Annotated in this window: 45 protein-coding genes (1 of these 45 cut by a window edge); 28 read left to right on the plus strand and 17 right to left on the minus strand. The window is 62.9% G+C overall.

Translation table 11 applies throughout. The features are described 5' to 3' along the window. Positions 1-2,357, plus strand: partial view of an ATP-dependent Clp protease ATP-binding subunit ClpA gene (gene clpA / locus NKI10_RS10870; RefSeq protein WP_023684681.1) — the 3' portion only. 133 nt of this gene lie to the left of the window's left edge; the window shows 2,357 of its 2,490 coding nt (coding positions 134-2,490); its start codon lies beyond the left edge, outside the window; the stop codon is at positions 2,355-2,357. Between the two features lie 99 nt (positions 2,358-2,456). On the opposite strand, the gene NKI10_RS10875 is transcribed toward clpA, so the two are convergent. The 5 genes from NKI10_RS10875 to NKI10_RS10895 form a co-directional block, all read right to left on the minus strand. Further along, a complete protein-coding gene (locus NKI10_RS10875) occupies positions 2,457-3,599 on the minus strand; it encodes a phosphatase PAP2 family protein (RefSeq protein WP_245265788.1) in 1,143 nt (380 codons plus the stop codon). A gap of 73 nt (positions 3,600-3,672) precedes the next feature. Further along, on the minus strand, positions 3,673-4,101 hold the full coding sequence (locus tag NKI10_RS10880; RefSeq protein ID WP_023742447.1) for an HIT family protein: 429 nt from the start codon (positions 4,099-4,101) through the stop codon (positions 3,673-3,675). Between the two features lie 96 nt (positions 4,102-4,197). Then, positions 4,198-5,412, minus strand: coding sequence for a GNAT family N-acetyltransferase (locus tag NKI10_RS10885; protein WP_352859860.1), 1,215 nt, complete (start codon positions 5,410-5,412; stop codon positions 4,198-4,200). A gap of 55 nt (positions 5,413-5,467) precedes the next feature. Continuing rightward, complete coding sequence (locus NKI10_RS10890) at positions 5,468-6,196, minus strand: glycerophosphodiester phosphodiesterase (RefSeq protein WP_352859862.1); 729 nt, start codon at positions 6,194-6,196, stop codon at positions 5,468-5,470. A 14-nt stretch (positions 6,197-6,210) separates the two neighbouring features. Then, positions 6,211-6,675: a RidA family protein gene (locus NKI10_RS10895; RefSeq protein WP_023684686.1), complete on the minus strand. Its 465-nt coding sequence runs from the start codon at positions 6,673-6,675 to the stop codon at positions 6,211-6,213. Positions 6,676-6,813: 138 nt separating this feature from the next. Here NKI10_RS10895 and NKI10_RS10900 point away from each other — a divergent pair, with 138 nt between their 5' ends. The 5 genes from NKI10_RS10900 (at position 6,814) to tsf (ending at position 10,570) form a co-directional block, all read left to right on the plus strand. Continuing rightward, positions 6,814-7,644, plus strand: a complete 831-nt coding sequence (locus NKI10_RS10900) for a cell envelope integrity EipB family protein (protein WP_023688583.1) — start codon at positions 6,814-6,816, stop codon at positions 7,642-7,644. Positions 7,645-7,688: 44 nt separating this feature from the next. Then, positions 7,689-7,967, plus strand: a complete 279-nt coding sequence (locus tag NKI10_RS10905; RefSeq protein ID WP_023671020.1) for a DUF4031 domain-containing protein — start codon at positions 7,689-7,691, stop codon at positions 7,965-7,967. 5 nt (positions 7,968-7,972) lie between these two features. Then, positions 7,973-8,575 carry a LysE family translocator gene (locus tag NKI10_RS10910; RefSeq protein ID WP_352859897.1) on the plus strand — a complete coding sequence of 201 codons (603 nt, stop codon included), beginning with the start codon at positions 7,973-7,975 and terminating at the stop codon, positions 8,573-8,575. A 177-nt stretch (positions 8,576-8,752) separates the two neighbouring features. Further along, positions 8,753-9,541: a 30S ribosomal protein S2 gene (rpsB, locus tag NKI10_RS10915; protein ID WP_023671022.1), complete on the plus strand. Its 789-nt coding sequence runs from the start codon at positions 8,753-8,755 to the stop codon at positions 9,539-9,541. A gap of 108 nt (positions 9,542-9,649) precedes the next feature. After that, positions 9,650-10,570 (plus strand): translation elongation factor Ts, encoded by a 921-nt coding sequence (gene tsf, locus NKI10_RS10920; RefSeq protein WP_023684688.1) that lies wholly within the window; start codon positions 9,650-9,652, stop codon positions 10,568-10,570. 33 nt (positions 10,571-10,603) lie between these two features. Here the strand turns inward: tsf and NKI10_RS10925 are convergent, their stop codons facing one another. Next, positions 10,604-11,530 (minus strand): LysR family transcriptional regulator, encoded by a 927-nt coding sequence (locus NKI10_RS10925; RefSeq protein ID WP_352545951.1) that lies wholly within the window; start codon positions 11,528-11,530, stop codon positions 10,604-10,606. 99 nt (positions 11,531-11,629) lie between these two features. Here NKI10_RS10925 and NKI10_RS10930 point away from each other — a divergent pair, with 99 nt between their 5' ends. The 13 genes from NKI10_RS10930 to lpxB all read left to right on the plus strand — a co-directional run bounded on the left by NKI10_RS10930 (position 11,630) and on the right by lpxB (position 24,737). After that, positions 11,630-12,157, plus strand: a complete 528-nt coding sequence (locus NKI10_RS10930) for a nuclear transport factor 2 family protein (protein WP_352859865.1) — start codon at positions 11,630-11,632, stop codon at positions 12,155-12,157. 34 nt (positions 12,158-12,191) lie between these two features. Further along, complete coding sequence (locus NKI10_RS10935; RefSeq protein ID WP_352859867.1) at positions 12,192-13,301, plus strand: aldo/keto reductase; 1,110 nt, start codon at positions 12,192-12,194, stop codon at positions 13,299-13,301. 150 nt (positions 13,302-13,451) lie between these two features. Beyond that, on the plus strand, positions 13,452-14,174 hold the full coding sequence (gene pyrH / locus NKI10_RS10940; RefSeq protein ID WP_023671026.1) for a UMP kinase: 723 nt from the start codon (positions 13,452-13,454) through the stop codon (positions 14,172-14,174). 101 nt (positions 14,175-14,275) lie between these two features. Further along, complete coding sequence (gene frr / locus NKI10_RS10945) at positions 14,276-14,830, plus strand: ribosome recycling factor (protein WP_023671027.1); 555 nt, start codon at positions 14,276-14,278, stop codon at positions 14,828-14,830. Between the two features lie 31 nt (positions 14,831-14,861). After that, positions 14,862-15,584 carry an isoprenyl transferase gene (locus tag NKI10_RS10950; protein WP_023748403.1) on the plus strand — a complete coding sequence of 241 codons (723 nt, stop codon included), beginning with the start codon at positions 14,862-14,864 and terminating at the stop codon, positions 15,582-15,584. Positions 15,585-15,595: 11 nt separating this feature from the next. Beyond that, entirely contained in the window at positions 15,596-16,411 is an 816-nt protein-coding gene (locus NKI10_RS10955; protein ID WP_023671028.1) for a phosphatidate cytidylyltransferase, read from the plus strand. 103 nt (positions 16,412-16,514) lie between these two features. After that, positions 16,515-17,657: an RIP metalloprotease RseP gene (gene rseP / locus NKI10_RS10960; RefSeq protein WP_023693444.1), complete on the plus strand. Its 1,143-nt coding sequence runs from the start codon at positions 16,515-16,517 to the stop codon at positions 17,655-17,657. 217 nt (positions 17,658-17,874) lie between these two features. Beyond that, positions 17,875-20,241, plus strand: coding sequence for an outer membrane protein assembly factor BamA (gene bamA, locus NKI10_RS10965; protein WP_352859869.1), 2,367 nt, complete (start codon positions 17,875-17,877; stop codon positions 20,239-20,241). Positions 20,242-20,318: 77 nt separating this feature from the next. Continuing rightward, positions 20,319-21,377 (plus strand): UDP-3-O-(3-hydroxymyristoyl)glucosamine N-acyltransferase, encoded by a 1,059-nt coding sequence (gene lpxD / locus NKI10_RS10970; protein ID WP_352859871.1) that lies wholly within the window; start codon positions 20,319-20,321, stop codon positions 21,375-21,377. Position 21,378: 1 nt separating this feature from the next. Then, positions 21,379-21,831, plus strand: a complete 453-nt coding sequence (gene fabZ, locus NKI10_RS10975) for a 3-hydroxyacyl-ACP dehydratase FabZ (protein ID WP_023684696.1) — start codon at positions 21,379-21,381, stop codon at positions 21,829-21,831. Between the two features lie 15 nt (positions 21,832-21,846). Then, on the plus strand, positions 21,847-22,680 hold the full coding sequence (lpxA, locus tag NKI10_RS10980; RefSeq protein WP_352652944.1) for an acyl-ACP--UDP-N-acetylglucosamine O-acyltransferase: 834 nt from the start codon (positions 21,847-21,849) through the stop codon (positions 22,678-22,680). Beyond that, positions 22,667-23,569, plus strand: coding sequence for an LpxI family protein (locus NKI10_RS10985; RefSeq protein WP_023832084.1), 903 nt, complete (start codon positions 22,667-22,669; stop codon positions 23,567-23,569). Before lpxA ends, NKI10_RS10985 begins: the two co-directional genes overlap by 14 nt. Continuing rightward, positions 23,559-24,737, plus strand: coding sequence for a lipid-A-disaccharide synthase (lpxB, locus tag NKI10_RS10990; RefSeq protein ID WP_352859874.1), 1,179 nt, complete (start codon positions 23,559-23,561; stop codon positions 24,735-24,737). The genes NKI10_RS10985 and lpxB overlap by 11 nt, the downstream gene beginning before the upstream one ends. Before the next feature lie 164 nt (positions 24,738-24,901). Here the strand turns inward: lpxB and gltA are convergent, their stop codons facing one another. Both gltA and gltX read right to left on the minus strand, forming a co-directional pair. Continuing rightward, entirely contained in the window at positions 24,902-26,233 is a 1,332-nt protein-coding gene (gltA, locus tag NKI10_RS10995) for a citrate synthase (protein ID WP_352859876.1), read from the minus strand. 181 nt (positions 26,234-26,414) lie between these two features. Beyond that, complete coding sequence (gene gltX, locus NKI10_RS11000) at positions 26,415-27,839, minus strand: glutamate--tRNA ligase (protein WP_352859878.1); 1,425 nt, start codon at positions 27,837-27,839, stop codon at positions 26,415-26,417. 461 nt (positions 27,840-28,300) lie between these two features. On the opposite strand from gltX, the gene arr reads away from it, so the two are divergent. Next, positions 28,301-28,717 carry an NAD(+)--rifampin ADP-ribosyltransferase gene (arr, locus tag NKI10_RS11005; RefSeq protein WP_352859880.1) on the plus strand — a complete coding sequence of 139 codons (417 nt, stop codon included), beginning with the start codon at positions 28,301-28,303 and terminating at the stop codon, positions 28,715-28,717. Between the two features lie 112 nt (positions 28,718-28,829). After that, a complete protein-coding gene (locus tag NKI10_RS11010) occupies positions 28,830-31,286 on the plus strand; it encodes a ComEC/Rec2 family competence protein (protein WP_352859882.1) in 2,457 nt (818 codons plus the stop codon). Here NKI10_RS11010 and lexA read toward each other — a convergent pair. Together lexA and NKI10_RS11020 are read right to left on the minus strand one after the other, a co-directional pair. After that, positions 31,280-32,062 carry a transcriptional repressor LexA gene (lexA, locus tag NKI10_RS11015; protein WP_023693449.1) on the minus strand — a complete coding sequence of 261 codons (783 nt, stop codon included), beginning with the start codon at positions 32,060-32,062 and terminating at the stop codon, positions 31,280-31,282. The two genes, NKI10_RS11010 and lexA, sit on opposite strands and share 7 nt — an antisense overlap. A gap of 205 nt (positions 32,063-32,267) precedes the next feature. After that, a complete protein-coding gene (locus NKI10_RS11020) occupies positions 32,268-33,032 on the minus strand; it encodes a GntR family transcriptional regulator (RefSeq protein WP_023688568.1) in 765 nt (254 codons plus the stop codon). A gap of 167 nt (positions 33,033-33,199) precedes the next feature. Here NKI10_RS11020 and kynU point away from each other — a divergent pair, with 167 nt between their 5' ends. Continuing rightward, a complete protein-coding gene (gene kynU / locus NKI10_RS11025) occupies positions 33,200-34,447 on the plus strand; it encodes a kynureninase (protein WP_023696564.1) in 1,248 nt (415 codons plus the stop codon). 106 nt (positions 34,448-34,553) lie between these two features. Here kynU and kynA read toward each other — a convergent pair whose 3' ends face one another. Both kynA and NKI10_RS11035 read right to left on the minus strand, forming a co-directional pair. Beyond that, positions 34,554-35,390, minus strand: a complete 837-nt coding sequence (gene kynA / locus NKI10_RS11030; protein ID WP_023748414.1) for a tryptophan 2,3-dioxygenase — start codon at positions 35,388-35,390, stop codon at positions 34,554-34,556. Next, complete coding sequence (locus NKI10_RS11035; protein WP_023671045.1) at positions 35,387-37,012, minus strand: AMP-binding protein; 1,626 nt, start codon at positions 37,010-37,012, stop codon at positions 35,387-35,389. The genes kynA and NKI10_RS11035 overlap by 4 nt, the downstream gene beginning before the upstream one ends. A 166-nt stretch (positions 37,013-37,178) precedes the next feature. Between NKI10_RS11035 and NKI10_RS11040 the strand changes: the two genes are divergently transcribed. Continuing rightward, on the plus strand, positions 37,179-38,006 hold the full coding sequence (locus NKI10_RS11040; protein WP_352859885.1) for a hormone-sensitive lipase: 828 nt from the start codon (positions 37,179-37,181) through the stop codon (positions 38,004-38,006). A gap of 46 nt (positions 38,007-38,052) precedes the next feature. Here the strand turns inward: NKI10_RS11040 and NKI10_RS11045 are convergent, their stop codons facing one another. The 5 genes from NKI10_RS11045 to NKI10_RS11065 are packed head-to-tail and all read right to left on the minus strand — an operon-like array spanning position 38,053 to position 43,497. After that, positions 38,053-39,258, minus strand: a complete 1,206-nt coding sequence (locus NKI10_RS11045; protein ID WP_352859887.1) for a molybdopterin molybdotransferase MoeA — start codon at positions 39,256-39,258, stop codon at positions 38,053-38,055. Next, positions 39,259-39,741 (minus strand): cyclic pyranopterin monophosphate synthase MoaC, encoded by a 483-nt coding sequence (gene moaC, locus NKI10_RS11050; protein ID WP_023684710.1) that lies wholly within the window; start codon positions 39,739-39,741, stop codon positions 39,259-39,261. 2 nt (positions 39,742-39,743) lie between these two features. Continuing rightward, positions 39,744-40,556 carry an indole-3-glycerol phosphate synthase TrpC gene (trpC, locus tag NKI10_RS11055; RefSeq protein ID WP_352859889.1) on the minus strand — a complete coding sequence of 271 codons (813 nt, stop codon included), beginning with the start codon at positions 40,554-40,556 and terminating at the stop codon, positions 39,744-39,746. Positions 40,557-40,559: 3 nt separating this feature from the next. Next, entirely contained in the window at positions 40,560-41,570 is a 1,011-nt protein-coding gene (gene trpD, locus NKI10_RS11060) for an anthranilate phosphoribosyltransferase (protein ID WP_023712346.1), read from the minus strand. Between the two features lie 31 nt (positions 41,571-41,601). Then, complete coding sequence (locus NKI10_RS11065) at positions 41,602-43,497, minus strand: peptidylprolyl isomerase (RefSeq protein WP_023688560.1); 1,896 nt, start codon at positions 43,495-43,497, stop codon at positions 41,602-41,604. A 147-nt stretch (positions 43,498-43,644) separates the two neighbouring features. On the opposite strand from NKI10_RS11065, the gene tpiA reads away from it, so the two are divergent. The 5 genes from tpiA to NKI10_RS11090 all read left to right on the plus strand — a co-directional run bounded on the left by tpiA (position 43,645) and on the right by NKI10_RS11090 (position 48,764). Continuing rightward, complete coding sequence (gene tpiA / locus NKI10_RS11070) at positions 43,645-44,415, plus strand: triose-phosphate isomerase (RefSeq protein ID WP_023688559.1); 771 nt, start codon at positions 43,645-43,647, stop codon at positions 44,413-44,415. Positions 44,416-44,611: 196 nt separating this feature from the next. Then, complete coding sequence (gene secG, locus NKI10_RS11075; protein ID WP_023724397.1) at positions 44,612-45,100, plus strand: preprotein translocase subunit SecG; 489 nt, start codon at positions 44,612-44,614, stop codon at positions 45,098-45,100. Positions 45,101-45,301: 201 nt separating this feature from the next. After that, the gene (locus NKI10_RS11080) at positions 45,302-46,420 is read left to right on the plus strand and encodes a L,D-transpeptidase (protein WP_352859892.1); all 1,119 of its coding nucleotides are present in this window, start codon (positions 45,302-45,304) and stop codon (positions 46,418-46,420) included. A 154-nt stretch (positions 46,421-46,574) separates the two neighbouring features. Further along, positions 46,575-48,212 (plus strand): CTP synthase, encoded by a 1,638-nt coding sequence (pyrG, locus tag NKI10_RS11085; RefSeq protein ID WP_081725397.1) that lies wholly within the window; start codon positions 46,575-46,577, stop codon positions 48,210-48,212. A gap of 15 nt (positions 48,213-48,227) precedes the next feature. After that, positions 48,228-48,764, plus strand: a complete 537-nt coding sequence (locus NKI10_RS11090) for a DUF1697 domain-containing protein (RefSeq protein ID WP_023709418.1) — start codon at positions 48,228-48,230, stop codon at positions 48,762-48,764. The last annotated feature ends 158 nt before the right edge of the window (positions 48,765-48,922 follow it).

Consider the following 48,922-nt stretch of genomic DNA (forward strand, 5'->3'; position numbering starts at 1 on the left):
TTATGCGCGCCTGCAACGTCGATCTCGACGAGCTGAAGCACACCGTTCTGACCTATATCGACACCGAACTCGACAATCTGGTCACCGGTTACGATGAGGATTCCAAGCCGACCGCCGGCTTCCAGCGCGTCATCCAGCGCGCCGTGATCCATGTGCAGTCATCCGGCCGCGAGGAAGTGTCCGGCGCCAACGTGCTCGTCGCCATCTTTGCCGAGCGCGAGAGCCATGCCGCTTATTTCCTGCAGGAACAGCAGATGACCCGCTACGACGCGGTCAACTACATCTCGCACGGCATCGCCAAGCGCCCCGGCGCATCGGAGACGCGCTCGCCGCGCGGCGCCGATGACGAGCAGGGCGGCCAGAACGGCGCCGAGCCGCAGGAGGAAGGCGGCAAGAAGAAGCAGCAGCAGGATGCGCTGACTGCCTATTGCGTCAACCTCAACAACAAAGCCAAGGCCGGCAAGATCGATCCGCTGATCGGCCGCGAGAGCGAAATCAACCGCACCATCCAGGTGCTGTGCCGCCGCTCCAAGAACAACCCGCTCTATGTCGGCGATCCCGGCGTCGGCAAGACGGCGATTGCCGAAGGTCTGGCCAAGCGCATCGTCGAAGGCGATGTGCCCGAAGTGCTGCAGGACGCCACCATTTTCGCGCTCGACATGGGCACGCTTCTGGCCGGCACGCGCTACCGTGGCGATTTCGAAGAGCGGCTGAAGCAGGTCGTCAAGGAGCTCGAGGATTATCCGGGCGCCGTGCTGTTCATCGACGAGATCCACACCGTCATCGGCGCCGGTGCGACGTCCGGCGGCGCGATGGATGCGTCGAACCTGTTGAAGCCGGCGCTGTCTTCGGGTGCCATCCGCTGCATCGGCTCGACCACTTACAAGGAGTTCCGCCAGTTCTTCGAGAAGGACCGCGCTCTGGTGCGGCGCTTCCAGAAGATCGACGTCAACGAGCCGACCATCGAGGACGCCATCGAGATCATGAAGGGCCTCAAGCCCTATTATGAGGAATTCCACAAGGTGAAGTTCACCAACGAGGCGATCAAGGCTTCGGTGGAACTGTCGGCCCGCTACATCAACGACCGCAAGCTGCCGGACAAGGCGATCGACGTGATCGACGAGACCGGCGCCTCGCAGATGCTGGTGCCGGAAGCCAAGCGCAAGAAGACGATCGGCATCAAGGAGATCGAAGCCACGATCGCCACGATGGCCCGCATCCCGCCGAAGACGGTTTCGGCCGACGACGAGAAGGTGCTGCAAGGCCTCGACATCGAGCTGAAGCGCGTCGTCTATGGCCAGGACACCGCCATCACCGCGCTGACCTCGGCGATCAAGCTGGCGCGTGCCGGCCTGCGCGAACCGGAAAAGCCGATCGGCTCCTACCTGTTCTCAGGCCCGACCGGCGTCGGCAAGACCGAAGTCGCCAAGCAGCTGGCTGCCTCGCTCGGCGTCGAGCTGATCCGCTTCGACATGTCGGAATATATGGAACGCCACACCGTCTCGCGGTTGATCGGCGCGCCTCCCGGCTATGTCGGCTTCGACCAGGGCGGCTTGTTGACCGACGGGGTCGACCAGCATCCGCACTGCGTGCTCTTGCTGGATGAAGTCGAGAAGGCGCATCCGGACCTGTTCAACATCCTGTTGCAGGTCATGGACCACGGCAAGCTGACCGACCACAACGGCAAGCAGATCGACTTCCGCAATGTCATCCTTATCATGACCACCAATGCAGGCGCATCCGATGCGCAGCGCGCGGCGATCGGTTTCGGATCGACCAAGCGCGAAGGCGACGATGTCGAGGCCATCAACCGGTTGTTCACGCCGGAGTTCCGCAACCGTCTCGATGCGATCATCCCGTTCGGTTCGCTGCCGGTGCCGGTCATCCATCAGGTGGTGCAGAAGTTCGTCATGCAGCTCGAGGCCCAGCTCTCCGAGCGGGGCGTCACCTTCGACCTGTCGTCCGACGCGATCGCCTGGCTGGCCGACAAGGGCTATGATGAGCGCATGGGTGCGCGGCCGCTCGGCCGGGTCATCCAGGAGCACATCAAGAAGCCGTTGGCCGACGAGGTGCTGTTCGGCAAGCTCAAGAAGGGCGGCACGGTGCGCGTCACCGTCGAGAAGAAGGAAACCGGCGAAACCGGCCTGAAGCTCGAATCACTGGCCGACGAAGCCCCGGTGCAGCCGAAGCAGGAGCCGGAAGAGACGCCGAAAGCCCGCAAGGCGGTGGCCAAGAAGCCCGTCGCCAAGAAGGCGGTGGCGCAGAAGCCTCAGCCCAAGGGCAAGGACGAGCCTGAGCCCAAGGGCAAGGATGGCGGCAAGCGCAGCCTGGTGCCGCAACTGCCGCGCAAGAGCTGAAAGGTTCGCCTATGAAGGGCCCGGTGACGGGCCCTTTTTTCATTGGCTGGCCGGTTTGCCGACACAGCGCCCCTGCTTTTCAGGGCAGATGTTGTTAGGTCAGGCGGCGACGCCCTCGGGTGCAAACTTGCCCAGGAAGTACCCGCACGCCTTCCAGATGGCGATCGAAATCAGAACGCTCGCATAGCCATCCACGGCATAATGCCAGCCAAGGACGACCGAGCCGACCATGATGATTGCGGCGAATGCCCACATCAAAAGGCCGGCCAACCGTGAGCGGCGTGTTGCATAAAGCGCGAAAAGCACCGCCATCGCTACATGCATGGACGGGAAGGCGGATATGCCGAGACTGCCTGGCGTCGCCCCGATATAGCCGCTCCACACAATGTCCTGCGTGCTGAGCGCCCAGATCGGATAGATGCGATCGGCGGCGGCGAGTGCTTGCATCAGGGAATGATAGTCGCTGCCCAGCCCCAGTCGCTCGTAAAAGCACGGCCCTGCCGAAGACAGGCCCATCGCCAGGAAAAAACCCGCCAGTATCCACACGAGCATGAAGCTCATCAGGAACTGGTGACGCAGCTTCGTGTCCCTGCGCGTGATGCAAGCGATGAAGACCGAGGCGATAAGGACGACGAACCAGGAATTGTAAGCCAGGTTGAACGATCTTACGGCGAGCGGCGACTGGACGATAAACCACAGCCATTCATGGGGCGCTCGGCCGAAATGCAGCACCCGGTCGGCCTGAGCCAATGCGTGATCCCATGCGAATGGCGAAAGGATCGCGACCGCGCCTTTCAACACACCGAAAGCGGATATGAGCGCAATGCACGCGGCCAGACCATTCAGGCTGTTGGCGTTGCGCTCGGCGTCGCCGAAGACGCCGCCGATCGATCGCAGAAAAGTGCCGAGCGGCTCAGGATCCCGCTTGATGAGTGCAAGGTGAAAAAAGCTGCCGAGTGCGAAGGCGCAGCCACCGATCCAGAAAGCGAAAAGAAGGTATTGGGAATAGTCTTCCAGCACGCCGAAATCCGGCATGTTTCCGGTGCGCAGGCCGACCGCGGCTGCCAAAAGCAGGGCAGCGATGGCCATCGCGTGCAGCAGGCGGTGTCGCCGGTACGCGTCCGCCAAGGTGCGCAGAAAGGCCCGCCCGGCAGCTGCTTTTACCAACGGCTCTGATGTCGCAACCGAATGTTCCACGATTTTGAAAACCCAAACGCATCCCGGTACGGAGCACGTTATCACGGCGTGGTTTGATATTTTCCTAACCGACGTGGTGGATTGTGGCTGAGCGCATCGCCCTGAGGCGCGCGCCACCTCAACCGTTCAGCGCTGCTCGGATCTTCGCCGCGTTCTCCGTCAGCACTTCGGGCTTCTCCATCTGCCCCGTATGCGGCTTGAGCGCGATGCCTTCGAACCGCGGGATGACATGGACATGTAGGTGGTAGACGGTCTGGCCGGACGCCGGTTCGTTGAACTGCAGGATGGTGACCCCGTCAGCGCCGAAAGCCTTTTTGACCGCCAGCGCGACCGTTTGGACCCTGGTGAACAGCCGGCCGAGCGTCGCGGGATCGGCATCGAGCAGATTGCGCGACGGTGCTTTGGGCACCACCAGCGTGTGACCGGGGCCTTGCGGCATCACATCCATGAAGGCGACCACGGCATCATCCTCGTAGATGCGGTGCGAGGGGATTTCGCCGCGCAGGATCTTTGCGAAGATATTGCTGGGGTCGTAGGCCTCGGTCATGGCGGCGCTCCGGGAGTATGCTCCCGGTGTAGCGAAGCTGTCCCGGACCGGCAAGATGGTCAGGTAAGATGGTCAGGCGAGGGCAGGGGCGGATCGCTATTCCTCAAGATCCTTGCGGAACGGCGTATGCTCTTCCAGAATTTCGCCCATCCGCTCGACCTCGCGGCGTTCCCGCCGGAGATAGTCGGCCACAGCATTGCGCAGGCCGGGATGTGCGATGTAGTGCGCCGAATGCATGGTCACGGGACGGTAGCCGCGCGCCAGCTTGTGCTCGCCCTGCGCGCCAGCCTCGACCACCTTCAGCTTGCGCTCGATGGCGAAGTCGATGGCCTGATGGTAGCAGACTTCGAAATGCAGGAACGGGTGGTCCTCGATGCAGCCCCAATTGCGGCCGTAGAGCGCATCGGAGCCGATGAAGTTGATGGCGCCGGCGACATAGCGGCCATTGCGCTTGGCCATGATCAACAGGATGTCCTGGGACATGCGCTCGCCGATCAGCGAGAAGAACTTGCGGTTGAGGTAGGGCCGGCCCCATTTGCGGCTGCCGGTATCCATATAGAAGGCGAAGAAATCGTCCCACGCCTTTTCGGTCAGGTCCTTGCCGGTCAGCCGGTCGATCGAGATACCGTTGACGAGCGCCTCGCGGCGCTCCTTCTTCATCGCCTTGCGCTTGCGCGATGCCAGCGTGGCGAGGAAATCGTCATAGGTCGAAAAGCCTTCGTTGAAGAAGTGGAACTGCTGGTCGGTGCGGTGCAGGAAACCGGCTGCTTCCAGCGTTGCAATGTCGCTTTCCCTGGCGAAGGTGACATGCGCGGAGGACACGCCGAGCTTTTCCGTCACCGCCTTCAAGCCCGCTGCGAGACCGGCCTTCACAATGGCGCTGTCCTCGCCCTTGCTGACCAGCAGGCGCGGGCCGGTGACCGGAGAGAACGGCACGGCGCATTGCAGTTTCGGATAGTAGTTGCCGCCGGCGCGTTCGAACGCATCGGACCAGCCGTGGTCGAAGACATATTCGCCCTGGCTGTGCGATTTGAGATAGCAGGGCACGGCGCCAAGCAATCTGCCTTGGGCATTTTCCAGTCTGAGATGATGACCTTGCCAGCCGGTACGCCGCACGGCGCAGCCGGAATCTTCAAGCGCGCTCAGAAAAGCATATGAAACGAGAGGGTTATAGCCGTTTTCTGTGTCGCTGCGGGTTGTGCCGGTAAAGCCGTTCCACTCATCGCAGGTGAAAGCATTGATGCCGGCGGCGACGCGGATGGAAAACTCCGCATTCGCCGTTTGCCCGTCACCTTCATCACCCTGATCCATGGGACTTATTTAAGCTCTGTCGGGGCCGCTACAAGTCACGTTTGAGGCACTCCCATCAGGCGACTTTCACCAGATCGGGTTCGAACCCTTCGAACGTCATCTGGTCGGCGTATTTGAAGGTGAGATCCACCGCCGGCTGGTCATGCACCGTCCAGGTGATGACAGGCATTTTAAGCCTTTCGCGCACGAAGCTGACGAACGGGTTCGGCAGATCGCCCGCGGCATAGGAGGTGAAGGCGAGGTCATGTGCCAGCATGGCAAAATGCGCCTCGATCAACTGGTTGTCCCTGCCATAGGCGGTCAGCCCACCCGGAATGCCAGGCGCATCCCTGGGGAAATCGCGGACCAGCCAGTGGTCGAACGACATGATCGCCGCCTTGCCCTTGTAGCGCTCCAGCATCTTGCCGACGCTTGCCACCAAGCCCTCGTCGTAACCGGGCACACCCTTCAGTTCGACAACCATCGGCACACGGCCGTCGACCAGGTCGAGCGCTTCTTGCAGTGTCGGCACATGGTCCTTGGTGCCGCCGATCCTGAGCGCCGCCAGTTCCGCTGCCGTGCGCTGCCAGACGAAGCCGTCCTGGCCGGTCAACCGCCTGAGATCGCCGTCATGAATGATGACGGGGACGCGGTCGGACGACAAATGCACGTCGCATTCGATCGCATAGCCGCGCTCGGCGGCAGCCGCGAAGGCCGACAGCGTGTTTTCCCAGCGCGTCTTGTTCATGTCGTGAAAGCCGCGATGCGCCACCGGGCGGGCGGTCAGCCAGGAAAGGTCGGTCATTGTCTTGGTCCTGCTCATGCGACCTCGAAGACGGCTTCGATTTCCACTGCGGCATTAAGCGGCAGACAGGCGGTGCCGACGGCGGAGCGGGCATGCTTGCCGCGCTCGCCAAGGGCGGCGACCAGGAAATCGGAGGCGCCATTGGCGACCAGATGCTGCTCGACGAAATCCGGCACTGATGCAACAAAGACGGTGATCTTGACCAAACGCTGGATTTTTTCGAGATCGCCAAGTGCTGCTTTTGCCTGGGCCAAGACATTGATTGCGCAGTACTTTGCGCCTTCCTTGCCGGTTGCGGTATCGACGTCGCGGCCGAGCAGGCCGCTTGCCTGCAGCTTGCCGTCCTTGAGCGGCAACTGCCCGGCGGTGAACAAAAGATTGCCGGACCTGCAATAGGGCACATAGTTCGCGGCGGGCGCTGCGGCGGCAGGTATCGTCACGCCGAGATCGCTTAGCCGCTTTTCGATTGTTTCACTCATGGTATTTCCCTATTGCTTGGAGACGCCGCGCTGGCCGGGCCGAAATTGCTATTTTTGCCTCGCTTCCGCCACGACTTTTTTTAAGCTGGACCATCTTTACCTGCGGCCTGCCATCAGCTGCGACGATCGGAGCCCCTTATGCGCGCAACGCGCCTTGCCTTCCACGCCGTTCTCTTTCCGGTGCTGTTCTCGATGGCTCCAGCCTTTGCCGTGCCGGCGCTGCAGGCGCATCGCGCCGTCTACGATCTTACCCTCGACAAGGCGTCGGACCGCTCGGGCATCACCGGGATTTCCGGCCGCATGGTCTATGAGTTCAACGGCTCGCCCTGCGAGGGCTATACGGTAAAATTCCGTTTCGTCACCCAGATCGCCACCGGCGACAACACCAGGCTGACCGACCAGCAGACGACCACGTTCGAGGACGCCGAAGGCAAGACCTTCTCGTTCGTGACCAAATCCTTCGTCGACCAGAACCTAGACAAGGAGGTCAAAGGCACCGCCACAAAAGAGACCAAGGGTCTCAAGGTCGATATCGACAAGCCCGAGAAGAACAGCCTGGAACTCGCCGCCACCCAGTTCCCGACCCAGCATCTGGTCGAACTGATCGGCAAGGCCGAGAAGGGCGAGAATTTCTACGAAACCAGCCTGTTCGACGGTTCGGAGGATGCCAACAAGGTGATGACCACCACCGTCATCGTCGGCAAGAAGGCCGAGGGCGACAAGGCCGACCCCGAAGCGCCGGCGCTGGCCAAGCTTGCCGGCGACAAATACTGGCCGGTCGACATCGCCTATTTCGACGAGACCGACAAATCGGGCGAAGAGGTGCCGGAATACCGCATCAGCTTCAAGCTGCACGAGAACGGCATCACCCGCGACCTCACAATGGACTATGGCGAGTTCTCGATGACCGGAAAGCTGGTCAACCTGTCGCTGTTCGATCAGACCAAGCCTTGTCCGGTCTCGAAATAGCAACAATGCGGCGCTGGCCACGGCAGGCTTGATGGCAGTTCCCGATGGCGGTCTATGTCGATGCGGCGATCTGGAAATGGGCCGGCCATCGCTGGTGCCACCTGATGGCCGACGATACGGACGAACTGCATCGTTTCGCCGCCGAGCTTGGCGTCAAGCGTTCGTCCTACCAGGGGCCGCCCAGGACATCGGCGCCGCACTATGACATAACCGGCTTCGAGCGCGACCGGGCGGTGCGGCTCGGCGCCATCGAATGCAGCCGCGAGGAGATCGTTGCGATCTTCAGGCGCGTACGGGTACCCAACGGAAAGGGCCGATCGTGACGCTAATGGCATTCCTGGCTTATTGCCTTGCCATCACACTTGCCGCCGCCACGCCGGGACCGGCGATGTTCACGGTGATCACCAACGGCGTGGCACGCGGCTTCCTGCGTGCGTTCGTCGCCGGAATGGGCATTGCCGCCGGCGATGCCGTGCTGGTCACCCTGGCACTGCTCGGGCTGGTGGCGCTGGCCCAGACCTTCGAATGGGTGTTTCTCCTGTTGAAATACGCCGGTGCGGCCTACCTGATTTTCCTCGGCATCAAGATGTGGCGGGCCGCGGCCGCGCAATCGGCCGCGCAAGGAATCCCCCAAACCGGATTGTCGCGGTCGTTCCTGCTTGGCGCCTCCGTGGCGCTCGGCAACCCGAAGGCGATCCTGTTCCACGCCTCGATCATGCCGCTGATCCTCAACCTCGACACCATGACGTTTGCCGACGGCCTGCTGGTGGTGGCAGTCGTCGTCGGCGCCAATATTCTCACCATTGGCATCTACGCCGCGCTGGCGGGCAGGGCATCCGGCTGGTTCAGGACGCCCGGACGCATGCGGCTGATGAACCGGTTCGCCGGCAGCGCCATGATCGGCACCGGAGCGCTGATTGCCGCGCGCTGAGCGATGAAGCACCTCACCGCTTGCGTTTGCAGCGCTTCCCCTCTATATGCGCGCTCATTCCACACACGGACTTTGGTGTCTGCCCGGGAGAAATCCGGCTGAAACCTCCGGTGGCGTTCGAGGACAAAGTCCAAAAATGCCTGTGTCCGTGGAGGCTAACCGGAAAAGGAACTAAGAATGGCACTGCCTGATTTCAGCATGCGCCAGCTTTTGGAAGCTGGCATTCACTTCGGCCACCAGACCCACCGCTGGAACCCGAAGATGGCGCCTTACATCTACGGCGCCCGCAACAACATCCACATCATCGACCTGTCGCAGACGGTGCCTTTGCTGCACCAGGCTCTGAAGCAGGTTTCCGACACCGTTGCCAAGGGCGGTCGCGTGCTGTTCGTCGGTACCAAGCGCCAGGCTTCGGATATCGTCGCTGACGCGGCGCAGCGTTCGGCCCAGTATTATGTCAATTCGCGTTGGCTCGGCGGCATGCTGACCAACTGGAAGACGATCTCGAATTCGATCCAGCGCCTGCGCAAGCTCGACGAGATGCTGGCCGGTGAGGCCCAGGGCCTGACCAAGAAGGAACGCCTGAACCTCGACCGCGAGCGCGAGAAGCTCGACAAGGCGCTCGGCGGTATCAAGGACATGGGCTCGACCCCCGACCTGATGTTCGTCATCGACACCAACAAGGAAGCGATCGCCATTCTCGAGGCCAAGCGCCTCGGCATTCCGGTCGTTGCCATCATCGATTCGAACTGCGATCCGGACAAGATCGACTTCCCGATCCCCGGTAATGACGACGCGGCGCGCGCCATCCAGCTCTATTGCGACCTGATCGCCAAGGCTGCTATCGACGGCATCGCCCGCCAGCAGGGCGCGCTCGGCGTCGACATCGGCGCCTCGGTCGAAGCTCCGGTCGAACCGGCGCTTGATCCGGCTCCGGCCCCGGCTGCGGACGCTCCGGAAGCTTGACAGTCGAAGGCCGGTTGCGGCCTTCATCATTCTCATATTTGGCACGCTAGACGGACGCATCACCGAGTACCGGTGGTGCGTCGGTGCATTTAAAACAAAGAGGCGACAATGAGCATTTCGGCTGCACAGGTCAAAGAACTCCGCGACTTGACCGGCGCGGGCATGATGGACTGCAAGGCGGCGTTGACGGAGACCAACGGCAACATCGAAGAGGCCGTCGACTGGCTGCGCAAGAAGGGCATTTCCAAGGCCGACAAGAAGGCTGGCCGTACTGCCGCCGAAGGCCTGATCGGCGTCGACTCCGGCGTCCGCGAGGCCGCCATCGTCGAGGTTAACTCCGAGACCGATTTCGTGGCCCGCAACGAGCAGTTCCAGGAGATCGTTCGCAATGTCGCCAAGGTCGCGCTTGCTTATGGCACGACGGAGGCTGTCTCTGCCGCAAAGTATCCGGGTTCGGACAAGTCGGTCACTGACACCATCAAGGACGCCGTTGGCACCATTGGCGAGAACATGAGCTTCCGCCGTTCGGCCAAGCTCACCGTCCCGCACGGTGCTGTCGCAACCTACGTCCACAATGCGGTTGCCGATGGTCTTGGCAAGCTCGGCGTTCTGGTCGCGATCGAGACCACGGGCAATGAGCATGCCGCCAACGCCTTTGGCCGCCAGGTCGCCATGCATGTCGCCGCCACCAACCCGCTGGCGTTGACCGCCGAGCAGATCGATCCGGCAGCGGTCGAGCGCGAGAAGGCGATCTTCGCCGACCAGGCGCGCCAGTCCGGCAAGCCGGAAGCGATCATCGAAAAGATGGTCGAAGGCCGCCTGCGCAAGTTCTACGAGGAAGTCGTGCTCCTCAAGCAGGCCTTCGTGCTCAATCCCGACATCACTGTCGAGCAGGCGCTGAAGGATGCCGAGAAGGATATCGGCGCTCCGGCCAAGATCTCCGCCTATCTGCGCTTTGCGCTGGGCGAAGGCATCGAAAAGGAAGAGACCGATTTCGCGGCGGAAGTCGCGGCGGCGGTGAAGAAGTAGTTTTAAAATAGCCCCTGAAAAGGGCTTCTCAGCTCAGGCAACTCGGCCGGGTGTCCGCAAGGATGCTCGGCCGATTTCTTGTGCGGTGTCGATGAAGGCCCTGAGCTTTGGCGCCATCGACGCCCGGCGCGGGAAGTAGAGGAAGAGGCCGGGCTCCTCGATCGCCGTTTGCGGCAGGATCTGAACGAGGCGGCCGGCTGCCAATTCCGCGCGCACCAGCGGCTCGAACACATAGGTCAGCCCGACGCCGGCAAGCGCAAGGTCGATCGCGGCCAGCGAATCGGTGACGATGACCGTACCCTTCGTCTCGGCCACGACATCCTTGCCGTCCTCGGTCAGGTCCCAGCGATAGAGTGCGCCGGAGCGCACAAGCCGGTAGCCGATGCAATTGTGGTCCGAAAGATCCGCCACACCGCGCGGACGGCCATGCCGGCCGACATAGGCGGGGGAGGCGACGATCACGGCGTTGAATGGCGGCGTCAGCCGGACCGTGACCATGTCCTGTGCGATCATCTCGCCCAGCCGGATGCCGGCATCGAAACCCTCGCCGACAATGTCCACCAGCCCCTGATCGGTGAGCAATTCGATGGTCACATCAGGATAGCGTTCAGCCATCGCGGCGACCACGGGAGTGACGGCAAGTGGAACGGCAATGTTGGGAACGTTCAACCTGAGCAAGCCGGAGGGCCGGCCCTTGATGGCGCGGATACGGTCCATCCGGTCGGCGATATCCTGGAGAGCAGGGGCTGCCGTCTCCACCAGCGCCTTGCCGGCTTCCGTCAGCGAGACGCTGCGCGTGGTGCGCGCAAACAGCGGCTGGCCGATCCGCTCCTCCACGAGGCGCACCGCATGGCTGACGGCGGATGGCGACATGCCCAGTTCGGCCGCGGCAAGCGCAAAGCCGCCGCGTCGGGCAACGGCGACGATGACAGGCAAATGACTGAGCAGATCCCGGTCCATTCATGCATGATATCGCATAGTCCTTGCGAACACTTCAATCTTCTCGATGCCGACGGGCTGACCCATATTGCCATCACCGATGCACAAAGGAGAAGAGAGATGGATGCCTTGAAACACGCTACCTTCGCCGCAGGCCTTGCCCTAGCGCCGGTCGATGCCGGCGGCGCCGAGCCGTCCGGTTGGCGCGCGCTCGCCGACGAACGCGCCGTCATCCGCATCGCCGATGCCATCGACCGTGCCGTCGATGCGCAGGACTGGAAGCTTGCCCGCTCCTATTTCGCCGACCGTGTCACCGTCGACTTCAGCAGCCTGTCAGGACAGCCTGCCGCCACCATCCCCTCCGACAATCTGATCGGTACCTGGGCCGGCAACCTCAGGGGCAGCAAGACCAGCCTGCATCTGCGCACCAATCACCAGGTGATCTTTGAGGCAGACGCGGCGACCGTCTCTTCGAACGGCTATGCCTGGAACCGGATGGAAGGCAATGGCGACCCGCTGTGGGAAGTCTGGGGCACCTACGAGCACCATCTGGTTCGCTCCGGGACCGGCTGGAAAGTCGACGGCTTCGTTTACCGCGCCACGCATGAGCGCGGCAATCCCTGGGTCAAGATGACGCCTGGCCAGTGAGCCGGCGTCAAGAACTCAGGATAGGAAAAACACCATGACCATGAGCTATTACACACTGGGCAACAGCGGCCTGCGCGTCAGCCGGCTGGCACTGGGCACCATGACATTTGGCACCGAATGGGGCTGGGGCGCGGACAGGGAAACCGCGCGCGCCATGGCCGACGCCTATGTCGCGGCCGGCGGCAATTTCTTCGACACCGCCGACCTCTACACCGGCGGCACAGCCGAAACCTGGCTCGGCGAATTCATCGCCGAGCGAGGCTTGCGCGACAGAGCGGTGATCGCCACGAAATTCACCTTCAACGCGGAGCCCGGCAATCCGAACGCCGGCGGCAATGGCCGCAAGAACATCTTGCGCGCCGTGGACGCTTCCCTGAAGCGGTTGGGCACTGATTATATCGACCTCTACCTCCTGCATGTCTGGGACGGGCTGACGCCGGCCGAGGAGGTCATGCGCACGATGGATGATCTCGTGCGTGCGGGCAAAATTCGCCATGTCGGCCTGTCCGATGTGCCGGCCTGGTATGCTGCCCGCGCGCAGACGATCGCCGAGTGGCGCGGCTACGAGCCGGTGTCGGCCCTGCAGCTTGAATATTCGCTGGCGGAGCGTTCGATCGACAATGAGTTCGTGCCCTTCGGCACCCGCCATGGCGCAGGAATCATGGTGTGGAGCCCGCTGGCCAGCGGGCTGCTCAGCGGCAAGTACCGGCCGACGCAGGAAGGCCATGCCGGCCGGCTCGACCGCTTTCGCAACACCACTCATCCGGGGTTCCAGAAGTTCACCGAGCGCAACTGGGCGATCGTGGCGGAGCTCGAAAAAGTTGCCGCCGAACTCGGGCGCAGCATGGCGCAGGTCGCGCTCAACTGGGTGGCAACGCAACCGGGCATCGCCACCGTGATTCTTGGCGCCACCAAGCTGGCGCAGTTGCAGGACAATCTGGCGGCGTTGGATTTCACTTTACCCGCCGAGCTTCGCGCGCGGCTGGATACGGTCAGCAAGACACCGCCGCCATTCCCGTACGCCTATTTCGGGTCCGACATACAAGCCCGGGTTACCGGCGGCGCCGTGACCGGCGACAAGCCGTTGGGCTATGCGCCGCCGCTGCTGGTCGAGGGCGACGCCGTCAGCATCACCAGCAACTGAGGGGCCGCGACGGGAAGGCGGAATTGGGCGAGGGGCGCCGCGTGACATCGCGGCGCCCTTCGTGTATCGGAACTCGGCATCGCGCCAGCGGCGGCGTCCGCGCGAGGGCGGCCTGCCCAGGCTGCCACACGCAACAATGACGAGGTCCAGATGACGGCAAAGCCCCTCTATCGACGTGTCCTGCTGAAAGCGTCGGGCGAAGCGTTGATGGGCGAGCAGCATTTCGGCATCGATGTCTCGGTGGTCGACCGAATCGCCGCCGACATCGCCGAAGCCCGCGCACTTGGCATCGAGGTCGGCGTCGTCATTGGCGGCGGCAATATCTTTCGCGGCGTGGCGGTGGCATCCAAGGGCGGCGACCGCGTCACCGGCGACCACATGGGCATGCTGGCCACCGTCATCAACTCGCTGGCGCTGCGCACTTCGCTGAACAAGATCGGCGTCGACGCCGTCGTGCTGTCGGCCATCGCCATGCCCGAACTGTGCGAGAGTTTCTCCCAGCGCCAGGCCACCGCCTATATGAACCAGGGCAAGGTCGTCATTTTCGCCGGCGGCACCGGCAATCCGTTCTTCACCACCGATTCGGCCGCGGCCTTGCGCGCCGCCGAGATCGGCGCCGACGCGCTGTTCAAGGGCACCCAGGTCGACGGCGTCTATTCGGCCGATCCCAAGAAGGATCCGAATGCGACCCGCTTCGAGCGCATCAGCCATGCCGAAGTCATCAACAAGGGCTTATCGATCATGGATACCGCCGCAATTGCACTTGCGCGCGAAAACAACATCCCGATAATCGTCTATTCGATCCACGAAAAAGGTGGTTTCGGCGATATTCTGCGGGGCGGCGGCCGTTGCACGATCGTCGCCGACGAGTGACCCGGAGTATACTCTCCTAAAAAGGGGATCAGTTTTCGAAAGCGGGTCCGAATATAGGCCCTAAGCACTGAACCCGGATCAAACGGGTCGAGGAGACTAAGATGAGTGGTGAGTTCGACGACCTCAAGCGGCGCATGGATGGCGCGATCGCCGCCTTCAAGCACGATCTGGCTTCGCTGCGCACCGGCCGTGCCTCCAGCAATCTGCTCGATGCCATCCAGGTCCAGGCCTACGGCACCACCATGCCCATCAACCAGGTGGCCAACGTGTCGGTACCGGAGCCGCGCATGATTTCGGTTTCGGTATGGGACAAGTCGATGGTCGGCGCGGTCGACCGTGCGATCAGAGAATCCAATCTCGGCTTCAATCCGATCGTCGACGGCACCAATCTCAGGATTCCGCTGCCCGAGCTCAACGAGCAGCGCCGCAAGGAACTGGTCAAGATTTCGCATGGCTACGCCGAGAACGCCCGCGTCGCGGTGCGCCATGTCCGTCGCGACGGCATGGATTTCTTGAAGAAGGCGGAAAAGGACGGCGACATCAGCGAGGACGATCAGCGCAAGCGCTCCGATCAGGTTCAGAAGCTGACCGACGAGACGATCAGCACCATCGATCACCTGCTTTCCGATAAGGAAGCTGAAATCATGCAGGTTTAGGGTCGGCCCACACCGGCCCGAAAGCGAGACCATGGCAACGCCCGCGCACGTCGCGATCATCATGGATGGAAACGGACGCTGGGCCAAGGCGCGCGGCATGCCGCGGCTTGCCGGCCATCGCGCCGGCGTCGAGGCGTTGCGCAAGACGGTGCGCGCCGCGCCGGGTCTCGGCATTTCCTTCCTGACCGTCTATGCCTTCTCGTCGGAAAACTGGTCGCGGCCCAAGGCCGAAGTCAGCGATCTGATGGGGCTGTTGAAGCTGTTCATCCGCCGCGATCTGGCCGAACTGCACCAGAACGGCGTGCGCGTCAGGATCATCGGTGACAGGGCGGGGCTGCAGCCGGACATCAGGGGCCTGCTCGAAGAGGCCGAATCGCTGACTGCGCGCAATGAATCGCTGACCTTGGTCATCGCCTTCAACTATGGCGGGCGCGACGAGATCGTGCGCACGGCACGCAAGCTCGCAGCCGCAGTGGCGCGCGGCGAGATCGACGCAGAGGCGATCACGGCAGACACTTTTGCCGGCGCCCTCGACACCGCAGGCATTCCCGATCCGGAGCTGGTCATCCGCACCAGTGGCGAGCTTCGGCTGTCGAACTTCCTTCTGTGGCAGGCAGCCTACAGCGAATTGGTTTTTCTGCCTTGCTACTGGCCTGACTTCAGCCGCGAACACCTGGCCGACGCATTGCGCGATTTCGCTGGCCGCGAGCGCCGTTTTGGCGGGCTTGCCGCTCAAGATGTCGCTGCCTCGTGATCGGCGGCGGGATGAACAATCTTCAGCTTCGCATCGTCTCGGCGCTGGTGCTGGCCGCAATAGCGCTTGGCCTGACCTGGTTGGGAGGGCTGTGGTTCCGCCTGCTTTGCGCCGTGATATCGGCGGTCATCTTCTATGAATGGGCGCGCATGTCGCGCCCCTTGGCCGGTGCGACCCTCGGCTTCATTCCCGAAGCGCTGCTTCTGGTTTTCGTCGTCGCCCTGGTTGCAGGCGTGCCGGCATCGTGGCTTCTGTCTCTTGTCCTGGCCATGGTTGTGGTCGCTGCTGTCGGCGCCCGTATGCGTGGGGCGGCGCAATGGGATGCAGCCGGTCTTGCCTACGCGGCTTTGTCCGGCTTATCGCTGGCGCTGCTGCGCGGCGGCGACCATCCCGGCCTGATCGCAATCCTGTTTCTGTTCGCCGTGGTCTGGGCGACCGACATCTTCGCCTATTTCGTCGGCCGCTCCGTCGGTGGGCCCAAGCTCGCGCCATCTATATCCCCCGGCAAGACGCAGAGCGGCGCGCTTGGCGGCGCTGTCGGCGGCGTGGCCGCCGGCGTGCTTCTGGCTGCCGCCGCCGGGGCCGGCAATCTTGGCGTCCTCGCCTTGGTTGCGCTGGTGCTGTCGATTGTTGCCCAGGCTGGCGATCTCTTCGAATCCTGGGTCAAGCGCCGCCACGGCCGCAAGGATTCAAGCGCGTTGATACCCGGGCATGGCGGTGTCATGGACAGGGTGGACGGGCTTGTCGCGGCGGCTTTTGCCCTATACGTGATCGGCTGGATTTCGGCGGGCGCCGATCATCCGGCGCAGGGGCTGTTTCCGGCTTGAGTGATATTTCACGGCGAAGAAATGGCGCACGCCACGGATTCGCCTGGATTGATGTCACAGTCGCGGCGACACCTTTTGCCGCGGGTGAATTTGAGGGCATGACTTGAACGAAATTCTTCACGCGTTTTTCAGCACGGAAGGCTTTGTCCTCGGCACGCTGGTGCCGTTTCTGTTCGTGCTGACCGTGGTCGTCTTCATTCACGAAATGGGCCATTACCTGGTCGGCCGCTGGTGCGGCATTGGCGTGAAGGCCTTTTCGATCGGCTTCGGCCCCGAACTTCTCGGCTTCAACGACAGCCACGGCACGCGCTGGAAGCTCTGCGCCATACCGCTCGGCGGTTATGTCAAATTCGTCGGCGACATGAGCGCCACGTCGAGCCAGCCGAGTTCGGAAGATCTGGAAACGCTGACTGACGCTGAACGCAAGGTCGCCTTCCACACGCAACCCATCTGGAAACGCGCCGCCACGGTGGTGGCCGGACCGCTGTTCAACTTCCTTTTGACCATTGCCGTCTTTGCCGTGCTGTTTTCCCTCTATGGCCGCCCTGTGTTTGAGCCGATGGTGGCGGCGGTCACCGCCGGCAGTCCAGCCGCAAGGGCCGGCATTTTGCCAGGCGACCGATTCGTCGCCGTCGACGGCAGCAAGGTTGAGACCTTCGCCGACGTCCAGCGCCTAGTTTCGGGCCGCGGCGGCGACGCCATCACCTTCACCATGTTGCGCGACGGCAAGGAGGTCACGGTCGTCGCGACGCCGGAGCCGATGGAGCAGCTGGACGCACTGGGCAACAAGGTCAAGGTGGCCGTCATCGGCGTCGTCAACAACAAGGATGTCGGCCAGCCCAGGCTGATCACCTACAGCCCTGTCGGAGCAGTCGGCGCCGCGGTCGAGGAGACGGGGCACGTCATTCAGCGCACCGGCCAGTTCCTGCAGCGATTCGTTGTCGGCCGCGAAGACAAATGCCAGCTGGGCGGCCCGATCAAGATCGCCAAGATGTCGGGGCAGGCGGCAAAGCTGGGCTTCCTATGGCTGGTGCAACTCGTCGCCGGCCTGTCGGTCGGGATCGGAATTCTGAACCTTTTGCCGATTCCCCCCCTCGACGGCGGCCATCTCCTGTTCTACGCACTCGAAGCCGTTTTCCGGCGTCCGGTATCGGAGCGGATGATGGAAATGGGATACCGGGCCGGCCTCTTTCTGGTGCTGGGATTTATGGGCTTCGTCTTCTGGAACGATCTGTTTGGGTGCTGAAATCATGAAGAAATTTGGCTTCAGCACCGGCAATGTTGAGACGCCGTTTACCATGCACGGGGGTATGCGTGACGCGAAAGCCACGCATCAGGGTTAAGTAATTACAAATTAACCAGAAGCCTTGCGTGTAGGGAAAATCCGGTTAATACGGTAGGAGAAATTACCGCACGTCCGGTTTTCTCGCCGTGGGGACTTCGAGAAAAGGTACAAAAGCCCGATGAAGGCAGCATCCAAATTTTTGAGCGCCGCGTCCGCGGTGGCTATGTCCGCCGCTCTGGTTGTACCAGGTGCGCTCGCCGTGCAGTTCGTTGCCACATCTGCGGCGCAGGCAGCCGTTGTCTCGAGAGTCGAGGTCAGCGGCAACCAGCGTGTCGACGCCGACACCATCCGCAACTACATCACGATCAAGCCGGGCAAGGCGTTTTCCAGCGCCGATATCGACGATGCGGTCAAGGCGCTGTTCGGCACCGGGCTGTTCTCGGACGTGCAGATCAATCAGGTCGGTTCGACGCTGGTGGTCAAGGTTGCCGAATATCAGGTCGTGAACCAGGTTCTGTTCCAGGGCAACAAGAAGCTCAAGGACAATGCGCTGGCAATCGCCGTGCAGTTGAAGCCACGCGGAACGTTCTCGCAGGCAACGCTGGACTCCGATGTCGAGGCGGTGAAAGCTGCCTACAAGCGAATTGGCCGCGACGATGCCGCCGTGACGACGCAGATCATGGACCTCGGCGACAACCGCGTGAACGTGGTCTTCAACATCAACGAAGGCGGCCGCACCAAGATCGCCGCAGTCAATTTCGTCGGCAACAGCGCCTATTCGAGTCGCCGCCTGTCCGACGTCATCGCCACCAAGCGCTCAAGCTTCCTGTCCTTCGTGCTGCGTGACGACGTCTATGACGAGGACAAGCTTCGCGCCGACCAGGAATCGCTTCGCCGCTTCTATTACAATCACGGCTATGCTGACTTCCAGGTGGTCTCTGCTGTCGGCGAGCTCGACGACACGACCAACCAATACACCGTTACCATCACCGTCCAGGAAGGGGACCGCTATACGTTCGGCGACGTCAGCGTCGAGAGCACCATTCCCGAAGTCGACTCGAAGGCGCTGGAATCGGTGGTTCAGACCCACAAGGGCGACGTCTACAACGCCAAGGATGTCGAGGACACCATCATCGCGCTGACCGAGAAGGTGGCGGGTTCTGGTTATGCCTTCGCCCAGGTGACGCCGCGCGGCGACCGTAACTTCGAGAATCACACCATTTCGGTCGTCTACACGATCGACCAGGGCACCAAGGCCTATGTCGAGCGCATCGAAATCCGCGGCAACGACCGCACGCGCGACTATGTCATTCGGCGCGAATTCGATGTCAGCGAAGGCGACGCCTTCAACCAGGTTCTCATTCAGCGCGCGAAGAAGCGGCTGGAAGCGCTGGATTATTTTGAGAAAGTCGACATTTCGACTGTTCCGGGTTCCGAGCCTGACCAGGTCGTGCTTGTGGTCGACGTGGTCGAGAAGTCGACTGGTGAGTTCTCGATCGGCGCCGGTTATTCGACCGGTGGCGAGACTGCCGGTCCGTCCGTCGAGGGATCGGTTGCGGAGCGCAACTTCCTCGGTCGCGGCCAGTACATCAAGGTCTCGGCCGGCGGCGGCAAGAATTCGCGCGACTACAGCCTGTCCTTCACCGAGCCCTATTTCCTCGGGCGCCGTATCGCCGCCGGTTTCGATATCTTCCAGCAGACGCGAAATTATTCGGACTACGACAGCGAGACGCTGGGTGCGACGGTTCGCTTCGGCCTGCCGATCACCGATAATATCTCGACGCAGCTAGCGTACAATATCGCGCAGGAAAAGTATAAATATGATGATGACTGCTTGACCAGCGGCACCTATGATCCCTCGAAATGCGACGTTTCTGCCGCAATTCGAGAGGGTATTGATGAAAGCCCTTGGATCAAATCGTCCGTCAGTCTCGGCTTGGTCTACAACACCATAGACGACATGAAGAGCCCGCATGAAGGCATCTACGCCACCACGACTGTGGAAGTGGCCGGCCTTGGTGGCGATGCCAAATTCGTCAAGGTTACCGGTCGCGGCACCGTCTACCAGACTCTATCAGAACAGTTGGATCTGGTCGGCCTGATCTCCGGCGGTGCTGGCCATATCGCGGGCTATGGCGATAATGGACTGCGTATCTTCGATCAGTTCAAGAGCAGCGACCGCATGATCCGCGGCTTCGAGTATGGTGGCATTGGCCCTGTGGATATTGCAACAGGTGACCACCTCGGCGGCACCACCTATTTCAATGCTTCGGCGGAAGCTCAGTTCCCGATACCGGTCATTCCGGAAAGCTTTGGCGTGCGTGGCGCTGTGTTTGCTGATGCCGCCACACTGTACGGCAGCAAGATTGATACTCCTGGCGTCACTCAGGCCTCGGTTGATATGAAGTTGCGCGCGTCGGTTGGTGTCGGCTTGTTGTGGTCATCGCCCTTCGGCCCGATCCGCATCGACTACGCGATGCCCGTCAAGAAGGAAAAGACCGACGACGTGCAGGAATTCAACTTCGGCATGTCGAGCCGCTTCTGATCTTGCGGTAACGATGCTTCCGGGCCGTTGGGGTCCGGAAGAGAATTGATCCGACCTAGCTGGATATTGCTTCTGGAATGACCGATCCGGTGTTCTTCGCGCCATCACGCCGGTATACGGCCGGCGAAGTCGCGAATCTGACCGGCGCATCGCTTGTCGATTCCGATCTTGCCCACATATCGATCGATGCGTTGGCGCCAGCCAACGAAGGCGGCGAGGGTGCGCTCGTCTTCGTCGACGGCAAGCGCAATTTCGCGCTGATGCAGTCGCTGAAAGCGGCGGCCGTGTTTTGTCCCGCCGAGTTCGCCGGCAAGGCGCCGGCCGGCATTGCGGTTCTGGTGCATCCGCGCCCGCAGCAGGCCTTCGCCATGATCGGCCGGCTGCTGTTCCCGACAGCGGCTACGCCGGGTCCGATGACCAGCGAAACCGGGGTCTCGCCGCAAGCTCATGTCGATACCACGGCGCATATCGAGGCAGGCGCGATCATCGAGGCCGGAGCCGTCGTCGGCCCGCGTGCTTGCATCGGCAGCGGAACGGTCATTGCCCCCCACGCCGTTATCGGTCCGTCATGCCAGATCGGCCGCGACGGCTATATCGGACCAGGTGTCAGCGTCCAGTACGCGCTGATCGGCAACCGCGTCATCATTCATGGCGGCGCCAGGATCGGCCAGGACGGCTTCGGCTTTGTCGGCGGCGCCAAAGGCCCTGAGCGTGTGCCGCAGGTCGGCCGCGTCATCATTCAGGACGATGTCGAAATCGGCTCGAACACGACCGTCGATCGCGGCGCCATGTCGGATACGGTCATCGGTCAGGGGACCAAGATCGACAATCTGGTGCAGATCGCCCATAACGTTCGCATCGGCCGCAATTGCATTATTGCCGGGCTCTCTGGTATTTCCGGCTCCGTCACCGTCGGCGACGGTGTCACCATGGGCGGCGGCGTTGGCCTTGCCGATCATTTGACCATCGGATCAGGGGCCAAGCTTGCTGCAAGAAGCGGGTTCATGAGCAACGTGCCGGCGGGCGAGATCTGGGGAGGCTATCCGGCGCAGCCGATGGCGGAAGCCATGCGCGAGATCGCCATGCTGAGGAAGCTCGCCAGGACGCGCAAGCAGGGCGAAGGGGGAAGTAGCTGAGATGGTGCCGGCGACGCTCGAAGCGGTCGATATATTGGGGTTGATGAAGCTTTTGCCGCATCGCTATCCGTTCCTGATGATCGACCGCATCATCGAAATCGACGGCAATGATTCTGCCATCGGCATCAAGAACGTGACCATCAATGAGCCGCATTTCCAGGGCCATTTCCCGGACCAGCCGGTGATGCCGGGCGTGCTCATCGTCGAGGCCATGGCGCAGACCGCCGGCGCGATCTGCATCCGTAACCTCAACACGGAAAAGCCGTCGCTGGTCTATTTCCTGACCATCGACAACGCGAAATTCCGCAAACCGGTCGTCCCAGGCGACCAGTTGAAGATCCACGTCAAGAAAATCAAGATGCGCGGCAACCTGCTCAAATTCGCCTGCGAGGCCATGGTGGAGGGCACAAAGGCCGCCGAAGCCGAGATCTCGGCAATGATGGTTACCGGCTGACGGTTCGAAATGCTCATGAAAATACAGACTTCAATCCACCCCTCGGCCGTCATCGAGGCCGGCGCGCAGATCGGCGAAGGCGCCTTCATAGGACCTTTCTGCTATGTCGGCGCTGACGCCGTGATCGGTGACCGCGTCGAACTGGTCAGCCATGTCTCGGTGCTGGGCGCGACAACCATTGGCGCCGCGACCAAGGTCTATCCAATGGCGACACTGGGCGGACCGCCGCAGAACACCAAGCACAAGGGCGGCCGCACCACTTTGGTCATCGGCCAGAACTGCACGATCCGCGAAGGCGTGACCATGCATCTCGGCACCGATTCCAGCCGCGGCGAGACGACCGTCGGCGACAACGGCAATTTCCTTGCCTATGCCCACATCGCTCACGATTGCGTCGTGGGCAAAAACGCCACCTTCGCCAATGGCGCGACCCTGGGCGGCCATTGCGAGGTCGGTGACAGCGTTTATATCGGCGGCCTCAGCGCCGTTCATCAGTTCGTGCGTGTTGGTGACAACGCCTTTCTCGGCGGCTGCTCGGCTTTTGTCGGCGATGTCATTCCCTACGCCATTGCGGTGGGCAATCGCGCCAGCCTGCGTGGACTCAACATCATCGGCCTGAAGCGCGCCGGGTTGCCGCGCGCCGAAATCTACCTGCTGCGCAAGGCTTACAAGACCATCTTCGACCGCTCCCGCACTGTCGGCGAGAACATCGAATTCGCCAAGGCCGAGTTTGCGTCGTCGCCGACGGCCATGAAAATCATCGATTTCATCACCAGTCGCGGCAAGCGGCATTTTGCCGTCCCGTCGCTTAAGGGTGGCGACGGCGACGATGCCGATGACGAAGGCTGAGGCCACTTCAACGGGCCTCGATCTTGCGCCGGACGCCAGGGTCGGCATCATTGCCGGCGGCGGTAGCTTGCCGGTCGAAGTTGCCGCCGGCCTGGCGGAGGCCGGACATCCGCCCGTCATCATCCTGGTCGAAGGTCAGGCCGACCGTCAGTCCGACCTCACAATCTATGAGCATGAAAGCCTTGCGCTGGAAGACATCGGCTCGCTGGTTGCGTTGCTGAGGCGCCGGCGGATCACCCATCTTGTGCTTGCCGGCGAGATCAGGCGCAGGCCGCGGTTGGTCGACATGCGCCCGAGCCTTGGGCTATTGGCGCTTATACCCTCGCTCGCCATGGCGCTTGCCCGCGGCGATGACGGGCTGTTGAAGATATTGACCCGCGGCCTGGAGGCACGGGGCGTCAAGGTTGTCGGTGCGCATGAAGTCGTGCCCCGGCTCGTCGCGGCCGAAGGGCCGCTGACCAAAGCAGTGCCGCGAAAGTCCGACTGGCGCGATATCGAGGCGGCACACGCGGCGGCAAAGGCCATCGGCGCGCTCGACATTGGTCAGGCGGCAATTGCCATCGGTGGCCGCACTGTTGCCCTGGAAGGCGTCGAGGGCACCCACGGACTGCTCGAGCGGACGCAGCAGTTGCGCGGCCATGGCAGGCTGGCCGGCAAGACGCGCGGTGTCCTGGTCAAATGCGCCAAGCCTGGCCAGGAATTGCGTGCCGATCTGCCATCTATTGGCCCCCAGACCGTCGAGGCGGCGCATGCCGCGGGGCTCGCCGGCATTGCCGTCGAAGCCGGCCGTTCGCTCATCCTCGAAGGCCCCGCCGTTGTCGCGCGCGCCAATGCGCTCGGCCTGTTCGTGTTCGGCCTGCCGGCTGCGGAGTCTGTCCATGGCAGCTGAGAAGCCGCTGAAGATTGCCATCGTCGCCGGCGAAGAATCCGGCGACCTGCTGGGCGCCGACATCGTGCAGGCGCTGAAGCGCATGACCGGGCGCGAGGTGCAACTCGTCGGCACTGGCGGGCGGCATCTGCAGGTGCTCGGACTGGCGCCGCTGTTCGACGGCGCCGAGATCGCGCTGATGGGGCTCAGCGCCATCCTGCGTGACTTGCCGCGCCTGATGCGGCGGATCAGCCAGACGGCGAGCGTTGTCGCCGCCGAAAAACCCGACTGTCTGATCACCATCGACAGCCCCGATTTCTCGCTGCGCGTCGCCAAAAAGATCCGCGCCGCCGATCCGTCGATCCCGATCATCCATTATGTCTGCCCGAGCGTCTGGGCGTGGCGGCCGGGCAGGGCGGCCGCGATGAAGCCCTATGTCGACCACATACTGTGCATCCTGCCTTTCGAGGTAAAGGAGCTCAGCCGCCTCGGCGGCCCGCCCGGCACTTACGTCGGACATCGCCTCACGCATGATCCAGGCGTGCTGGGCGCGGCCAGGGCGCAAGCCCAGCCACGCGATCTCTCGGCCGATCACGTCAAGACGCTGCTCGTCCTGCCAGGGTCGCGGCGCGGCGAGGTGAGCCGGCTCATCGGTCCGTTCGGCGAGACGGCGTCGGCGCTTCGCGCGCGCGGCCACCGGCTGCGGCTGTTGCTGCCGACGGTGCCGCATGTCGCCGAACTGGTCAAAACATCGGTGGCGCGCTGGGATCAGGAGCCGGAAGTCATCCTCGATCCCGAGCGCAAGTGGCAGGCCTTCGGCAAGGCCGATGCGGCGCTGATTGCGTCTGGAACGGTGTCACTGGAACTGGCGTTGTCGGGTGTACCGATGATCTCTTGCTACAAGTTCGATCCGATCATGCTGATGGCGCAGAGCCTGATCACGGTGTGGAGCGCTGCTTTGCCCAACCTTATCGCCGACCGGCCGGTCGTGCCGGAAAGCTACAACCAGTATGTGCGGCCGCACTATCTGGCGCGGCAGCTCGAGGCACTGTTTTCAGACACCGCCTACCGCGCTTGGCAAAAGGACGGCTTTGGCGAGGTTGCCAGACGCATGGCCACCGACAGGCCCTCCGGCGACATCGCCGCCGATGTCGTTCTTCGCCACATCGGGAGAGCGAATAGGGCTTAGTAAGGAGTGAACGGTGAATAGTGAATAGTGAATAGTGAATAGTGAATAGTGAATAGTGAATAGTGAATAGGATTAACGCGCTCTCGCCTATAATCAAGCTGCTACTTACTACCTGCTACTTACTACCTGCTATTCGCTACTTACCATTCACCATTCACCCTCTTTCACCTTTTCGCAATCGGCACGTAGTCGCGTTCCGGCGCGCCGGTATAGAGCTGGCGCGGGCGGCCGATCTTCTGGTGCGGGTCCTCGATCATTTCCTTCCACTGCGCGATCCAGCCGACGGTGCGCGCGACCGCGAACAGCACGGTGAACATGGTGGTGGGGAAGCCCAGCGCCTTCAGCGTGATGCCGGAATAGAAATCGACGTTCGGATAGAGCTTCTTTTCGATGAAGTAGGAATCGGTCAGCGCGATCTTTTCCAGCTCCATGGCGATGTCGAGCAGCGGATCGTCCTTGATGCCGAGTTCGCCCAGCACTTCATGCGCCGTCTTCTGCATGATTTTCGCACGAGGATCGTAGTTCTTGTAGACGCGATGGCCGAAGCCCATCAGCCGGAACGGATCGTTCTTGTCCTTGGCGCGGGCGATGAATTCCGGGATGTGGTCGACATGGCCGATTTCTCCCAGCATGTTGAGCGCCGCCTCATTGGCGCCGCCATGCGCCGGGCCCCACAGGCAGGCGATGCCGGCGGCGATGCAGGCGAACGGATTGGCGCCCGACGAGCCTGCAAGCCGCACGGTCGAGGTCGAGGCGTTCTGTTCGTGGTCGGCATGCAGGATGAAGATGCGCTCCATGGCGCGCGCCAGCACCGGATTGATCTTGTATTCCTCGCACGGCACCGCAAAGCACATATGCAGGAAGTTGGCGGCGAAGTTCAGCTCGTTCTTCGGGTAAATGAAGGGCTGGCCGATATGGTATTTGTAGGCCATGGCCGCAATCGTCGGCATCTTGGCGATCAGCCGCATCGAGGCGACCATGCGCTGATACGGATCCGAAATATCGGTGGAGTCGTGATAGAAGGCCGACAGCGCGCCGACCACGCCGCACATCACAGCCATCGGATGCGCGTCGCGGCGAAAGCCGGTGAAGAAGCGCGACATCTGCTCATGCACCATGGTGTGGCGCGTTACCCGGTAGTCGAAATCGTCCTTCTGCGCCTTGGTCGGCAGTTCGCCGTAGAGCAGGAGGTAGCAGACTTCGAGGAAGTCGCCATGCTCGGCCAGCTGGTCGATGGGGTAGCCGCGGTGAAGCAGGATGCCGGCATCGCCGTCGATGAAGGTTATCGCCGACTCGCAGCTCGCCGTCGAGGTGAAGCCGGGATCGTAGGTGAAGGCGCCGGTGGTGTTGTAGAGCGCACCGATGTCGATGACGTCGGGCCCGACCGAGCCGCTTCGCACCTTGAATTCATGCGTCTTGCCGGCCAGTTCGAGCGTGGCAGTCGACGGGTGCGTCGTCTTGCTGCCGGGTTCCAGTCTTGTCGCAGCTTCGCTCATTCTCAAACTCCTTCATGTTCCTCATGCCGGCAAGGCAATTCCTGCAAACGACACGTCGAAATCACCGGAATGCGCGAACTCGCCACCGCATTTTAGGAGGTGCGTGCCAGATTGGGCCAAGGCCTAATGTTGCACTGCGAAACCCGCCTTTCAATGCCAATCTTTTTGGGCCAGCTCGCTCCTAATCGATTTGATCCGCAATCCGCGCCAGGCTTTCCTCGCGGCCAAGCACGGCAAGCACGTCGAACACGCCGGGCGAGGTGCTACGGCCGGTAAGGGCCGCCCGGAGCGGCTGGGCCACGGCGCCGAGCTTGTGGCCGCCGGCCGCTGCGAACTCGCGCACCGCGGCTTCAGCCGCGGCAGCCGACCAATCGCCCGAAACAGTCTGCAAAGCGGCATGTGCGCCGCGCAGGATAGCGCGCGCGTCGGCACTGAGCAGTGCTGCCGCCTTCTCGTCGATCGGCAGCGGCCGCTCGACGAACAGGAAGGCCGCGCCATCGGCCAGTTCCACCAGCGTCTTGGCGCGCTCTTTCAGGCCCGGCAAGGCGGCCAGCAGCTGCGCCTTCCTGGCGTCGTCGAGACGGGCGGCGATAGCAGATCCGCCTTCGAGGTATTGCAGAGTGGCGACGAAAATGTCGAACAGCTCGGTATCGGCCATCTTGCGCATATGCGCGCCGTTGATCGACTCGAGCTTGGCGAAGTCGAAGCGCGCCGCACTCTTGTTGACATCGCCGATGTCGAACCACGAGATCATGTCCTTGATCGACATGATCTCGTCGTCGCCATGGCTCCAGCCGAGCCTTGCCAGATAGTTGAGCAGTGCCTCGGGCAGATAGCCCATGGCGCGATAAGCCTCGACACCGAGTGCGCCGTGCCGCTTCGACAGCTTGGCGCCGTCGGCGCCGTGGATCAGCGGGATATGCGACATCGACGGGACGTCCCAGCCCATCGCGTTGTAGATCACCGTCTGGCGCGCGGCGTTGGTCAGATGGTCGTCGCCACGGATGATGTGGGTGACGCCCATGTCATGGTCGTCGACGACGACGGCATGCATGTAGGTCGGATTGCCGTCCGAGCGCAGGATGATGAAATCGTCGAGGTCCTTGTTGGGGAAGCGCACCTCGCCCTGCACACGGTCGTGCACCACGGTTTCGCCCTCGGTCGGCGCCTTGATGCGGATGGCGCCCTTGACGCCGGGAGGCGCCTCCGAGGGGGCACGATCGCGCCACTGGCCGTTGTAGCGCGGCGGCAAGCCCTTGGCGCGTGCGGCCTCGCGCATCGCCTCGAGCTCGGCAGGCGTCTCGTAGCTGTAATAGGCCTTGCCCAGGCGCACCAGCTCCTCGGCCACCTCACGGTGGCGCGGCGCGCGCTCGAACTGCGATATGGCCTCACCGTCCCAGGAAAGGCCGAGCCAGGTCAGCCCATCCAGAATGGCCTGTGTCGCCGCCTCGTTGAAGCGTTCGCGGTCGGTGTCCTCGATGCGCAGCACCATCGTGCCGCCGGTGTGCTTGGCGTACAGCCAGTTGAACAGTGCGGTGCGCGCGCCGCCTATATGCAGATAGCCGGTGGGCGAGGGGGCAAAACGGGTGACGACCGTGTCGGACATGGAACTCTCGGGAACCTTGGAAAGCGGGGCGTGATCGCGCAGACTTTCGCGCTTTGCGCGTTCATGTAGCATAGGAGGTCTGGGGCGCAAGGGGCAGACCCGATGGCTGGACGAGGCCGGGGCACGTCGGCAATTATCGGTTGCGTCAACGGGCGCCGGAGCCTTGTAGCACAAAATCTGTTCGCACCTCCGCGCAACCTCATTTGGCAGCAGCGTCAATGTCTGGGTTCCATTCGGCTGCAGCGTCCGTCACAGTGCCTGGAACATCGCTGCGACGGTGGTAGCCCCCTCTGACGAGCGGACATTTCTTCACGGAGGCGGACTGCCCGACTACAACGCCGCCGTGACAGCGTTGGCTTGGTCACGCATATTGACCTTTCTGCAATCATTATCGTGAACACCGCAACTGTGTGCAGTCCGGTCTCGCCACTAAGGAGGCAAGATTGAAAGAAGGACTACCGATGACCAGAAACGCCGACCCTACGGAGGGTGATCCGTTCTACCATGGTACCCGGGCGGATTTGAAACCGGGGGATCTGCTGAGCGTCGGCCACCCTTCCAATTTCAGAGGTAAACCACTGTCATGGGTCTATTTCACCCAGACACTTGAAGCCGCCATCTGGGGAGCAGAGCTTGCAACGGGTGACGGTCGTCAAAGGATTTACATCGTAAAGCCGACGGGGTTTTTCATGGATGACCCTAACCTGACCGATAAAAAATTTCCCGGTAATCCGACGAAATCCTACCGCTCCCGTGAGCCGTTGCTCATCCTGGGGGAGCTCGCTGAATGGCAGGGTCATACACCCGAACAATTGAAGGCAATGCGCGATGGGCTTGCTCGCCTGAGGGCGGAGGGCCGGGATATGATTGAGGATTGAGCGTCCTTGGCGAGTGATGGTCAATTCCGGCGCGGTGGACGCGACCGCACGGACTTTCGCGCTTTGCGCGTTCATGTAGCATAGGAGGTCTGGGGCGCAAGGGGCAGACCCGATGGCTGGACGTGGCCGGGGCACGAAGGAAGGCGAAGGCGCCGAGGCAAGCGTCAGCGAACGCTCGCTGTTTGCCGATAGTCCCTATGCCGAGCCGCTGCCCCTCGCGCTGCCTGAGCCGCATCCCGGCGTCGCGCCTGCGCTGCCCGGTCACGCCTTGCCGGCGCAAGTCACAGCGCCCGGATCTATCGCCCGTCTGCGCAGACGGCTTCGCCGTCCGTCATGGCCCGCGCTCCGCCGCAGCCTTGCCGTGGCCGCCAACACGGAGCTCGACCGGGGCGTCGCCTTCCTGCTGGTGCCGGTTTTCCTGGCGGCCGGCGTCATCATTTATTTCTCGCTGGCCGGCGAGCCCGGCTTTGCGCAGCCAATCGCCATTGTGGTGCTGGCGACATGTTGCGCTGTCGCCACGCGACCTCGGCCGAGGACGCATCTGTTCTGCATGGCCGCGATGCTGTGCGCGCTCGGCGTCGTCGCCGCCAAAGTCGAGACCTGGCGCGCCGGAACGCAGATGCTCGGCTCCGAGATCCAGACACGGCTGACCGGCCGCGTCGTCAGTCTCGAACAGATGGAGAGCGGGCGCATCAGGCTGACGCTTGACGTGGTTTCGACCGCTTACCCCAAGCTGCGCTACGCCCCGGAGCGGGTCAGGCTCTCGGCGCGGACCGTTCCCGCCGATATGACCGCCGGCTCCCTGATCACCGGCTATGCCAGGCTGTTGCCGCCGACCGGTCCGGTGCGGCCGGAGAGCTACGATTTCTCCTTCGACAGCTATTTCACCGGTATCGGCGGCAGCGGCTTCTTTCTCGGCAATCCGAAAACCATTGCTACGCAGGGACCGCCGCCGCTGGCCGCGCGGCTCTCCTCGGCAATCGAGAACGCGCGCGAAAACATTGCCGACCATATCAGGGGCAAGATCGGCGGCGCCGAAGGCGAGATTGCCGCGGCGTTGATTGTCGGGGTGCGCGCCGGCATCCCGGACGAGGTCAACGAAGCGATGCGGCGCACCGGCATCTACCACATCATCTCCATCTCCGGCCTGCACATGGCGCTGGTTGCCGGCACCATCATGGCGTTGCTGCGTGGCGCCTTTGCGCTGTTTCCCGATTTCTCTTCGCGCCGCCCAGTCAAGAAATATGCAGCAGTGGCAGCACTCGTCTCCATCGCCGCCTATCTCGTCATTTCAGGCGTCGTGGTTGCCGCCGAGCGCAGCTTCATCATGCTGGCGGTCATGCTTGTCGCCGTGCTGTTTGATCGCGCCGCACTCACCATGCGCAATCTGGCGATCTCCGCCATTGCCGTCATCCTGGTGTCGCCGCACGAGGTGGTCGGTCCCAGCTTCCAGATGTCGTTTGCCGCCACCGCCGCCCTTGTCGGCGCCTATGCCGGCTGGGCCGATTACCGCGCCGACAAGGTGAGAACGCCGCCGGCAAAGCGCTCCTTCGTCGGCTTCCTGTCGCGAAAATTCGCGCTGGCCATGGGCGGCCTCGCCATGACCTCGATCATCGCCGGCAGTGCAACCTTGCTGTTCGCCATCTGGCATTTTCAGCGTGTGTCGCCGCTCAGCCTGATCGCCAATCTGGCCGTGATGCCGATTGTTTCGTTGATCGTCATGCCCTTTGCCGTGCTCAGCGCACTGGCGATGCCGTTCGGCGCCGACGGGCCGTTCCTCTATGTGATGGGCAAGGGTCTGATGGCGATGATCGCTATATCGGCCTGGATTTCCGAGCGCTCGCCGGTCGACGCCGTCGGGCTGATCTCCATTCGCTCGGTGCTGTTGGTGGCGGTCGCCCTCGTCATCGCCACCATGGCCACCACCTGGCTCAGGTTGGCGGCCGTGCCTTTCGCGCTGGCCGGCCTGTTGACGGTGCCGCAGGTGCTTACGCCCGACGTGCTCATATCCGAGGATGCGCATCTGGTGGCCATGCCGATCGGTGGCGGCGAACTCGCCCTCAACCGCGAACGCTCCAACGAATTCACCACGGACAATTGGAAACGGGCGCTGCGGGCCGAAACCATTATCCCACCTGAGATTTTCGAGGCAACAGATACGCGGTTCGATCTCGATCCGCTCGATCTGCCGCCCGGCTCGCCCTTCTATTGCACCGGCGATCTCTGTATCGCCCGGCACCCTTCCGGAGCCATTGTAGCGCTTGCGAAAGACCGCAAGACGGCGCGGCCGGCCTGTGCCTTCGCGAGCCTGATCGTCATCGATGACGCCACCGCTTACAATCCGTGCCGCGACCCGCTGGTGCTGGTCGTGACGAAGAAACAGCTGGCCCGCGACGGCAGCGCCGCCGTCTTCTTCGATCCGCAATCGGCAGCTGCAGCGCCAACCATCCGCTTCGCCGTCGACAAGCCGTATCGCCCCTGGCACGAGCAACGCCGCTTCTCCCGCGAAGCGCGCGGCCTGCCGCCTTACAACCAGCGTGAAAAGTACAAACCCAAGCCGGCTCAGTAGCGCCGGATCAATCCGACAAGCTTGCCCTGCACCTTCACCCTGTCCGGTCCAAAAATGCGGGTCTCGTAGGCCGGGTTGGCGGCTTCCAGGGCGATCGAGGCGCCCTTGCGGCGGAAGCGTTTCAGGGTCGCTTCCTCATCGTCGACCAACGCCACCACGATCTCGCCGGGGCTGGCTGTGTCGGCATTGCGGATGATGACCGTGTCGCCATCGAAAATGCCGGCCTCGATCATCGAATCGCCCTTGACCTCGAGCGCGTAGTGTTCACCGCCCATGATCATGTCGGGCGGCACCGAGATCGAATGGGTCTGATGCTGGATGGCGTCGATCGGCACACCGGCAGCAATGCGTCCCATCACCGGGATCGACACCGCCGAAACGGCGTCGTCATTGCCGGCCGACATCGAACGCGACGGCGAGCCCGGCTTGATCTGGCGACCGATACCGCCTTGGCCCATCGCGCCTTGTCCTTGGCCGCCTTGCCCTTGGCCGGTTTGACCAAGACTGCCCTGAATGACGCTCGGCGAAAACTTCCTCGCCGCATTGAGGCCTGGTGCGATCGAGTCGGGCAGCCGCAGCACTTCCAGCGCGCGCGCCCGGTTCGGCAGCCGGCGAATGAAACCGCGCTCCTCAAGCGCCGTGATCAGGCGGTGGATGCCGGACTTGGAGGCGAGGTCAAGCGCTTCCTTCATCTCATCGAAGGACGGCGGGATTCCGCTCTCCTTCAGGCGTTCATGGATGAACATCAGAAGCTCATGTTGTTTGCGCGTCAGCATCGCGGCCCCCAGGGGTTCTGAAACCAGAATCAGAAAAAACAAACCCAGAACAAACACTATCTGTTCCAGTTGTGTTCCGCAACCTTTTAAAGTTTAATGAATGTGTTGACGTTTTGTTCAGCGTGACGTTCGGCACCGCGAGCGGCGCTCGTAGTCGTTGGCCGGCAACGGGGTGAAACGAAGACAAAGTGCCCTGCGTCGTCGGCTACGATCGCCGCTTCCTTTTCGGACGGGGCTGCGCAGCATCCGCGCCGGGTTCACTCTGGGCATAGACCTGCAGCGTGTAGCCGATGTGAGCGGTCATCAGAGTTTTCGCACGTTCGACGTCGCGATCGAGGGCCGCTTCCATCAGGGCGGTATGGTGTTCGATCGCCACGGCGTCGCGCAGGGCCGCCACGGCCTTCCGGTGGCCATCCGTGCGGCCGGCGGCGGCGCGCAGCGTCGGGGCCAGACCCAGAAAGCGGTGATGGCGATGCAATTGGTCGGAAATCGTCGCATTGAAGCGCAGCAGCCAGCTGGATGTCGCGGCACTGAGCAGCGCCGCATGGAAGGCATCGTGTTTTTCGTACCACGCGTCGACCGCATCATCCGATGGATCGTCGAGAACAGACCCGCACCGTGAGAGACGATAGTGGGCGGCAACGACCGCGTCTTCCCACTCACGGTCGCCCTCCTCGATCGATTCCACCAGCAGGGGCAGTTCGACCACCAGCCGCGCACGCGCCAAATCCTCGAGCTCCGCCCGAGAGACGGGAGCGACCGCAAACCCGCGGTTGCTGATGGCGGTCACAAGCCGTTCCGCCTCCAGCCGCGACAGCGCCTCGCGCAACGGCGTCCAGCCGATGCCGTAGGTGTTGCGCAGCGTGCTCAGCTTCAACGGCGCGGCAGGCGCCAGCCGGGTCGCAAGAATATCGCGCCTGAGCAGGCGATAGGCCGCTTCCGTCTTCGAGGTCTGCTCGTCATCCAGCATCGTGATCCATCAGACATAAACGCTCGGCGGATCATTATATATCAAAGCCTTTCAATGGGTGAATTATATATAATGTTTGACAGTTCAAGGGCGACCACTCAAGATCGCCGGCATGTTTGGGCGGCAGGCTCCGCCGCGCGCGTTTGTCCATGGAGGGGCGCCGGATCATGAGCACGACACCCGATCTCGCTACAATCGAAGCAATGGATGCCGCCGATCCGCTGCGCTCCATGCGCGAACGCTTTGTCTTGCCGCAAGGCGTGATTTATCTCGACGGCAATTCCCTGGGCGCCGCGTCAGCGGTCGTCTTCAGCGAACTGCAGCAGGCCGCCACGCAGGAATGGGCGCACGACCTCATTCGCGCCTGGAACACCGCCGGCTGGTTCAACATGCCGGTGGAACTCGGAGATCAGCTCGGGCGACTGATCGGCGCGGCTGATGGGCAGACGGTGGTCTGCGACACAACCTCGATCAACATCTACAAGCTGCTGCACGCAGCGCTCGGCATGCGGCCGGATCGGTCGGTCATCGTTGCCGAGGGCGACAGTTTCCCGACCGACCTCTACATGGCCGAAGGCGTCGCCTCGACCCGGCCGGGAACGCGGCTGCGGCTGGAGGGCGTCGACGCGGCCGCAATCGAGGAGCTGATCGACGACAGCGTTGCCGTCATCCTGGTCAACCACGTCAACTACAAATCCGGCCAGTTGCGCGACATGGCGGCGCTGACGCGCAAGGCACATGACGCCGGCGCGCTGATCATCTGGGATCTCTGCCACACGGCCGGCGCCTTGCCGGTCGAACTTGACCGTGCCAATGCCGATTTCGCCGTCGGCTGCACCTACAAATACCTCAATGGCGGCCCGGGCTCGCCAGCCTTCATCTACGCGGCCGAGCGCCACCATGACGATGCCCACCAGCCGCTCAGCGGCTGGTGGGGCCATGCGCGGCCCTTTGCCTTCGAGCAGGGCTTTGCCGTCGGCAGCGGCATTCGCCGCTTCCTGTGCGGAACGCAGCCGGTGCTGTCGATGCGGGCGCTCAAGGGCGCGCTCGATATCTGGAACGACGTCGATATGGCGGCGGTGCGCAGAAAAAGCATCGCGCTGACCGACCTGTTTATCCAGCTCGTCGAAGCCAGATGCGGCGCCTACGGGCTTGAACTGGAAAGTCCTCGCGACGGCAGCCAGCGCGGCAGCCAGGTGTCGTTCCTCCATCCGCATGGCTATCAGGTGATGCGCGCGCTGATCGAGCGCGGCGTGATCGGCGATTTCCGGGCGCCGTCGACCATCCGTTTCGGCTTCACGCCGCTCTATGTCGGATATGGCGATGTCTGGCAGGCGGTCGAAGTCCTGGAGGATATTCTGCGCACCGGCGCCTGGCAGGACGCCCGCTTCGCGGTGAAGACCGCGGTCACCTGAGGAACTAGAGCAATTTCAGGAAAAGTGTGAAGCGGTTTTCCGTCCGCAATTGCGTCAAATCAAAGAGCTAGAGCATTTCGCCGTTTACGTTAAACGGTGAAATGCTCTAGAGCCGGGTGCGGACCGTCCAGAGCTCCGGAAACAGCACAACCTCCAGCATCTTCTTCAGATAGGAGGCGCCTGAGGTGCCGCCCGTGCCGCGCTTCAAGCCGATGATGCGCTCGACCGTGGTGACGTGGTTGAAGCGCCAGCGGCGGAAGTAATCCTCGAAGTCGACCAGCTTCTCGGCCAGTTCGTAGAGCATCCAGTAGCGCTGCGGGTCGCGGTAGACGGTTTGCCAGGCAGCCAGCACGTCTTCGTTCTCGACGCGCGTCTCGCGCCAGTCCGTGCGCCCGGCATCGGCGCCGATGTCGAAGCCATTGCGCGCCAAAAGCAGAAGCGCCTCGTCGTACAGCGACGGCGTGGCCAGGATCGCTTCCAGCCTGTCCGTAAGATCGGGCCGGTGCTTGTGCGGCCCGAGCATGGCTAGGTTGCGGTTGCCGGCCATGAACTCGATAGCGCGGTACTGCCACGACTGGAAGCCCGAGGATTGGCCGAGCGCGTCGCGAAACTCGGTGTATTCGCTTGGCGTCATCGTGCGCAGCACGTCCCAGGCATTGTTGAGCTGCTCGAAGATGCGCGCGACGCGAGACAGCATCTTGAAGCTCGGTTCGAGGCGGTCGGCGCGGATAGAGCGGATCGCGGCGCCGATCTCGTGCAAAGCGAGCTTCATCCACAATTCCGATGTCTGATGCTGGATGATGAACAGCATCTCGTCATGGGCCGAAGACAGCGGCGCCTGCGCATCGAGCACCTTGTCCAGCTGCAGATAGTCGCTGTAGGACATCCGCTCCTTGAACGACATCTGCGCGCCATCGGACGCCGGATCGTGCGGCTTAATCAATTGCTCTTCTCCGCGCGCAACCGGAAGCGCTGGATCTTGCCGGTCTGGGTTTTGGGCAAGGCGTCGATGAACTTCACCGAACGCGGATATTTGTAGGGCGCGATCGTTGCCTTGACGTGGTCCTGCAGGCGTTTGACGGTCAATGCGTCCGGCGAAACACCTTGCACAAGCACGATATGCGCCTCGACGATCTGGCCGCGTTCACCGTCCTCGGCGCCGGTCACCGCGCATTCGGCGACGTCGGGATGCGAGAGCAGCGCCGCTTCGACCTCGGGGCCGGCGATGTTGTAGCCGGCGCTGACGATCATGTCGTCGGAACGCGCGGCGAAGTGGAAGAAGCCATCCTCGTCCTGCGTGAACGTATCGCCGGTGAGATTCCAGCCATCGCGGACATAGTCCTTTTGCCTGGCATCGGCCATGTAGCGGCAGCCGGTCGGGCCGCGCACCGCCAGCCGGCCAGTAGAGCCGCGCGGCAGCTCCCGCATCTCGTCATCGACGATGCGTGCCTGATAGCCGCCGACGGGTTTGCCGGTGGAGGCCGGCTTCATGTCGTCGAAGCGGTTGGAGATGAAGATATGCAGCATCTCGGTGGCGCCGATCCCATCGAGGATCGGCTTGCCGGTCTTCTCAGTCCATTCCTCGAAGACAGGCGCCGGCAGCGTCTCGCCCGCCGAAACCGCGACGCGCAGCGAGGACAGGTCAGCGCCTTGATCCATGGCCTTGAGCATGGCCCGATAGGCGGTTGGAGCGGTGAAGGAAATGGTCGCTTTGTAGGTCTCGATGATGTGGATCATGTTGGGTGGCGTCGCCTGTTCCAGCAGCGTCGCCGCGGCGCCGAAACGCAGCGGGAAGATGGCGAGCCCGCCAAGACCGAAGGTAAAGGCAAGGGGCGGGGAGCCGACGAAGATGTCGTCGGGCGTCACCTCCAGGATTTCGCGGGCATAGGCGTCGGCGACGATCAGCAGGTCGCGGTGGAAATGCATCGTCGCCTTCGGCACGCCGGTGGTGCCGGAGGTGAAGCCGAGCAGGGCGACATCGTCGCGGCCGGTGTTGACGGCAGTGAAGGTGACCGGCTTGTCGAGGGCGGCGCGGTCGAGTTCCGCGTCATGGTTGGCCGTGCCGTCGAAGCCAATGACCTGCTTGAGATACGCACTGCCCTTGGCGCAGGCGGTCATCTCGTCCATCAGCCTTGTATCGCAAAGCGCAACCGTGATTTCCGCCTTGTCGACGATCTTGGCGAGTTCGCCGGCGCGCAGCATCGGCATGGTGTTGACGACCACCGCGCCAACCTTGGTGGCGGCCAGCCAACAGGCGACCATGGCCGGGTTGTTGGCCGAGCGGATCAGCACCCGGTTGCCCGGCTTGACGCCATAATTCTCGACCAGGGCATGGGCGAGCCTGTTGGTCCAGTCGGACAGTTCCTTGTAGGTGCGGCGGCGGCCATTGCCGATCAGCGCGGTGTGGTCGCCGAACCCTTTTTCGACCAGCCTGTCGGTCAATTCGACGCCGGCATTTATGTGGTCGGGATAGTCGAAGCCGTCGAGCAAAAACTCCGGCCATTGCTCCGGCGGCGGCAGGTTGTCGCGCGTGAATGTGTCGATATGCGCTGATGGCCCAAGCATTTTCGGCTGCCCCTGTCTGCCTCGCGCCCATGGCTGAACAAGGCGCAGGATCGCACCAGTCGAAATTTGTTTCAAGCCTAAAATGTTTTTAGGTCGCAGCATTGACGCCGCCCTGTTCGGCGGCCATTCCTGTCGACTGAACTGAAGCCATCCGGGAGGGATGCAGATGCTCCAACATCGTGTTGCCGATTGGGACAATGCCTACGCCAACGGCGACAACATTGCCGGCAGCAATCGCTGGCCGGCCGCGTGGGACACACCGGCACAGGCTTTTCGCGACACAATGTCGGCGTCCGGTCGGGCCAAGCTCGACATCGCCTATGGCGACAGCCCGCGCAACAGGCTCGATCTGTTCCTTCCCGATGTCATGCCCAAAGGGCTCGTCGTCTTCATCCATGGCGGTTACTGGAAGGCGTTCGACAACAAGCCATGGTCGCATCTGGCCAACGGCGCGGTTGCCAATGGCTTTGCCGTGGCAATGCCGACTTACACGCTTTGTCCCGACATACGCATTTCCGGCATCGTCAGGGAAATCGCGGCGGCGATCGGCAAGGCGGCGACGATGGTCGGCGGGCCGGTGATCCTGACCGGGCATTCCGCCGGCGGCCATCTCGCCTCCAGGATGGTGACGACAACGACACCCCTGGCCGCCGATGTGGCGGGCCGCGTGCGCAATGTCGTCTCGATCTCCGGCGTCCATGACCTGCGGCCAATCATGCGGACGGGGATGAACGCGACACTGGCCATCGATGAAGCGGAAGCACTGGCCGAAAGCCCGGTTCTGCTGCGCCCCATGCAGGGCGCGCGCATCACCTGCTGGGCCGGCGGCGGCGAGCGGGCGGAGTTCCTGCGCCAGAATGCGCTGCTTGCCAACATCTGGATCGGCCTCGGCGCCACGACCAGCACAGTGGTCGAGCCGGACCGGCATCATTTCAGCATCGTCGACGGGCTTGCCGATCCGACACATCCGCTGACGCGGACATTGCTGGCGTAGTAACAAACAGTTTATCTGTTAGATTTAAAGGCTTAAATGCGCGACCTCAGCGCAACATCAGAACGCTGCAAGCAGCGCCTGCTTCTGCCGCCGGAGCGAAGGGCTCGCGCACGATCAGGCCGTTGGCGTCGGCCAGCATTCTCAGCATCGAGGAATCCTGGATGCCAAACGGCGTCGCCACCAATGCGCCGGCTTCTTCCCGGACCACGGCGCGCACATAGTCTTGCCTTAGATCATTGGCCGGCATCGCGGCGCCAAGCTGAGCCTGGCGGATGTCCTGCCGGTGGGGACGGCCGCCGAGCTGCGCCAATAGCGGCTTCAGGAACAATTGCGAGCAGACCAGGCTCGCCACCGGATTGCCGGGCAGGCCGATGCACCTGATATCGCCCAGCCGCCCGAACATCAGCGGCTTGCCCGGGCGCATGGCGAGCTTCCAGAAGTCGAGCTTCATGCCTTCGCCGGTCAGCACGTCATGGACGAGATCATGGTCGCCGACCGAAGCGCCGCCCAGCGTGACGATGACGTCGGCTTTCGCAGCGACCGCCTTTTTCACCAGTGCCGCAATCGCCTCCTTGCGGTCGGCAGCGATGCCGAGATCGAGGGCGCGGGCGCCGACCGACTGCGCCACAGCAGCGACGCCATAGGCGTTGGACGAGATGATCTGGTCGGGGCCAGGTTCGCTGCCCGGTGGCAGCAATTCGTCGCCGGTGGCGATGATGGCGACCAGCGGCCGTTGCACCACGTTCAGCCGGGAATGATTGGCCGACGCCGCCAGGGACAATGCAGCCGGATCGAGCACGCGGCCTTTTTCCAGCAGCACGTCGCCTTGCGCAAAATCCAGTCCAAGGCGGCGGATATTGCGGTTCTTCGCCGTCGGCTCGGTGACCTCGATCCGGCTACCGCCGAGATCGCGGACATTTTCCTGGATGACGATGGTGTCTGCGCCTTCCGGCAGCGGCGCGCCGGTGAAGATGCGCACGGCTTCCGCCTTACCTACAGTGCCGTTAAAGCCCCGCCCTGCAGGTGCCGTGCCGATAACCGAAAGCCTCGCCGGGAGGGTCGCCACATCCTGCGCCCGTACGGCATAGCCGTCCATGGCAGATGCATTGAAAGGCGGCTGGGTACGCAGCGCCACGACCGGCTCCGCCAGCACCCGGCCGGCCGCATCCGCCAGCGCGACGCTTTCACCGGGCAACGCCACAGCGCCGTCGAGGAGGCGTTGAAGCGCCTCGGCGACCGGAACCAGCACCATTTACGAACCCGCCTTGTAGTCGCCGGACTTGCCGCCGGTCTTTTCCACCAGCTTTATACCGGAAATCACCATGGCGCGGTCGACCGCCTTGGCCATGTCGTAAATGGTCAGGCACGCGACAGATGCCGCAGTAAGCGCCTCCATCTCGACCCCGGTCTTGCCGGTGACGCGGGCAAGCGCGGTGACCCTGAGGCCGGGCAGCGTGGTGTCCGGTTCGATGTCGACCGACACCTTGGTCAAAAGCAGCGGATGGCAGAGCGGAATCAGCTCATGCGTCTTCTTGGCCGCCATGATGCCGGCAATGCGCGCGGTACCCAGCACATCGCCCTTCTTGGCGTCGCCGTCGAGGATCATCTTCAGGGTTTCGGCCCGCATCGAGACAAAGCCCTCGGCGACCGCCGTGCGCGTCGTCTCCGCCTTCTCGCCGACATCGACCATGTTGGCCTCGCCCTTGGCGCCGAGATGGGTGAGGGCGGCTGCCATCCTCAGATGGCCTCTGCCTTCGCCTTGCCTGTCAAAAGCAGCCGCGTTGCCGCAGCGACATCCTCTTGCCGCATCAGGCTCTCGCCGACGAGGAAGGTGCTGATGCCGGTCTTTTGCATCCTGAAGCAATCGTCGTGGGTGAAAATTCCGCTCTCGCTGACCAGCAATCGGCCGCCCGGTACCATCGATGCCAGCCGTTCCGAGGTCTCGAGGTTGGTCTCGAATGTTCTGAGATTGCGGTTGTTGATGCCGATCAGCTGCGACGAGAGTTTTACCGCGCGCTGCGTCTCGGCCTCGTCATGCACCTCGATCAGCGCGTCCATGCCGAGTTCGAACGCGGTCGCTTCCAATTCGCTCGCCAAGGCATCATCGACGCTGGCCATGATGATCAGGATGGCATCGGCGCCCCATGCGCGAGCCTCGTAGACCTGGTAAGGGTCGAACAGAAAATCCTTGCGCAGCGCGGGCAGGGATACTGCCTTGCGTGCATTGGTGAGAAATTCCGGCGCGCCCTGGAAGGATGGCGCATCGGTCAGCACCGAAAGACAGGCGGCGCCGCCTTTCTCATAGGCCTGCGCCAGTGCGGGCGGGTCGAAATCGGCACGGATCAAGCCTTTGGATGGGCTTGCCTTTTTGATCTCGGCGATCAGGCCGAAGCTGCCCGATCTGCGCTTCGCCTCAAGTGCCCTCCGAAAGCCACGCGGTGCGTCGGCATCCTTGGCTCGCGCCTTGATCTCGGCCAACGGTATCCGCGCCTTCGCCGCCGCGATCTCGTCGCGCTTGTAGGCCTCGATCTTGCGCAGAATGTCAGCCACGGCTCATCCGTTCGAAATCTCGACCAGCCTGTCGAGCACGCCCAGCGCCCGGCCGCTGTCGATGGCCTGTGTGGCCGCGGCCATGCCGTCGGCAAGCGTCGTCGCCTTGCCGGCCACCACCATGCCGGCGCCGGCGTTCATCAGCACCGTATCGCGATAGGCCCCGGCAGCACCTCTCAGCATGTCGCGCAACGCCGTGGCATTGTAGGCGGCGTCGCCGCCGCGCAACTCGTCCTTGGTGTGGCGCTGCAGGCCGACGGCTTCCGGGGTGAGCGTGAAATGGCGGATCTCGCCGCCGGCCAGTTCCGCCACCTGCGTTTCGCCGGTGGTGGTGATTTCGTCATAGCCGTCGCCATGGACCACCCAGGCATGCTCGGTGCCCAACGCCTTCAATGTCTCGGCCACCGGCACGATCCATTCCGGCAGGAACACGCCGACCATCTGCCTGCTGACGCCGGCCGGATTGGACAGCGGTCCGAGCAGGTTGAAGATGGTACGCGTGCCGAGCTCGACGCGGGTCGGGCCGACATGCTTCATCGCCGGGTGGTGCGCAGGTGCGAACATGAAGCCGACGCCGGCCTCCTGGATGCAGCGGCCGATTACCTCTGGCGGGATATCGATCTTGACGCCGAGCGCGACCAGCACATCGGCAGCGCCCGTCAGCGACGACAGGCCGCGATTGCCGTGCTTGGCGACCGGCACGCCGCAGCCGGCAATGACGAAGGCCGAAGCGGTCGAGATGTTGACTGAATGCGAATTGTCGCCGCCCGTGCCGACAATGTCGATGGCGCCCTCAGGAGCTTCGACGCGCAGCATCTTGGCACGCATGGTGGCGACGGCGCCGGAAATCTCGCTCACGGTCTCCCCGCGCACGCGCAACGCCATCAGGAAGCCGCCGATCTGGCCCGGCGTCGCGTCGCCAGACATGATGATGTCGAAAGCTTCGCGCGCTTCCTCGAAGGTAAGCCCGGTTCCCGTGGCGACCTTGGCGATATGGGTCTTCAGGGCGCTCATTGGGCCAAGACGTTCATTGGGCTAAGGCCATTCATTGGGCGAGGGCTTGGGAAACGGCGGCCTGGTCGACGCTGACGGCGTACTGCGTCTGCAACTGCGCCACCAGCTGGTCGAGCAGATCGTCGGACATGCCTTGCGTGAAGGATTTTTGCGCATCGTCGGGTACCGAGCTGGCGTCGGCTCCGGCCGGCTCGAACACTTCGGCGACCTTGAACAGGATCTGGCCGTCGCCGGTGGGCGAGGGGATCAGCCCGGTGCCGCCTTCGCCGACCCCGAACATCGCAGCAGCACCCTCCTTGCCGAAATCGACATCGTCGGCCTCGCGCTTCACGCCGCGCTTGGTCTGCTTTTCAAGCTTCAGTTCGCCGGCGATGACGTCGAGTGTGGTGCCAGCCTTGAGGCGCTTGTCGAGTTCGTCTGCTTTCGCGGTCAGCCGCTTGGTCGTTTCCTCTGTCGTCCAGTCCGCCACCACGCGCTGGCGGACTTCGTCCAGCGTGCGGTCGCGAGCCGGCGTGATCGATGTCAGTTCATAGAACACGAAGCCGTTGTTAGGCGTGGTCAGGGCTTGATTCTCGGTGTTGGGCTCGGCCTCGAACACCGCCTTGATCAGGTCCGGCGATGCCGGCAGGTCCTTGATGATGGTGCCGTCCGGCTTGAGGCCGGTGCGGTCTATGGCCTCGACGGTGACGTCCTTGAGCTTCAGTTTGGCGGCGGCTTCGGCCAGCGTGCTGCCGGCGGCGCGGGTGTCTTCGTAGTTGTCGTGCACGTCGAGCAGGATGCGGCTTGCCTCGCCGAGCGCCAGATCCTTTCGGATCTGGTCTGACACTTCCGCCAGCGGCTTCACCGTTTCCGGTTTGATCTCGGTGACGCGCAAAAGCACCGGACCGAACGCGCCCTGGACGACCGGGCTGACTTCGTTGACGGCAAGCGCGAATGCGGCATCGGCGACCGCCTTGTCGGTGATCTTATCCTTGGAGAGCGTGCCGAGCAGCGTGTCGGCCGGGGTCTTGCCCTGCGCGGTGACGATCTTGTCGAAAGTGGCGCCCGTCTTCAGCGAATCGGATGCCGCCTTGGCGGCGTCCGCGGAAGGGAACACCAGCTGTTCGATGGTGCGCATTTCCGGCGTGGTGTAGCGGCCCTTGTTCTTGTTGTAGTCGTCGCTGACCTGCTGGTCCGTTACGGCGCTGACATCCATGATGTCTTCGGGCTCGAGCCGGACATAGGAGAATTTGCGGTATTCTGGCGCCGCGTAGGTTTTCTTGTTGGCCTCGAAATAAGCCTGAAGCACGCTGTCGGATGGCGCCTCGATGGGCTCCACCAACGCCTTTGGCAAGATCAGATAGTCGATGGTGCGGTCTTCGCCCCGATAGAGCGCAACTGCCTTGAAGAAGGTGTCCGGAGCCTTGAGGCCGTCCGAAACCGCTTCGACGATCTGCTGGCGCACCGCCACCTGAGCCCGGTTCTTCAGATAATCCTCCGGCCGCATTCCCAGTTCGCGCAGCCGGGATTCGAACAGCCGGCGGTCGAACTGGCCATTCGGGCCTTGGAAGGCGGGTTCCTGCCGCGTCAGTTCGGCCAGCCTGTCCTTGGAGAAGCCAAGCCCGAGCTTGCGCGCCTGTTCGTCAAGGACGGCGCCGGACACCAACTGAGCCAGCACCTGGTTGTCGATGCCATAGGCCTTGGCCTGGTCGCGGCTGATGCGCTGGCCGATCTGCTGCTGCAGCATGGCGATCTGGCGATCGTAGGCGAGGCGGTACTCGGTGATCGACACGGTGGTGCTGCCGGCGGTGATCACCGCATGATGGCCAGCCAGGAAGCCGCCCGTCATCCGCGTGGTGACGCCCCAGGCAAGGAAACTCAACACCAGCAGCGACAGCAGGGCTTTCGCGACCCAGGTCCCTGCCGCGCTTCTCAATATACCAAGCATTGTTACTTCCGATTTTTGCGCAGTTTTGCGTGCGCCCGAGTCTGAAACAAGCGCAATAGCGCCCTTCCGGCTCACTGTCGATTGCTTTGTGGCCTGATTTTGATAGGGAGGGCGAGACCCCAATGTCGCCCGGAGAACCAGATCCCCATGACGCCAGGAATTCGACCGCTCGTTGCCGGCAACTGGAAAATGAACGGCACCAGCGCTTCGCTGAACGAGCTCAGGATGATCGGCAACGGCTTCATGAGCGGGCTCGACGCAGAGACCGAAGCATTGGTCTGCGTGCCGGCGACCTTACTGTCGCGCGCCGTCGAAATCCTGTCGCGCACGCCGGTGCGGGCCGGTGGCGAGGACTGCCACATCAAGGAAAGCGGCGCCTTCACCGGCTGCGTCTCAGCCGAGATGCTGAAGGATGCGGGCGCCAGCCACGTCATTGTCGGCCATTCCGAGTGCCGCGAACAGCGCAGCGAGGACGATGCCATCGTCCTCGCCAAGGCCTCGGCGGCGTGGCGGGCAGGGCTCGTCGCCATCATCTGCATCGGCGAGACCAAGGCCGAGCGCGAAGCGGGCACAGCACTCGACGTGTTGTCGCGCCAGGTCGCCGGCTCGGTGCCACCGAGCGCAACGCCCGCCAACACCGTTATCGCCTACGAGCCGGTATGGGCTATCGGCACCGGCCTGACGCCGACCGCCGAAGACGTGGCGGAGGCGCACGCGCATATCCGCCAAAAACTGGCGGAAGCGCTCGGCGCAGCCGTGGCCGGCAAGATGCGCATCCTCTATGGCGGCTCGGTCAAGGCGTCCAACGCTGTCGAACTGCTGGGCGTCAAAAACGTCGATGGCGCGCTGGTTGGCGGCGCCAGCCTGAAGGCGTCCGACTTTCTCGCCATCGCCGAGGCATACCAGAATATCTCGTAGGCCCCGGAATTTCGTTGCCGACCAGTTCGGTCATAGACTTATGAACGCAGCAGTTCGGCGGAAATCGTTGCAAAGGGCGCATTGCTTCCCATATTCCGGCCACGGGCTTGGAAATGCCGTTAAAGCATTGTATGGAGCCGCCTCCAAATCACCGGCCCTGATCGCCAGGGAGCGGCAGGGCTTGCCAGGATAAAATATGGAAACCGTACTGATCGTCATCCACCTCATGGTCGTGCTCGCCCTTGTCGGCGTGGTGCTGCTGCAACGCTCCGAAGGCGGTGGTCTCGGCATTGGCGGCGGTTCCGGTTTCATGACCGCGCGTGGCGCCGCCAATGCGCTGACGCGGGCGACGGCGATCCTGGCCGCGGCCTTCTTCGTGACGTCGCTGACACTCTCGATCGTTGCCCGCTATGGCGAAAAACCGATCGACATTCTCGACCGCGTGCCGGCCGACAGCGGCAACGGCGTGCTCAATCAGTTGCCCGGCACGACGGCGCCGACGCCGCCTTCGGGCAACACCGCACCGGCCGCGCCCGCGGCCAACGGCGCCGCCACCACGCCGCCCGCCACCACGGCCCCGGCGACGGCTCCATCTCCGGCGACGCCACCTGCAACCGATTCGGCTGCGCCGCCGGCTACCAATGGCGTTACCTTGCCGGTCACGCCGCAGGTTCCGAACCAGTAGTCGGTAGGGTCGGATGCCGCGATCTGTTGTTGTTTCAACACAGTCGCGGCAAATGGCACACGATCACGAAGATTCGACCGCACCCCGTGCTTGAGGCCCGTACGCCACTTCGATTATAGATTGCCGGCGGCACTTTCTGCGCCCTTGGGGGGCGCCGGGCGACGCCGTGGGCAACAAGCATTGAACGATCGGATCTTCGCCATGCAGCTTCGCAGCTTCATTTTCATGGGGTTTTGTGCCGTATTCGGCATGAGCTCCGCGGCCTTCGCCGGCACTCCGGCAATGACCTCACCGCAGGCGGTTGGCAAAACCGCTGTCATCAACGTCGCCGCCAAGAGCGATGCGACGCAGCTGAAGCTTCTCAAGAAGAAGAAAAACCCGAGCCCGGACGATCTGGCTCAGATCAGCAAGCTCGAAGACAAGATCGCCGCCGACAGGGATCTCGCCCGCGTCAAGGCGCTCGAGGCCCGCAAGCTGGCGATGCGCGATGCGGCGAAAGCCAGGGCCGATGCCCAGCGCCAGGCGTTCCTGGCCAGCAAGGGCAAGCCGGTGGTGATCGCTGACGCCAAGCCAGGCAAGAAGATCACCAAGATCATCGCTCCGGTTGACCCGATCGCGCCGGTCGAGCCGATCGAATCGACTGAACCGCTTCCGGCCGAAGCGATGAATATCGCGCTGACCGGCAACAATGGCGAATTGCGCAGCGAGGCCCCGGGCCAGAAGCCGACGAGCGGCGGACTGTTCGCCGGCCTGTTCGGCGGCACGTCCTCTGCCTCGTCGATTGCCTATCTCCCCGAAACGCGCGCGCTCGACCAGGCTCTCGCCAAGCGGCAAGCCAAGAAGCAGTTCAAGGTGAAGCCGGAATTCGTGCCGCAGGACGTCGAATTCAGCGGCTATGAGCCGGGTACGATCGTCATCGATACCAGCGCGCGCCGCCTCTACCTCGTCGAATCGGCTTTCACCGCCCGCCGCTATGCGATCGCGGTCGGCCGCGAAGGCCTGCAGTTCAAGGGCAAGGTTGCCGTTGGCGACAAGCAGGAATGGCCGCGCTGGATCCCGACGCTCGACATGCAGAAGCGCGAACCCAAGCATTATGGCCAGTACAAGGACGGCATGCCCGGCGGCGGCCAGAACCCGCTCGGCGCCCGCGCCATCTATCTCTACGACGGCAAGAAGGACACGCATCTGCGCATCCACGGCACCATCGCGCCGCAGTCGATCGGAACCAGCGCTTCCAATGGCTGCTTCCGCATGATCAACGAGCACGTCATGGACCTCTACAGCCGCGTCAGGGTCGGCACCAAGGTCGTCATCATCTGACGCTTTCACAAACCTGCCGAAAGGGCCGGCTTTTGCCGGCCCTTTTGTTTTGACCAAAACACCAGTCTCGAACCTCGGGACTATCGCGCCTTCTCTGGAAAAAGCCTCAGCGGCGGTTTTTTCTCTGGCGGAATCAATTCGGCCGCGTTAAGCGATGACTCCCATGGCGCGATATGTATTCATCACAGGCGGCGTGGTTTCCTCACTTGGAAAAGGCATCGCTGCAGCGGCCCTTGGGGCTCTCTTGCAGGCGCGAGGCTATCGCGCACGCATCAAAAAGCTCGATCCCTATCTCAATGTCGATCCCGGAACGATGTCGCCTTACCAGCATGGCGAGGTTTTCGTCACCGATGACGGCGCCGAGACCGATCTCGATCTTGGCCATTACGAGCGCTTCACCGGCCGCTCGGCCAACCAGCAAGACAACATCACCACCGGCCGCATCTACAAGAACATCATCGAGCGCGAACGGCGCGGCGACTATCTCGGCGCCACCGTGCAGGTCATTCCGCATGTCACCGATGAGATCAAGAATTTCGTGCTCGACGGCAATGACGACTATGATTTCGTGCTGTGCGAGATCGGCGGTACGGTTGGCGATATCGAGGCGATGCCGTTTCTCGAGGCTATCCGCCAGCTCGGCAACGATCTGCCGCGCAACAACGCCGTCTATGTCCACCTGACCTTGATGCCTTACATCCCCACGGCCGGCGAGTTGAAGACCAAGCCGACCCAGCATTCGGTCAAGGAACTGCGCGGCATCGGCATCGCGCCCGATATCCTGCTGGTCCGCGCCGACCGCGCCATCCCCAAGGAAGAGCGCAGAAAACTGTCGCTGTTCTGCAATGTGCGCGAGAGCGCCGTCATCCAGGCGCTCGACGTGCCCCACATCTATGACGTGCCGATGGCTTACCACAAGGAAGGGCTCGATTCGGAAGTGCTGGCCGCCTTCGGTATCGATCCGGCGCCGAAGCCGCGCATGGAGCCCTGGCAGGCCGTGTCCAACCGCATCCACAATCCGGAAGGCGAGGTAACGATCGCCATTGTCGGCAAATACACCGGCCTCAAGGATGCCTACAAATCGCTGATCGAGGCTTTGTCGCATGGCGGCATGGCCAACCGCGTCAAGGTCAAGCTCGACTGGATCGAGAGCGAGATTTTCGAGAAGGAAGACCCGACGCCGTGGCTGGAAAAGGTGCATGGCATCCTGGTGCCCGGCGGCTTCGGCGAGCGCGGCTCGGAAGGCAAGATCCTGGCGGCGAAATTCGCCCGCGAGCGCAAGGTGCCGTATTTCGGCATCTGCTTCGGCATGCAGATGGCCTGCATCGAGGCAGCGCGCTCGCTGGCCGGCGTCGAACACGCCTCGTCGACCGAATTCGGTCCGACCGACGAGCCGGTCGTCGGCCTGATGACCGAATGGCTGAAAGGCAACATGCTGGAGAAGCGCCGCGAAACGGGCGATCTCGGCGGCACCATGCGGCTTGGCGCCTATCAGGCTGAACTCGCCAAGGGTTCGAAGATCGCCGACATCTATGGCGACACCCAGATTTCCGAGCGCCATCGCCACCGCTACGAGGTCAATATCGACTACAAGGAGCGGCTGGAAGATTGCGGCCTGGTGTTTGCCGGCATGTCGCCCGACGGTGTGCTGCCGGAAACCGTCGAATATCCCGACCATCCCTGGTTTATCGGCGTCCAGTATCACCCGGAGCTGAAGAGCCGGCCGCTGGAGCCGCATCCCCTGTTCGCCAGCTTCATCTCGGCCGCGGTGGACCAGTCGCGGCTGGTATAAGCAGGCCGCGTTGCCATGCAAACCTATGTTGCGCTGCTCTACAGCATTATCCTCGGCGAAGGCCGCCGGGTCGTCATGGCCGACCTCAAGGCGATGGCTGAACAGCTTGGGCTGAAGAACCCGCGCACCCTGGTGGCGACCGGCAATCTGGTCTTCGAGACACGGGCGACTGGTATCGCCAAGCTGGAACAGCAGTTGGAAACGGCCTTCGAAAAAACCTTCGGCCGCAATGTCGTCATCATCGTGCGCACTGCCGAGGATTGGCTGAAACTTGCCGCCGGCAACCCATTCCCGGCCGACTCTGCCGAGGCAGGCGATCAGGTGGCCGTGCGGGTGATGCGCGAGCCAGCGCCAGCGGATGGTGTGGCCGCGCTCCAGGCCTATGCCGCCGAGGACGAGAGGGTGGCTTCGGTCGACGGCGACATCTGGGTCGTCTTTTCGCGCCAGCGGCCAAGCTCGCGGCTGCTCGCTGCCATGAACCACAAGCGCATGGGCATCGGCACCGCACGCAACTGGAACACGGTGCGGAGGTTGGCTGAGATGGTGGAGTAGGGAGTAGGGAGTAGGGAGTAGGGAGTAGGGAGTAGGGAGTAGGGAGTAGGGAGTAGGGTGTAGGGAGTAGAGTTATTATTCCCTACTGACTACTGACTACTGACTACTGACTACTGACTACTCCCTATCCCTCAATTTCACGCCTTCGCCGTCCTGGC

The organism is Mesorhizobium sp. M0802, from assembly GCF_040320115.1.
Taxonomy (GTDB): domain Bacteria; phylum Pseudomonadota; class Alphaproteobacteria; order Rhizobiales; family Rhizobiaceae; genus Mesorhizobium.

Excerpts from the sequence above, each read along its gene's own strand:
- NKI10_RS10880 (WP_023742447.1), bottom strand. The coding sequence starts at position 4,101 with ATGACCGAGGCCTACGACCCCAGCAATATCTTCGCAAAGATCCTGCGC.
- NKI10_RS10885 (WP_352859860.1), bottom strand. The coding sequence starts at position 5,412 with ATGGATCAGGGTGATGAAGGTGACGGGCAAACGGCGAATGCGGAGTTT.
- NKI10_RS10890 (WP_352859862.1), bottom strand. The coding sequence starts at position 6,196 with ATGACCGACCTTTCCTGGCTGACCGCCCGCCCGGTGGCGCATCGCGGC.
- NKI10_RS10895 (WP_023684686.1), bottom strand. The coding sequence starts at position 6,675 with ATGAGTGAAACAATCGAAAAGCGGCTAAGCGATCTCGGCGTGACGATA.
- NKI10_RS10900 (WP_023688583.1), top strand. The coding sequence starts at position 6,814 with ATGCGCGCAACGCGCCTTGCCTTCCACGCCGTTCTCTTTCCGGTGCTG.
- NKI10_RS10905 (WP_023671020.1), top strand. The coding sequence starts at position 7,689 with ATGGCGGTCTATGTCGATGCGGCGATCTGGAAATGGGCCGGCCATCGC.
- NKI10_RS10910 (WP_352859897.1), top strand. The coding sequence starts at position 7,973 with ATGGCATTCCTGGCTTATTGCCTTGCCATCACACTTGCCGCCGCCACG.
- rpsB (WP_023671022.1), top strand. The coding sequence starts at position 8,753 with ATGGCACTGCCTGATTTCAGCATGCGCCAGCTTTTGGAAGCTGGCATT.
- tsf (WP_023684688.1), top strand. The coding sequence starts at position 9,650 with ATGAGCATTTCGGCTGCACAGGTCAAAGAACTCCGCGACTTGACCGGC.
- NKI10_RS10925 (WP_352545951.1), bottom strand. The coding sequence starts at position 11,530 with ATGGACCGGGATCTGCTCAGTCATTTGCCTGTCATCGTCGCCGTTGCC.
- NKI10_RS10930 (WP_352859865.1), top strand. The coding sequence starts at position 11,630 with ATGGATGCCTTGAAACACGCTACCTTCGCCGCAGGCCTTGCCCTAGCG.
- NKI10_RS10935 (WP_352859867.1), top strand. The coding sequence starts at position 12,192 with ATGACCATGAGCTATTACACACTGGGCAACAGCGGCCTGCGCGTCAGC.
- pyrH (WP_023671026.1), top strand. The coding sequence starts at position 13,452 with ATGACGGCAAAGCCCCTCTATCGACGTGTCCTGCTGAAAGCGTCGGGC.
- frr (WP_023671027.1), top strand. The coding sequence starts at position 14,276 with ATGAGTGGTGAGTTCGACGACCTCAAGCGGCGCATGGATGGCGCGATC.
- NKI10_RS10950 (WP_023748403.1), top strand. The coding sequence starts at position 14,862 with ATGGCAACGCCCGCGCACGTCGCGATCATCATGGATGGAAACGGACGC.
- NKI10_RS10955 (WP_023671028.1), top strand. The coding sequence starts at position 15,596 with ATGAACAATCTTCAGCTTCGCATCGTCTCGGCGCTGGTGCTGGCCGCA.
- bamA (WP_352859869.1), top strand. The coding sequence starts at position 17,875 with ATGAAGGCAGCATCCAAATTTTTGAGCGCCGCGTCCGCGGTGGCTATG.
- lpxD (WP_352859871.1), top strand. The coding sequence starts at position 20,319 with ATGACCGATCCGGTGTTCTTCGCGCCATCACGCCGGTATACGGCCGGC.
- fabZ (WP_023684696.1), top strand. The coding sequence starts at position 21,379 with ATGGTGCCGGCGACGCTCGAAGCGGTCGATATATTGGGGTTGATGAAG.
- lpxA (WP_352652944.1), top strand. The coding sequence starts at position 21,847 with ATGAAAATACAGACTTCAATCCACCCCTCGGCCGTCATCGAGGCCGGC.
- NKI10_RS10985 (WP_023832084.1), top strand. The coding sequence starts at position 22,667 with ATGACGAAGGCTGAGGCCACTTCAACGGGCCTCGATCTTGCGCCGGAC.
- lpxB (WP_352859874.1), top strand. The coding sequence starts at position 23,559 with ATGGCAGCTGAGAAGCCGCTGAAGATTGCCATCGTCGCCGGCGAAGAA.
- gltA (WP_352859876.1), bottom strand. The coding sequence starts at position 26,233 with ATGAGCGAAGCTGCGACAAGACTGGAACCCGGCAGCAAGACGACGCAC.
- gltX (WP_352859878.1), bottom strand. The coding sequence starts at position 27,839 with ATGTCCGACACGGTCGTCACCCGTTTTGCCCCCTCGCCCACCGGCTAT.
- arr (WP_352859880.1), top strand. The coding sequence starts at position 28,301 with ATGACCAGAAACGCCGACCCTACGGAGGGTGATCCGTTCTACCATGGT.
- NKI10_RS11010 (WP_352859882.1), top strand. The coding sequence starts at position 28,830 with ATGGCTGGACGTGGCCGGGGCACGAAGGAAGGCGAAGGCGCCGAGGCA.
- lexA (WP_023693449.1), bottom strand. The coding sequence starts at position 32,062 with ATGCTGACGCGCAAACAACATGAGCTTCTGATGTTCATCCATGAACGC.
- NKI10_RS11020 (WP_023688568.1), bottom strand. The coding sequence starts at position 33,032 with ATGCTGGATGACGAGCAGACCTCGAAGACGGAAGCGGCCTATCGCCTG.
- kynU (WP_023696564.1), top strand. The coding sequence starts at position 33,200 with ATGAGCACGACACCCGATCTCGCTACAATCGAAGCAATGGATGCCGCC.
- NKI10_RS11035 (WP_023671045.1), bottom strand. The coding sequence starts at position 37,012 with ATGCTTGGGCCATCAGCGCATATCGACACATTCACGCGCGACAACCTG.
- NKI10_RS11040 (WP_352859885.1), top strand. The coding sequence starts at position 37,179 with ATGCTCCAACATCGTGTTGCCGATTGGGACAATGCCTACGCCAACGGC.
- NKI10_RS11045 (WP_352859887.1), bottom strand. The coding sequence starts at position 39,258 with ATGGTGCTGGTTCCGGTCGCCGAGGCGCTTCAACGCCTCCTCGACGGC.
- moaC (WP_023684710.1), bottom strand. The coding sequence starts at position 39,741 with ATGGCAGCCGCCCTCACCCATCTCGGCGCCAAGGGCGAGGCCAACATG.
- trpD (WP_023712346.1), bottom strand. The coding sequence starts at position 41,570 with ATGAGCGCCCTGAAGACCCATATCGCCAAGGTCGCCACGGGAACCGGG.
- NKI10_RS11065 (WP_023688560.1), bottom strand. The coding sequence starts at position 43,497 with ATGCTTGGTATATTGAGAAGCGCGGCAGGGACCTGGGTCGCGAAAGCC.
- tpiA (WP_023688559.1), top strand. The coding sequence starts at position 43,645 with ATGACGCCAGGAATTCGACCGCTCGTTGCCGGCAACTGGAAAATGAAC.
- secG (WP_023724397.1), top strand. The coding sequence starts at position 44,612 with ATGGAAACCGTACTGATCGTCATCCACCTCATGGTCGTGCTCGCCCTT.
- NKI10_RS11080 (WP_352859892.1), top strand. The coding sequence starts at position 45,302 with ATGCAGCTTCGCAGCTTCATTTTCATGGGGTTTTGTGCCGTATTCGGC.
- pyrG (WP_081725397.1), top strand. The coding sequence starts at position 46,575 with ATGACTCCCATGGCGCGATATGTATTCATCACAGGCGGCGTGGTTTCC.
- NKI10_RS11090 (WP_023709418.1), top strand. The coding sequence starts at position 48,228 with ATGCAAACCTATGTTGCGCTGCTCTACAGCATTATCCTCGGCGAAGGC.